Source organism: Chloroflexota bacterium, assembly GCA_026710945.1.
In the GTDB taxonomy this organism is placed as follows: Bacteria; Chloroflexota; UBA11872; order VXOZ01; family VXOZ01; genus VXOZ01.
Window position 1 is genome coordinate 115,344 of record JAPOQA010000028.1, and the last position, 57,671, is coordinate 173,014.

The 57,671-nt window shown below is 60.7% G+C and carries 44 protein-coding genes, 1 tRNA gene and 1 pseudogene (1 of these 46 only partly in view); 29 read left to right on the plus strand and 17 right to left on the minus strand.

The features are described from left to right. Nucleotides 1-927: 927 nt before the first annotated feature. From OXE05_05905 to OXE05_05915, 3 genes are all read right to left on the minus strand, one after another. Nucleotides 928-1,974: a C45 family autoproteolytic acyltransferase/hydrolase gene (locus tag OXE05_05905; protein ID MCY4436853.1), complete on the minus strand. Its 1,047-nt coding sequence runs from the start codon at nucleotides 1,972-1,974 to the stop codon at nucleotides 928-930. A gap of 500 nt (nucleotides 1,975-2,474) precedes the next feature. Beyond that, nucleotides 2,475-3,716, minus strand: coding sequence for an SAM-dependent methyltransferase (locus tag OXE05_05910; GenBank protein ID MCY4436854.1), 1,242 nt, complete (start codon nucleotides 3,714-3,716; stop codon nucleotides 2,475-2,477). A 2-nt stretch (nucleotides 3,717-3,718) separates the two neighbouring features. Next, complete coding sequence (locus tag OXE05_05915) at nucleotides 3,719-4,375, minus strand: phosphoribosyltransferase family protein (protein MCY4436855.1); 657 nt, start codon at nucleotides 4,373-4,375, stop codon at nucleotides 3,719-3,721. Between the two features lie 425 nt (nucleotides 4,376-4,800). On the opposite strand from OXE05_05915, the gene OXE05_05920 reads away from it, so the two are divergent. From OXE05_05920 to lipB, 7 genes are all read left to right on the plus strand, one after another. Further along, complete coding sequence (locus OXE05_05920) at nucleotides 4,801-5,394, plus strand: hypothetical protein (GenBank protein MCY4436856.1); 594 nt, start codon at nucleotides 4,801-4,803, stop codon at nucleotides 5,392-5,394. Nucleotides 5,395-5,424: 30 nt separating this feature from the next. After that, entirely contained in the window at nucleotides 5,425-6,204 is a 780-nt protein-coding gene (locus OXE05_05925) for a class I SAM-dependent methyltransferase (protein ID MCY4436857.1), read from the plus strand. A gap of 138 nt (nucleotides 6,205-6,342) precedes the next feature. Further along, a complete protein-coding gene (gene lipA, locus OXE05_05930; protein MCY4436858.1) occupies nucleotides 6,343-7,221 on the plus strand; it encodes a lipoyl synthase in 879 nt (292 codons plus the stop codon). Between the two features lie 322 nt (nucleotides 7,222-7,543). Further along, nucleotides 7,544-8,317: a class I SAM-dependent methyltransferase gene (locus OXE05_05935; GenBank protein ID MCY4436859.1), complete on the plus strand. Its 774-nt coding sequence runs from the start codon at nucleotides 7,544-7,546 to the stop codon at nucleotides 8,315-8,317. 231 nt (nucleotides 8,318-8,548) lie between these two features. Continuing rightward, nucleotides 8,549-8,872 (plus strand): nucleotidyltransferase family protein, encoded by a 324-nt coding sequence (locus OXE05_05940; GenBank protein MCY4436860.1) that lies wholly within the window; start codon nucleotides 8,549-8,551, stop codon nucleotides 8,870-8,872. Next, the gene (locus OXE05_05945) at nucleotides 8,859-9,191 is read left to right on the plus strand and encodes a DUF86 domain-containing protein (GenBank protein ID MCY4436861.1); all 333 of its coding nucleotides are present in this window, start codon (nucleotides 8,859-8,861) and stop codon (nucleotides 9,189-9,191) included. The genes OXE05_05940 and OXE05_05945 overlap by 14 nt, the downstream gene beginning before the upstream one ends. Next, nucleotides 9,188-9,949, plus strand: coding sequence for a lipoyl(octanoyl) transferase LipB (lipB, locus tag OXE05_05950; protein MCY4436862.1), 762 nt, complete (start codon nucleotides 9,188-9,190; stop codon nucleotides 9,947-9,949). Before OXE05_05945 ends, lipB begins: the two co-directional genes overlap by 4 nt. Before the next feature lie 290 nt (nucleotides 9,950-10,239). Here the strand turns inward: lipB and OXE05_05955 are convergent, their stop codons facing one another. Then, a complete protein-coding gene (locus tag OXE05_05955; protein MCY4436863.1) occupies nucleotides 10,240-10,869 on the minus strand; it encodes an NUDIX hydrolase in 630 nt (209 codons plus the stop codon). Nucleotides 10,870-11,750: 881 nt separating this feature from the next. Here OXE05_05955 and cydC point away from each other — a divergent pair. The 6 genes from cydC (at nucleotide 11,751) to OXE05_05985 (ending at nucleotide 19,148) form a co-directional block, all read left to right on the plus strand. Beyond that, nucleotides 11,751-15,440 carry a thiol reductant ABC exporter subunit CydC gene (gene cydC, locus OXE05_05960; protein MCY4436864.1) on the plus strand — a complete coding sequence of 1,230 codons (3,690 nt, stop codon included), beginning with the start codon at nucleotides 11,751-11,753 and terminating at the stop codon, nucleotides 15,438-15,440. Between the two features lie 632 nt (nucleotides 15,441-16,072). Continuing rightward, nucleotides 16,073-16,160 (plus strand) — tRNA-Leu (locus OXE05_05965). 100 nt (nucleotides 16,161-16,260) lie between these two features. Further along, complete coding sequence (rpsF, locus tag OXE05_05970; GenBank protein ID MCY4436865.1) at nucleotides 16,261-16,620, plus strand: 30S ribosomal protein S6; 360 nt, start codon at nucleotides 16,261-16,263, stop codon at nucleotides 16,618-16,620. Between the two features lie 2 nt (nucleotides 16,621-16,622). Further along, entirely contained in the window at nucleotides 16,623-17,045 is a 423-nt protein-coding gene (locus OXE05_05975) for a single-stranded DNA-binding protein (GenBank protein ID MCY4436866.1), read from the plus strand. A gap of 58 nt (nucleotides 17,046-17,103) precedes the next feature. After that, a complete protein-coding gene (gene rpsR, locus OXE05_05980; protein MCY4436867.1) occupies nucleotides 17,104-17,493 on the plus strand; it encodes a 30S ribosomal protein S18 in 390 nt (129 codons plus the stop codon). Between the two features lie 284 nt (nucleotides 17,494-17,777). Next, nucleotides 17,778-19,148, plus strand: coding sequence for a peptidylprolyl isomerase (locus OXE05_05985; GenBank protein ID MCY4436868.1), 1,371 nt, complete (start codon nucleotides 17,778-17,780; stop codon nucleotides 19,146-19,148). A gap of 315 nt (nucleotides 19,149-19,463) precedes the next feature. Here OXE05_05985 and OXE05_05990 read toward each other — a convergent pair whose 3' ends face one another. Then, nucleotides 19,464-21,404, minus strand: a complete 1,941-nt coding sequence (locus OXE05_05990) for an ATP-dependent DNA helicase (protein ID MCY4436869.1) — start codon at nucleotides 21,402-21,404, stop codon at nucleotides 19,464-19,466. Nucleotides 21,405-22,066: 662 nt separating this feature from the next. Between OXE05_05990 and OXE05_05995 the strand changes: the two genes are divergently transcribed. Both OXE05_05995 and OXE05_06000 read left to right on the plus strand, forming a co-directional pair. After that, on the plus strand, nucleotides 22,067-23,563 hold the full coding sequence (locus tag OXE05_05995) for a HAMP domain-containing sensor histidine kinase (GenBank protein MCY4436870.1): 1,497 nt from the start codon (nucleotides 22,067-22,069) through the stop codon (nucleotides 23,561-23,563). After that, the gene (locus OXE05_06000) at nucleotides 23,553-25,154 is read left to right on the plus strand and encodes a trypsin-like peptidase domain-containing protein (GenBank protein ID MCY4436871.1); all 1,602 of its coding nucleotides are present in this window, start codon (nucleotides 23,553-23,555) and stop codon (nucleotides 25,152-25,154) included. The genes OXE05_05995 and OXE05_06000 overlap by 11 nt, the downstream gene beginning before the upstream one ends. Before the next feature lie 830 nt (nucleotides 25,155-25,984). Here OXE05_06000 and OXE05_06005 read toward each other — a convergent pair. Next, on the minus strand, nucleotides 25,985-27,214 hold the full coding sequence (locus OXE05_06005) for an MFS transporter (GenBank protein ID MCY4436872.1): 1,230 nt from the start codon (nucleotides 27,212-27,214) through the stop codon (nucleotides 25,985-25,987). Nucleotides 27,215-27,975: 761 nt separating this feature from the next. After that, complete coding sequence (locus OXE05_06010) at nucleotides 27,976-29,001, minus strand: Gfo/Idh/MocA family oxidoreductase (protein ID MCY4436873.1); 1,026 nt, start codon at nucleotides 28,999-29,001, stop codon at nucleotides 27,976-27,978. 366 nt (nucleotides 29,002-29,367) lie between these two features. Between OXE05_06010 and OXE05_06015 the strand changes: the two genes are divergently transcribed. Beyond that, the gene (locus OXE05_06015) at nucleotides 29,368-30,174 is read left to right on the plus strand and encodes a hypothetical protein (GenBank protein ID MCY4436874.1); all 807 of its coding nucleotides are present in this window, start codon (nucleotides 29,368-29,370) and stop codon (nucleotides 30,172-30,174) included. Nucleotides 30,175-30,213: 39 nt separating this feature from the next. Here OXE05_06015 and OXE05_06020 read toward each other — a convergent pair whose 3' ends face one another. Both OXE05_06020 and OXE05_06025 read right to left on the minus strand, forming a co-directional pair. Next, nucleotides 30,214-31,392 (minus strand): glucarate dehydratase, encoded by a 1,179-nt coding sequence (locus OXE05_06020; GenBank protein ID MCY4436875.1) that lies wholly within the window; start codon nucleotides 31,390-31,392, stop codon nucleotides 30,214-30,216. 522 nt (nucleotides 31,393-31,914) lie between these two features. Further along, nucleotides 31,915-32,781 (minus strand): Gfo/Idh/MocA family oxidoreductase, encoded by an 867-nt coding sequence (locus OXE05_06025; protein MCY4436876.1) that lies wholly within the window; start codon nucleotides 32,779-32,781, stop codon nucleotides 31,915-31,917. A gap of 1,265 nt (nucleotides 32,782-34,046) precedes the next feature. On the opposite strand from OXE05_06025, the gene OXE05_06030 reads away from it, so the two are divergent. Beyond that, nucleotides 34,047-34,346 (plus strand): hypothetical protein, encoded by a 300-nt coding sequence (locus tag OXE05_06030; GenBank protein ID MCY4436877.1) that lies wholly within the window; start codon nucleotides 34,047-34,049, stop codon nucleotides 34,344-34,346. A 347-nt stretch (nucleotides 34,347-34,693) separates the two neighbouring features. On the opposite strand, the gene OXE05_06035 is transcribed toward OXE05_06030, so the two are convergent. Next, entirely contained in the window at nucleotides 34,694-35,437 is a 744-nt protein-coding gene (locus tag OXE05_06035) for a class I SAM-dependent methyltransferase (GenBank protein ID MCY4436878.1), read from the minus strand. Nucleotides 35,438-35,842: 405 nt separating this feature from the next. Between OXE05_06035 and OXE05_06040 the strand changes: the two genes are divergently transcribed. Next, complete coding sequence (locus tag OXE05_06040) at nucleotides 35,843-37,237, plus strand: extracellular solute-binding protein (protein ID MCY4436879.1); 1,395 nt, start codon at nucleotides 35,843-35,845, stop codon at nucleotides 37,235-37,237. 340 nt (nucleotides 37,238-37,577) lie between these two features. Here OXE05_06040 and OXE05_06045 read toward each other — a convergent pair whose 3' ends face one another. Beyond that, nucleotides 37,578-38,555, minus strand: a complete 978-nt coding sequence (locus tag OXE05_06045; GenBank protein ID MCY4436880.1) for a hypothetical protein — start codon at nucleotides 38,553-38,555, stop codon at nucleotides 37,578-37,580. A 189-nt stretch (nucleotides 38,556-38,744) separates the two neighbouring features. Between OXE05_06045 and OXE05_06050 the strand changes: the two genes are divergently transcribed. From OXE05_06050 to OXE05_06060, 3 genes are all read left to right on the plus strand, one after another. Further along, on the plus strand, nucleotides 38,745-39,791 hold the full coding sequence (locus tag OXE05_06050) for a Gfo/Idh/MocA family oxidoreductase (protein MCY4436881.1): 1,047 nt from the start codon (nucleotides 38,745-38,747) through the stop codon (nucleotides 39,789-39,791). A 721-nt stretch (nucleotides 39,792-40,512) separates the two neighbouring features. After that, a complete protein-coding gene (locus tag OXE05_06055; GenBank protein ID MCY4436882.1) occupies nucleotides 40,513-41,091 on the plus strand; it encodes a VanZ family protein in 579 nt (192 codons plus the stop codon). Between the two features lie 224 nt (nucleotides 41,092-41,315). Then, nucleotides 41,316-42,989, plus strand: coding sequence for a LamG domain-containing protein (locus OXE05_06060; protein ID MCY4436883.1), 1,674 nt, complete (start codon nucleotides 41,316-41,318; stop codon nucleotides 42,987-42,989). 142 nt (nucleotides 42,990-43,131) lie between these two features. Here the strand turns inward: OXE05_06060 and OXE05_06065 are convergent, their stop codons facing one another. Beyond that, nucleotides 43,132-43,470, minus strand: coding sequence for an XRE family transcriptional regulator (locus OXE05_06065; GenBank protein MCY4436884.1), 339 nt, complete (start codon nucleotides 43,468-43,470; stop codon nucleotides 43,132-43,134). Beyond that, nucleotides 43,467-43,829, minus strand: a pseudogene (locus tag OXE05_06070) (type II toxin-antitoxin system RelE/ParE family toxin). Before OXE05_06070 ends, OXE05_06065 begins: the two are co-directional and overlap by 4 nt. A gap of 407 nt (nucleotides 43,830-44,236) precedes the next feature. Here OXE05_06070 and OXE05_06075 point away from each other — a divergent pair. Continuing rightward, entirely contained in the window at nucleotides 44,237-45,637 is a 1,401-nt protein-coding gene (locus OXE05_06075) for an extracellular solute-binding protein (GenBank protein ID MCY4436885.1), read from the plus strand. Nucleotides 45,638-45,914: 277 nt separating this feature from the next. Then, complete coding sequence (locus OXE05_06080; protein ID MCY4436886.1) at nucleotides 45,915-47,330, plus strand: DUF2851 family protein; 1,416 nt, start codon at nucleotides 45,915-45,917, stop codon at nucleotides 47,328-47,330. Nucleotides 47,331-47,790: 460 nt separating this feature from the next. On the opposite strand, the gene OXE05_06085 is transcribed toward OXE05_06080, so the two are convergent. Beyond that, on the minus strand, nucleotides 47,791-48,786 hold the full coding sequence (locus OXE05_06085) for a Gfo/Idh/MocA family oxidoreductase (GenBank protein MCY4436887.1): 996 nt from the start codon (nucleotides 48,784-48,786) through the stop codon (nucleotides 47,791-47,793). A gap of 454 nt (nucleotides 48,787-49,240) precedes the next feature. Here OXE05_06085 and OXE05_06090 point away from each other — a divergent pair, with 454 nt between their 5' ends. The 6 genes from OXE05_06090 (at nucleotide 49,241) to OXE05_06115 (ending at nucleotide 54,611) form a co-directional block, all read left to right on the plus strand. Then, nucleotides 49,241-50,017 carry a thiazole synthase gene (locus OXE05_06090; protein ID MCY4436888.1) on the plus strand — a complete coding sequence of 259 codons (777 nt, stop codon included), beginning with the start codon at nucleotides 49,241-49,243 and terminating at the stop codon, nucleotides 50,015-50,017. A 20-nt stretch (nucleotides 50,018-50,037) separates the two neighbouring features. Next, nucleotides 50,038-50,754, plus strand: coding sequence for a thiamine phosphate synthase (gene thiE / locus OXE05_06095; protein MCY4436889.1), 717 nt, complete (start codon nucleotides 50,038-50,040; stop codon nucleotides 50,752-50,754). Next, a complete protein-coding gene (gene thiS / locus OXE05_06100) occupies nucleotides 50,751-51,125 on the plus strand; it encodes a sulfur carrier protein ThiS (protein MCY4436890.1) in 375 nt (124 codons plus the stop codon). Before thiE ends, thiS begins: the two co-directional genes overlap by 4 nt. Next, nucleotides 51,122-52,231, plus strand: coding sequence for a glycine oxidase ThiO (gene thiO, locus OXE05_06105; GenBank protein MCY4436891.1), 1,110 nt, complete (start codon nucleotides 51,122-51,124; stop codon nucleotides 52,229-52,231). Before thiS ends, thiO begins: the two co-directional genes overlap by 4 nt. A gap of 76 nt (nucleotides 52,232-52,307) precedes the next feature. Next, complete coding sequence (locus OXE05_06110; GenBank protein ID MCY4436892.1) at nucleotides 52,308-53,318, plus strand: P1 family peptidase; 1,011 nt, start codon at nucleotides 52,308-52,310, stop codon at nucleotides 53,316-53,318. A 579-nt stretch (nucleotides 53,319-53,897) separates the two neighbouring features. After that, nucleotides 53,898-54,611, plus strand: coding sequence for a hypothetical protein (locus tag OXE05_06115; protein MCY4436893.1), 714 nt, complete (start codon nucleotides 53,898-53,900; stop codon nucleotides 54,609-54,611). A gap of 163 nt (nucleotides 54,612-54,774) precedes the next feature. On the opposite strand, the gene OXE05_06120 is transcribed toward OXE05_06115, so the two are convergent. From OXE05_06120 to OXE05_06130, 3 genes are all read right to left on the minus strand, one after another. Next, nucleotides 54,775-55,842: a Gfo/Idh/MocA family oxidoreductase gene (locus tag OXE05_06120; GenBank protein MCY4436894.1), complete on the minus strand. Its 1,068-nt coding sequence runs from the start codon at nucleotides 55,840-55,842 to the stop codon at nucleotides 54,775-54,777. Between the two features lie 242 nt (nucleotides 55,843-56,084). Continuing rightward, nucleotides 56,085-57,383 carry an adenylosuccinate synthase gene (locus tag OXE05_06125; protein MCY4436895.1) on the minus strand — a complete coding sequence of 433 codons (1,299 nt, stop codon included), beginning with the start codon at nucleotides 57,381-57,383 and terminating at the stop codon, nucleotides 56,085-56,087. Nucleotides 57,384-57,547: 164 nt separating this feature from the next. Further along, nucleotides 57,548-57,671, minus strand: the end of a protein-coding gene (locus OXE05_06130) for a disulfide oxidoreductase (protein ID MCY4436896.1). 344 nt of this gene lie beyond the right edge of the window; the window shows 124 of its 468 coding nt (coding positions 345-468); its start codon lies off the right edge, out of view; the stop codon is at nucleotides 57,548-57,550.

Sequence of the window (57,671 nt, forward strand, 5' to 3'; positions counted from 1 at the left end):
TCTTGAAATCCCTTCGTGGCCTCAATTATCCAATAAGGATTGGCAACCTTTGAAAGGCTGGGCACAACCCGTTTGCCATGCCCTACCATGCCACATCTAAGCTGTGCTATAATGGGAAAAGGCGCACGTTGCACTGCCCATGGAGGGTAGCCCATGAATTCAAGATCCGAAGACTTCGTATCTCTCAAGACTCTTGCGAACGAACTAAATATGGAACGCTCCAACTTGCTCAAATACGTCAAGAGTAAGACATCCATCAATCTCCGAAAGCGTCGGACCGCTGATTCAAGAAATCAGCCTGCCATTGTATTCACACCAGAAGAAGCAGAGTTGATTCGTAAGCAAAGGGAGCGCGAAGGCTATGGATCGACTGCGACAATCCCTACCTCTGACAATGGCGAATTCTACATAATTCAACTTGTGCCAGAACTTGATCCGAATCGCCTTAAGCTTGGATTTGCCGAAAACCTAGCCAACCGGTTGTCACAGCATCGAACCGCTGCTCCTACTGCTACTATTCTAACGTCGTGGCCCTGCAAGCGGTCATGGGAAACGACGGTTATGGATGCACTTACAATTAAGCACTGTCGCTTGATTTCGAACGAGGTCTTTGAATGCAATTCTCACGAGGAACTCTTGAAGTCTGCGGAATCACTGTTTGAGCTTCTGCCTGACCCGAGTGACAGTCCCCGCTTATCCAAACACTCACCACACGGCTAGTTGGCAAAGTGAAGTACTGCTAGCTATTACGTGGTTCAGCAGCTTTCAATTGAATTCCCCCTTTGATCCAGTCATCGAGTAACTGTGAAACCGCCTGAATACCTTTGTTGCGCCTAAGATGGATCGGGCGGGGCGTCTGTCCTCACTCTCTGTGCGGAGACGTGCCCATCCTTTCATTCACGCAAAGGGCCAGTGCTAGCACCTAGTCTAAGCACCACTTGAAGCGGAGGCTGTCGCCGCCGCGAAGGTGTACTCTACAAACTCGTTCTGGCAGGGATACCCCCGTGCGATGAGCATACGGCGCTCGGCGGGGATCATCACGTAGCCGATGACGCTATGCATGACCGGCCCATGCTGGCACATGGACGTCGGATCGGCGTGCGCGCGTGCGATCGCAATCACCTGATCCAGGGTGTGCGGCTGCTCGGCGGTGAGTTTCTCCAAGAGGTCGTAGCGGCCGCGGCTGTTGGCCATGAAAGACTCATTGTCCGTGCGGAGCATGGGTATTACGTTGTCGACCAAGCAGTGGTTGGAGGCCCAGATGGCGTGGTCGTCGAGGCGGCGCACGCCCATGGCCGTGGGAGTACGTTCTACCACCGCGCCGTTGCCCCCGGGATCGGTGAAGACCATGTTGTGGCCGTGGCACATGATAGGCGTGCGTTCGACCAAAGCAAGAGCGCCGTCCACGTCATCGGGATACTGCAGAAAGTAACGCAAAACGACGTTTGCGGGCAGCCCGCGGTCCCAGTCACTATCGGTATTCTGCAGACTACCGCCGCCGTACGTAAGTCCTGACTCATTGATGCCGGCGTTCATCCACACGGTGCCGGCCCAGGTAACGCCAATGAAGTCATTGCCGGATTCAGGATGGCCTTCCAAGTAGACGTGAAACTTCAGGGCTTCAAGGCTCACGTCATTGGACTTATAGTGTACGACGCCGTGTTCGGGCGTAACCAGCACAAAGTTTGTGCACGCTTGCTGCATGCGGCTTAATTCCTGGCATGAGTTGTAAGCAAGTAAGTCTGTAAAGGATACGTTCGCGCCGTCGGCAATGCCGTGAAGTTCCTCAAGCGCTTCCGGGAAAACCTTCTCCATGTTGCGCTCAACCTGCGCGAGCACCCGTGTTGAGTGATCGGCGTCAAACCTCCCCTCAGGGACCACCATCTCAATGGCGGCCGCCACCAGATCCGCAAAGGACTCGCCGTGCTGGCGACCCATCTCGTACGGTGTACCGCTCAGAACTACCTTACGCATTGCTTTGCCCTCCTCGGCTGCAAAGTGCCCGTGCCTTGTCTACGTTAACGTTCGCCGCTTCCACCAAGAGGCGGGGGACAAGCCCCCGCGCTACGCATTCAATCCCGTTGCTTGCGCAAGTTCATCCCATGTCCAACATGGTACTGGTGTGCACTCGGAGTAACTTGAAATAGCCTGTGCTGGACATGATCCAGTATCAACTACTCTTTCACCAAGCATCGTATGTGTCAATAGTCTCTTTCTTCTCCAGTAGACTTTTGCATGGTATCTGCCGGAGGCGCAAGGACTACCCCTTCTCACCAAGAACCCATTGCGTGACAGCTTCCAACAGCAAGATTCGGGCCGGTCTAGCACCAATTTCCCCTCACCCCGGCCCTCTCCCCAGGGAGAAGGAGTAATCCGCGCCTGCCGCCTAGGTTGGGCGAGGATCTCCCCAGGGAGAGGGAGCATTCCCGCCAGCAGGCTCGGATTGTGCCTAGGTCACCCAAGGAGGCTTGCGGCTACGCGGCGGCAAGATACGGTGCCAGCACGTCGCCGAGCAGCTCTTCCAGATAGGGCGTCACATTCCAGAACTGCTTCAATTGCATATATTCTTGAATGGCGGCGCTATCGCCAGGCGCCTGCGTCTTCACAGCGCGGATCAGCAGGTTTCTCGACGTGTGCTCCGGAGAAACGAATTCCACAACGTCCGTGCGGTAGCCCATTATCCGCAGCACAAGCGCGCGGAAAGCATCGGTAAGAATGTCCGCGGTGCGTTGTTTGAGGATGCCGTGCCGCAAGACAGGTTGAAAGAGCGGATGCTGGACCCGGTCGTGCAGTTCGTGCTGGCAGCAAGGCGCCGCCAAAATCACGCTGCCCTGCCAGCGAATGCCTTGCGCAATGGCCTCGTCAGTGGCGGTGTCGCAGGCATGGAGACTCAGAATGACGTCCGGCGGCGTTGCCGGTTCAAAGTCCGCAATCGCGGCTTCGTGAAAAGACAGTCCGTCCCACTGCAGCGACTCCTGAAGCCGTCGACACTTGCCAATGATTTCCGCATCAGAATCTACTCCAACAACCTGCGCAGGGCGTTCTTGGATGTGGGCAGAGTAGTGGTACGCGGCAAAAGTGAGGTAGGCGCTGCCGCAACCACAGTCGATGATGGTGAGGGGCCGTCCGGACTCGTCCGCCGCCGGCAGAACATGACTGAAGAGTTCCAGGAATGCATTGACTTGCCGAAACTTGCCGCGCATCGCGGGACGAACGTTGCCCGCGCGGTCGGTTACGCCGGTTGTCCATAAGAACGTATCCGGCTTCCCTACAGGCAACGGATGCTGCTTTGTGCGGTTATGGGCCAGATCGGGCTGGGTCTGTTGGCGTGATGGCTTGCCTTGTGAGATAAGCGCCTTGCCTTTCTTGGTGAGACGCACGTGGAGATCGCCGGTCGTGGCTTGCACGTGAAATTGACTGAAAGGCGCAGCGAGGACCTCAGTTAGCTCGGCATCGCTGGCGGCGCTGGCGCAGTTCTTGGTCAACGCCTTCCTGCCGTCGAAGTAGGTGAACTGCAAACAGCGTTCGCCTTTGACGGCGACCGGACGCACCGTTACCTTTTGCCACGGCGGCACGCCGCCGCGCGCCTTGCCGCTTGCGGTCAATTGCAGGAAGGTGTCTTCCCGGTTCACCGCACCGCGGATTTTGGCGCGGAAGTCTTCCGTTTGAGGTTCAGCAGACACTGTGGATGAGTTTGAACTGTGTGTTCGCTCCATCACTAAAGAGCAGAATCCTCGAGCGCTTCCGGTGTGCGGTGCGTGCGGATGTACTCAAGGCTGCGGCGGTACTGGTCTTCCGTGATGAGCTGCTTGGACATGTAGAGGTTGAGCATGACTTCAAGGCGCAGGATGGGGTAGAGATTGTAGCCGTGTCGCTTGAGCCGCGCTTCGCCGCCTTGATCGCGGTCGACGAGGACGATGGCATCGCGCACGACAAGCCCGGCTTCTTCCAAGACCGCGGCGGTCTCCAGAATACTGCCGCCGGACGTAATCAGGTCGTCAATGATGAGTACGGTCTCGCCAGCGTCATAGCGCCCTTCAATCCGGTGCTGCCCGCTCTCGCTGCGCGCGTAGATCATGGGAATATTCGTGGCCAGAGAGAAGGCGGTAGCCAAGTGCAGTCCGCCGAAAGGGACACCCGCCACGAGGGTGAAGGGATGGATCTTGGGATGCCGCATGGCTTGGCCGGAGCTTGTCTCCTGGGCAATGAGCTGCGCTGCGGCGCGCAGCGAATGCGGATTGCTCACCAAGACCCGGGGGTCGATATAGATTGGTGAATGCACCGTTGTGCGGCCAAGGGTATAGTCACCAAAGCGCACGCCGCCTAGATTGAAGATTTCCTCAGCGAGCCACAAGTTCGATACGGGCTGCTCCACGTCTATCCCTTTCCCCAACAGAGTCATATCCAGTCGGACATACCATTATCCGTCACGAGCAACGCGAATGTCAATTGGGTCGCTTGGCGTTGGCGAGCACTTGCGCATCCGGCCGGGAATGCCCGAGTTTCGCAATTGCTCTTGCCGCTGCGGCTCTGGCGTGACCGTGCTCCACCGACGAGAGCGCCGAAACTATACAATTGTCATGCGGGAGAGCGTGTGCGTGACCCGTTCGCCCTACTCGTATCATTGACAGGTTGTTGTGCAAAAAGTGATGCTTCTGAGCTCGCGACCGGCCGAACTGAGCGCAAGACCCACACCCCGCATTGCCGTGAACCCGTGCCCAAATCTCTTGCTGGGTGCAAGGCGATATGGTAGCATGAACTCACTCATTGCCATGGCCCTCCCCGAGTGTAAGGATTCGTATGGCGTCCCCGCCAAAGCAGCCTCAGTCGCGGCGCGTGGGCCTTCGCAAGCAGTACTCCCCAGCATCTGCTGCGTTGAAAACGCCTCGTCTCGAGTCTATTCTTACTACCAATAAGAGTCCCGGCGCGAAGATCACAAACTGGTCGACTCCCGCGGCACCGGCCCGGCGTCCTCGGCAACGGCGCATACCCGCTTCGGTACGGTCGTTCTCGCTGCGCCGGCTCATGCCCGCTTGGCTGGTGTCGTCGTTAGTTATCATAGCCCTTATTGCTGCAAGCTGGCTTACACTGCTCTGGGTGATGGTTACCCAAGATCCGGCTCAAAGCAGTAGCCGCTTGATCTTCGTTATCAGTGTCTTCGTCACCACCTTCGTCACAAGCTTGCCTGTCATGCACCGCGTATTTTCGCGCTTTGCGCCGTCGCGGTTACAGCAGGGCAATCCGGTACTGGTTGCCGGTCACTCGTTTCTGCTGGCGAGCATCATTGTGGCCAACTTGAGCCTCATGCTCGTGGGAAGCTGGAACGTGACGATGTTCATCCTCATTGCCGTGCTTGCGGCTGTCGTCGAGTCGCTCTTCTTGGCACGCAAGTAAATTCACGAGAAGACCTCGTAAGCGGGTATTATGCTTGAATCAGATGACCTCGCCCGGCTCTACGATCTGGAATACGACGACTGGAATGAGGACAGCGCATTCTGGCAGAGCTTCGCCGCACGTACCGGGGGCCCGATCGTCGAGCTTGGCTGCGGGTCGGCCCGCGCTCTCGCGCCGTTAGCGCAGCAAGGCTATGCGGTGATCGGCCTAGACTCCTCGCAGGCTATGCTGGCACGAGCGGGGGAACGATTTCAGGCACTTGGGATTCCCGGAGACCAATACCAGCTTGTGCATCAACCAATGGAGTCTGCGGCCATTGCCCCGCGAGCGCGCCTGGTTTTCTCCGCGCTCAACGCGTTTGCCCACCTTGCAACGCCACTGCGACAGACCCAAGCGCTCGCCGCCGCCCACCGCTTGCTTCACCCGGAAGGTTTGCTGATTGTCGATCTCTTCAATCCGCTTACGCAGGAGTACGACGAACGCGATCGCATGGTCACCCTGCGCAACGTCTTGGCAGACCCGCAAACCGGCGCGCCAATCCAGCAGTTTGAAGTATGGGAGGTGGACCGCGAGACGCAGGTGGTGCAAACGACCTATCTCTATGACTGCTTGCACACCGACGGCAGCATTCGCCGGGTGACAACTACCTTTCCCATGCGCTACTCCTACCGCTATGAGATCGAGGCACGGCTGGCCCAGTGCAACTTTGCCATCGAGAATGTCTTCGGCACCTATGAGGCCGATCCCTTTACGGGCAGCGAGGAGAAGATGATTTTCGTGGCGCGGCCGCAACGTGAGGGAATGCTGTAAGTTCATGGCACTCCGGTTGCACCACAGAACATGCCGGAGCAGTGCATTGGCGTCGGTGGGAATACGTACTGCGAACGTGCTATTCTGAGGGTGAGTTTCCGTAGAAGCGCATCACGACACGTGTAGAGTTTTCGCCACATGGCTACGACACTGGAACGAAAACCGGAATGGATTCGCGTCCGCTGGAAAGAGGGCGAGCAGTACCGCGAACTCAAGCAGATCATGCGGGGCATGGACCTGCATACGGTCTGCGAAGAGGCGCGGTGCCCAAATATCAGCGAGTGCTGGAACTCCCGCACGGCCACGTTCATGATCCTGGGCGATACGTGCACGCGCGCGTGTAGCTTCTGCGCGGTAAAGAGCGGGCGTCCCGCCGGTCTCGACAAGATCGAGCCCATCCGCGTGGCCTGGGCCGTGAAGCAGATGGGCCTGCGCCACGCTGTGATTACGTCCGTGGCCCGCGACGACCTGGCAGACGGCGGCGCGCAGATCTTTGCCGAGACCATCCGCAAGGTGCGCGAACTCAACGAGGACTGCTCCATCGAGGTGCTCATCCCCGATCTGGGCGGCAGGCACGATTCGTTGCAGGAAGTAATAGCCGCCAAGCCGGAAATCCTGAACCACAATGTGGAAACCGTGCCCCGCCTGCAACGCCGCGTGCGCCCCAAGGCCCGCTACGAGCGCAGCCACTGGGTGCTCCGCACTTCTAAGCAACTCGACCCCGAGATCCTCACGAAGTCCGGCATGATGCTCGGCCTGGGCGAGACCTGGGACGAAATCCTCCAAACGCTCACCGACATGGCCGAGACCGGCGTGGACATCTTCACCATCGGCCAATATCTGCGCCCCTCCAAAAAGCACCAGAAGCTGGAACGCTACTACCGCCCCGAAGAATTTGTCGAACTCAAAGAGATTGGCGAGTCCCTCGGCATCCGCCACGTCGAATCCGGCCCTCTCGTCCGCTCCTCCTACCACGCCCGCGACCAAGTGGAAACGCTGCACGACAAGGCAGAGTAGGCCACCCTTCAACGAAAACTTTCCTACCTGTCATTCCGAGCGCAGCTACGTGTCATTCCTGTAAGTGTTGACGGATTGCGCTCCGCTTCCCTCTTCGTAGCGCGGGGGCTTGTCCCCCGCTCTTGTCGGTAGCGCATGGCCTGTCCATCGCTCTTCTTGGTAGCGCGGGGGCTTGCCCCCCGCTCTTGCATGCAAGGTGATACTCTCATTTGCAGGAGTCCCGCTTCGTTTGACGTGTGGGACAGATTGCGCGCGGATGCGATGGCATGAACTGTGCCGGGTTTGAGTTCAAGAGCGGCCGCGGTCTCCAAGGACGATGCCAATGAAGAGAAGCCAAGAGAGCAGCAGGACCCAGTGGTTCGAGGATGAGTCCCTGTGGATAGATACGTACGACTTCATGTTCCCGCCGTCGCGGATCGCCGCCGCTGAGGAGGAGGTCGAGCCGCTGCTGCGCCTCGTTGGCGGGGAACCGCAGGCGGTCCTCGACCTTTGCTGCGGGCCGGGTCGCTTTGCCGTGCCTCTGGCCCGGCGCGGTTTGCACGTAACCGGCGTGGATAGGACGGCGTTCTTCCTCGCGAAAGCGCAGGAACGGGCGGCTGCAGAAGACGTCCAAGTCGAGTGGGTCCACGACGACATGCGCACGTTCGTGCGCCCGGGGGCTTTCGATCTGGCCCTCAGCATGTTCACGTCGTTCGGCTACTTTGACGACAAGACCGAGGATGCAACGGTGCTGCGGAACATCCACACGAGCCTGCGACCGGGCGGAGTACTGGTCATGGACGTGGTGGGCAAGGAACTGCTGGCGCGCGATTTCGAGCCGACACGTTCTCGAAAGCACCAGGATGGCACCGTGGTAATTGATCGCCGCGAAGTTTACGACGACTGGACGCGAGTCCGCATGGAATGGACAATTATCAAAGGCGATGCCGTGCGCGTCTTCACCATCGACCATACGGTTTACTCCGGCCAAGAGCTCAAGGACCGCTTCATTGCCGCCGGCTTTCGCGACGTGCGGCTCTACGGCAGTATGGATGGCTCGGCCTATGATCGGGAGGCTGAGCGCCTGATTGCCGTCGGACGCAAGCCCGCTCCGTAAACTAAACGGCGCACCACAGGGCTCGAGCCAAAGCGCATGCAGTCATGCGTGATTGGAGTGTCTAATCCCAGCACTCATTGTCCCGCTCTGGCTTTTCCCGTGCCATAATGAATGAGAGCAGTGTCTTGCCATGCCAATTGGCACTACTCCGGCAGGCAGGGAACGCTCATTGCAGATGATTGCATCCTGTCGCGTATCGAGCGGTATCATTGATGGAATAGGATAAGCGGCTTGGCAAAGCAACTACAGCCCGCCCCGCAAATTCCGGTACCCCGGGAGCAAACCGCCGTAGTCTGTCAGCGGTACCACATCCGCACGCTGGCGCTCTTTGGCTCGGTGTTGTGCGAAGACTTTTCGCCCGAGAGCGATGTTGACGTGCTGGTGGAGTTCGAATCCGGTAAGACCCCGGGCTACTTCACGTTGGCCAGAATAGCGCGGGAACTTTCGGCGTTGTTGGGTGGCCGGGAGGTGGATATTCGCACTCCAAACGGCCTCTCCCCGTATTTTCGCGATGAAGTTGTAGAATCGGCATTTCCAGTCTATGGATTCCGATGATCGCGCGCGACTGACGCACATGCTGGAAGCAGCCCAGGAGGCACGATCGTTTGCGGAAGGCAAGACACGTGCAGACCTAGAGTTAAATCGTATGTTGGCGCATGCTTTGATGGCGTGTCTGCGAGTTGTAGGAGAAGCCGCACGGCAAGTTTCGCCGGAATCCCGACAGGAGTATCCAGATGTCCCTTGGCGAGATATAGTTGGCATGCGCAACCTACTCGTACACGAGTACTTCAAAATAGACGAAGACGTTGTTTGGCAGACGGTGACTGTTGACTTGCCCAAGCTGATTGACGCCTTGGAGCAAGAGGAGTTGTGAGCACACGGCAGCGGTATGATTGCGCTTTGGTAGACCTGGGCTCCGTGCCGTATCACGAGGCCTGGGAATTGCAGCGTCGGTTGGTTGCGGCACGGCAGGCGGACGTGATCCCCGACGTTGTGCTGTTGCTGGAGCATCCCCACACCTACACCATCGGTCGCAGGGGAGATGACAGCGAGGTGCTCGCCACGCCGGAGCACCTTCATACGCTGGGTGCGACCGTGGTAGAGGTAGATCGCGGCGGTTTGGCGACGTATCACGGGCCGGGGCAACTGGTGGGGTATCCCATTCTCGATCTGCGGCCACGGGGCCGTGCAGTCCACAGCTATCTGCGCAACCTCGAAGAGGCGCTTATCAACACGCTGCGGGAAATCGGCATTCCGGCGCAGCGCGTCGCGCAGAAGACCGGCGTGTGGGTGGACGACCGCAAGATTGCCTCCATCGGCGTGCGCTTCAGCCGCTGGATCAGCAGCCACGGCTTCGCCCTGAACGTCACCACCGACCTCAGCTATTTTTCCCACATTGTGCCGTGCGGCATGCCAACGGTCACGATGACGTCTGTTGCACAGGAGTCGTCTGTTTCACAGGGGTCGACTGTTGCGCGGGAAACTGGGAAGGCGGACATGGCGCTCATTCGCGAGCGCATCGCGCATCATCTCGCGCAGGTCTTCGACTTGCAATACGTCAAAGAGTTCTCTCCCGCGTTGGCAGAGCACCTTGCCACGCTCGACGAGAGTCAAGTGATGGCGCTGAGGTAATCGCCCCAGTCGCGAACGTGGACCCTTCGCCCATGGCACAATCGCACCCGCCACTTCCGCATAGCCCAGTTCCAGGGCGCAGTCATCAGGATTGTCGCGCATTGTATGCCGCCAGGCTTGGCACCTGACGATGACAGGGAAAGACGGTGCGGTACGCCGTCAAGGCTCGCCCGGACTATGGCCCGCTACACCGGCGGTCGGTGCACATTGACATCTAGTGGCAGAATCCCTTGATACGAAACAAGGGCGAGTGGGGCACCGCGCACGACTGCGCTTACGCCGCAAGCGGCTCAGTCTAAGTCCAGCGCGTGGGGATTGAATCCGGCAATGTCAAACATGGAATACGCGTAGCCGCTGGTCTGGCCCGCGAATGAAGAGGCAGTCAGCGGCGCGTCTGGGGTTTCCAGCGCCATTTGCGCGAAGTATTTGCTGACAGGCGCAAGCTCCCGCAAGGCTTCATATTCATGGTGTGCCAAGAATTCAGCGCGATCTACCTCCACGCCGTCGCACTGCGGGCCGCCGCCGAGGTCTCTGAGCGTGAAGACGATGTACACGTTGCTATCGCGCTCGTGGAGACTGTTGCGGGCCGCCAATAAGCCCAAGACTTCGCTGCGGACGCCGGTTTCTTCCCACACCTCGCGCACCACCGCTTCTTCAAAAGGTTCGTCCTGTTCTACGTAGCCGCCCGGAATGGTCCAACGCCCCTTGCCCGGGTCTTGTCCGCGCCGGATGAACAGCACTTTATTGTCACGCACTACAATGCCGCCCACGCCGAGTGAGAATGTGCTGAAATGGATGAAGCCGCACGCCTGGCAACTTGCGCGTTGACGCCCGCCTTCCGGCCGCAGCGACATCGACTCGCCGCACCGCGGGCAGTAGCGGAAGTGATTCGGAACTGTTGGGAGATCGGTTACGTCCATAGCTCACCGTCAGCCTACGCTTGCACTCGTTTGATGATACGTTGCTTAGCGAGCGCGGTCAAAACTGAGGTGATTTCCAAGCTTGACTTGAGCACGATCCACTCTGCCCAGGCGTCTCCCCCAAGAGACCTTTGCGAAACCTAAGGGGAAACGAGAGCGTTCCCTCTCCCTCGACGGGAGAGGGCTAGAGCCTGCCCCGTACGTGATACGGGGGTGAGGGTGAATCTCCTGAAAGCTATCCACATGCACACCGAATCTGCCCTGATACGTCTTGACACTGCACAGCGTAAAGGGCCATTGCATAAAAAGACCCCCTCACCCCAAACCCTCTCCCCCAGGAGAGGGAGTGCCCCTGCTTGAAAGTAGGGTTGTGCAAAAGTCTCCCCAGGGAGAGGGAGCAATCTATAGCAATGGAGGAGACTGTGCAGAGCCCCCACAGGGCGATTTTTGTGCGAGTCCCCTCTCTGGATCGTATGCTTCCGTCTCCCTGGAGAGTGGGAGTAATCCATAGCGCCCCTGGCAGAAGCCGTGTAAAGTCCCTTTTGGGAGATTCTTGTGTGGGTTCCCTCTCTGGATCACACAGCTCACTCTCTGGATCGCACAGTCCCCTCTCCCTGGGGAGAGGGTTAGAGCCTGCCCCGTGCGTGATACGGTGGTGAGGGGTCTTCCTGCCTTGCCGGCGCGGATTCTGCAGAGGTCCCCACTCTATGGAAGAAGACGCTTCCGGCACCCCTCCTACGACCGTGAGGCAACGCAAAAGAGGCCTGAATCCACCACGCTGTTTCCTTGTGTGGATTTGTAAATCGTGGTATAGTGTGTATCCATTATTAGGAATTCTTCGCAATATAAACGCACACGCGAAATCTTGATTGAGGCAGGGCATGGCGACAGCGCAGAAAGCAGATTCCCTCAGCACAAGTTGGCGGCTCGCCAGCCTCACCAAAGGCTCTCGTAGTCGGATTGCCTTGGCAGCTCTCTTCGGCTTAGGCGCCGTTACCACCGGTGTGGCGCGGCTGTCTCTCTCCGGCACTGCTGTGGCGATGGTCTTCGAACAGCAACCGTTCATGGAAATTCTCCTGATACTGCTCGGGGTGCTCGCATTGCCCATGCTGCGCATCGTCTTCACGATGGCGCAGCAATTCATCGCCCACGAGACGGCGGCCAAGATGAAAGTCAAGCTCCGCACTGCCCTCTACACCCACTTGCTGCGTCTCGGTCCGGGCTTCACGCAGAAGCAGCGCACCGGTGAGGTAGTGGTAAAGGCCGTAGACTCCGTAGAGCAACTTGAGACGTTCTTCGGTCGCTACCTGCCGCAGCTTGTCGTAGCCGGTATTGCGCCGGTCGGCATTCTCACCTTCATGACGATCCTCGACTGGCAATCAGCACTTATATATCTGCTCTTTGCTGTGCTTACCTACCTTGCGCCTACGTTCTTCCGCCGCGCCACGTATCGCGCCAGCCGCGGACGCTGGCAAGCGAACCGGGAGTTGAGCGCGGACTTCATCGACGCCATTCAGGGTCTCGCTACCTTAAAAATCTTTGGCCGCAGCACGGAGTGGGGGCGCATGCTCGCCGACCGCGCGCGTGCGCTTTCGACGCAGACCATGAAGGTACTTGGCATCAACATCGCCTCCGGCGGCGTGAGCATGCTCTTCATGAGTCTGGGCGCGGCGACGGTGCTTGCCTGGGGCGCAATTCGCGTTGATCAAGGCACGCTCGACTTGACGCCCCTCATGATCGTGCTCTTCCTGGGAATCGAAATCTTCCGTCCCTTGCGCGAACTCAACCAGCTTTACCACACCGGTCTGCTTGGCACCTCTTCGGCCATTGGCATGCTATCGCTTCTCGATGAGGAGCCGGAAGTCGCGGATGCCGCCGACCGTGACCGTACAGACGGCAGCAGCGCCACAACCGCAGTGCATGATGGGCCAATTGAGCCTCGCGTGGACTTCGAGCGCGTAGCTTTCACATACGAGCGTGGCGACCGTCCGGCCCTGCAAGACGTCTCCTTTACTGTGCCGGCCGGCACCACTCTTGGCATCGTTGGGCCGTCCGGCGCCGGCAAGACCACAGTGACAAACCTGCTCTTGCGCTTCTTCGATCCCCAGGAAGGCCGCATTCGCCTAGGCGGTCACGATATCCGGGACATCCCGCTGCACTCATTGCGGCAGCAGGTGTCAATCGTCGCCCAAGACACCTATCTCTTCCACGGCACGGTGCTGGAGAATATCCGGCTTGCCCGTCCCGAAGCATCCGACGCGGAGGTGCTGGCAGCGGCGCAAGCGGCGAATGCCCACGAGTTCATCCCGAGACTCCTCGACGGGTACAACACGATCATTGGCGAACGGGGACAGAAACTCTCCGGCGGCCAACGGCAGCGCCTGGCAATTGCGCGGGCCATTCTCAAGGACGCGCCCATTCTCATCCTGGATGAGGCCACTTCCCACGTGGATAGTGGCAATGAAGCGGCAATCCAAGAGGCGTTGGAACGACTCATGCGGAATCGGACGACAATTGTCATCGCCCATCGTCTTTCCACTGTAGCCGGCGCCGACCAGATCATCGTGCTGGATCAAGGCGCGTGCGTCGAACGCGGCTCCCACAAAGACCTAATGGCCTATGACGGCGTCTATGCACGGCTCGTGGCGGCACAATCGCGGCTGCCGGCCGGCCATGAGAGTGAGAGCGACGTTGCCGGGTTCTCAACGGCAGTGACGAATGGGGATACCCCGGCAGCCGTCGCCACTGCGGACGGCAGCGATAGGCCGGAGCCTGACGACCAAGCCAATAGCGACGGCCACTTTCTGCGCAGCGCCGAGCATGCGAAGCCCATCGAGCCGGTGATGCTTGGCGCCTGGGAAACGAGCAGCCGCCTGATGCGGCTTATTCGCCCGGAATGGTTGGAGTTCGCCGTGACCGTGGGCAGCGGATTGGTCAAGGCCGGAGCTACCATTGCGCTCGGAGTAGCCAGTGCCATGCTCGCGGGCCAGGTGGCTACAGGGGGCGGCATAGGTTACCTCATTCCAATTGTGCTCGCGCTGGCCTTCACGGTGGCGCTTTTTACGTGGATCGAGGCCTGGATTTCGCATGACATGGCGTACCGCATCCTGGCCGACATGCGCGTCAAGCTCTTTGACACGCTCGACCGCCTCGCGCCCGCCTATATGTATAGCCGCCGCAGCGGGGACCTCACAAGCATCGTCACCTCGGATATCGAGACCGTCGAGTCGTTCTTTGCCCATGCCGCCGGACCGATTCTGGTAGCCATTATGGTGCCGCTCGTGGCGCTCGTCTTCTTGCTCAATATGTCGTGGCTGCTCGCCCTGTCGCTGGTGCCCTTCCTCATTTTGGTTGCACTGAGCCCCCACTACATTGGTCGGCATACCGATCGGCTGGGCAATCGCTTGCGCACCGAGCTTGGCGAGGTGAACGCGCACATGGCGGACAGCGTGCAGGGGCTGCGCGAGGTTGTCGTCTTTTCGCAAGACGGTCGCCGCTTGCAGGAAATCCACGACAAGAGTGAGGCACTCACCGGACTGCAGGTGCGCTACGGCAAACAACTGGGTTTCCAGCAAGGCGTTATCGAAGGCATCCAAGCGGTCGGCGCGCTTGTCGTGCTTATGCTGGGTGCGTATCTCGTCAACGAAGGGCTGCTGACAGCGGCGGCGCTGCCGGTAGCAACGATGCTCGCACTGACCTGCTTTACGCCGGTGGCCGAAATTGCCCGCATTGTCAAGGAACTCGCGAACGCCTTCGGCTCCGGCCGGCGCGTCTTTGCCGTGCAGGACGAGCCGATGCCGGTAGACGACGGGCACGCCGTCACACCGGCTACGGCTGCCGCGCCCGCTGTGGAGTTTGCGGACGTTTCATTCAACTACGGCCCGGGTGAACCCCAGGCATTGAGCGGGGTGTCGTTCGCGATCGAAGCCGGCCAGACCGTCGCCTTGGTAGGTCCCTCCGGGGCAGGCAAGACCACCGTGGCGCACCTGCTCATGCGCTTCTGGGACCCGCAACAGGGACGGATTACGTTCGGCGGTCACGACCTGCGAGACTTCACCCTCGATGACTTGCGCAACCGCATCTCGCTCGTCTCCCAGGACATCTACCTCTTCAATATGAGTATTCGCGAGAACCTGCGCCTCGCGCGGCCCGATGCCACCGATGAAGAAATCGAGAAAGCGGCCAAGATGGCAAGCGCGGACGAATTTATCCAGACATTCCCGCGCGGCTATGACTCAGTTGTCGGCGAACGCGGGACGTCTATATCGGGTGGGCAGCGCCAGCGGCTGGCGATTGCGCGTGCCCTGCTTAAGCAAGCGCCTATCTTGATCCTGGACGAAGCCACGTCCCACCTGGATACGGAAAACGAGCGGGAAGTGCGCGCGGCGATCGCCGAGCTCATGCGGGACCGCACCACGCTCGTGATCGCGCACCGCCTCTCAACCGTGCGGGATGCGGACAACATCATCGTGCTGGATGACGGGCGCGTTGCCCAAAAGGGCACCCACGACGCACTCGTGGGTTCGGACGGCACATACGCCCAACTCGTGCGCGTACAGGTGCAGCTCTAGCGCACTGCCTCCTCGCTAGCGCTATCGGCAAGGGCTCAATAGCGCTTGTTGTCATTCCTCGCTGCGCTCGGAATTGTAAGTGTTGAGTAATTCGTTGACAGAATTCGCTTTCCCGTAGAAAGTGCTACAAGGCCTTGTCATTCCGAGCGGAGCGAGGAATCTAGAGTCCCTGCTCAACGCACTTTCACGGTCTCAGCACTCTAGATTCCTCACTCCGCTGCGCTCCGTTCGGAATGACATGCATTCAGGCAAGCACAGAGCCTTGCTCCCATGTTTCTTCTACCAAGTCTGTCAACGAATAACCTGACATTTACAGGAATGACAGGCATATAGCTATGAATGACTGAACTGTGGATCTCCCTCTACCGGCAAGCCGAGTCTCCTGAAGCATTGCTCCGTATGACAAGACTGACACTTGTGCAAGACTCCCTGACACCTGCAGGAACGGTAATCGAGGTGCAGCACGCCGCACGGCCCCGGTTGCAGGGCGGTTACTGAGCAACATATAATGTGAAAAGGTAGTCAAGGACCTGCGTCCCTGCTTGGGAGTGAGGCGCGAACGCCCGCTGTAGATAAGGCGTCTGCAGGAACTGCAGAATGCGTCTGCACTAGTTGCAGAATGCGTCTATCGAGCCGAGGTGGCGAAATGGAAGACGCATGGGACTTAAACTCCCAGGAGCTTTAACGCTCGTGCCGGTTCGACTCCGGTCCTCGGCACCACAATAATACCTTTCTGCTTCCGGCAGATGCAGGCTGGCGATGGAGTTCATCCAGCCAAGGCACTCGACCGGAGGCAAACCCAGAGGAAGGAAATACCTCTATGCGCCCATACGAACTCGTCGTCATCTTCCACCCGGAAATCGACCCCGACACCCTCGCGACGCTCACCGGTCGCATTGTCTCCACCATCACCGATCACGGCGGTGAGATCATTGCGCAGCAGACATGGGGGCGGAAGCGTCTCGCGTATCCGATCAAGCACCTCAACGACGGCCACTACGTACTCTGGCACTTCCAGGCCGACTCCCCGTCGCTTGTGAGCGATCTTGAGAGTCTCTTCCTAATCTCGGAACCCGTACTCCGTTATCTCACCGTGCGCGCGGAGGGTCTCCCGCCGCTCACGCCGGACCGGGAGCCGGAACCCGCAGCCGCAGCGGAAGCAGAAAGGGAGGAAGCGTAGTCATGGCCGGCCTGAATAAAGTCATGCTCATCGGCCATCTCGGGCGCGATCCTGAACTGAGATATACGGCGAGCGGTACGCCGGTTTGCAACTTTTCACTGGCGGTTAGCCGCCGTTGGAGCGGTCGCGACGGTGAACAACAGGAAGAGACCGACTGGTTTCGCGTGACCGCCTGGAATAAGCTTGCGGAGACCTGCGCGAATTACCTTGCGAAGGGCCGGCAGGTCTACATCGAGGGACGCGTGCGACTAGATACCTACACCGGCCAGGACGGACAGGAGCGCGCCAACTTGGCCGTTACCGCATTCGAGATGCAGATGCTCGGCTCGCGGCGCGATCAGGGGATGTCCGGCGAATCAATGGAAGAAGCCGGCGCACCCGCAGAAGCGGAAGAGACCATCAATCCGGATGATCTTCCCTTCTAAAGGAATTCAATGCTACGTATCCGATTTCAAAGTATAGATTGTGGATTGGGGATTACTGATGCTTGATCGAGATAGTCGAGATTCACAAGGCAGGCCGCCGGGACGGTTCGGTGGTGGCGGCGGCGGCGGAGGAGGTGGCGGCGGTCGTTTCGGTGGTGGTGGCGGAGGCGGTGGCGGTGGTCGATACGGCCCGCCGCGCCGGCGAGGGCCGGGCGGACGAGGTCCACGCCGCCGGCGCTCGTGCTATTTCTGCGGCAACGCCATCAAAGTCATTGACTTTAAGAACGTCGATCTCCTGTGGAACTACCTGGATGATCGCGAAAAGATCATTGGGCACCGCCAGAGCGGCACGTGCCAGAAACACCAGCGCCGGCTCTCTGTTGCCATAAAGCGGGCACGCACGATAGCGCTGCTGCCGTACACGCCGGAGCACACGCGCACGCGGTAACGGGTCCGCTCCAGCGACGCCCAAGCGCACGTGCGGAGCCGCGCGCCGCAGTATGCGGAGTTCTGTCGCGCCCTTCTTTGTCAGGATTGCGACGTACGCCTTACTGGCCGGGCCGAGACACGCCGCTGTGCGTCTCAGGTAGACTTCGTTCCCGGCGGCGCGGTCGTTCCGCGTGAAACGCTAAAGCCCGATTCTATGCGGCGGACGTCGCAAGACTGAAACGGCGCACGATCTCGTTCACTCCGCTTAGTCCCGAATAGGTTATCCAACGCGAAGGTCTCTCTATGCCACGAAGAAAGTCCAGTTCAGCGCATCGACGCTCCCAGCGCATCATTGCCCGTCCTCTAGAGCATCCGGCGGAAGAGGGGCAACCGATAATCTTTGGTTGGGGCGCCCACCTCTCGCGGCGAGAGAAGGATACCCTAAGGAGGCGGGCGATAATGGCCGGCGCCGGATTCGTTGCCGCGCTTATCGCCTTAATTCTGCTTTACGCATACCTCAACGAGTATGTCCTGCAAGCACGGGCTACAGTGGCACGCATCGGCGCTACGAGTATCAACGCCAGTGACTTTTCCACTGAACTGGGCACGGAACTCGCGCATTACGTCTACTTCACACGGCAGGTGCAACAGATTTTGCCGCAACTCGTGGGCGAAGAAGGAGCCGATCCCACCGCGATTAGCAATGCGGCATCCAGGCTCTTGTCTCAGCAAGAGCAACGCTTGCAATACCTGCCCAGCTTCACTCTGGAACAGATGATCGAGGCCATCATCATACGCCTGGAAGCCGCTGAGCGCGGGTATACGTACACGGAAACTGAGCGCGAGGAAGCCACCGCCGCCTACCTCGACGAGCTAGGCGGAGCGCAATTGCGCAGCCGCATTCTCGCACTAATTCCACCGCCTTTGCCTGAACCAACGCCGATCCCCGGTGAAGATGAGATTCGGCAGTCAGACGAACTGTTGCTGCGGGCAGCGCTCGCGAGCACGCCCACAGCCACCGCCACGCCACTGCCACCAACCCCGTCGCCTACGGCGGCGCCGGTAACACCCACACCTGAGGTTCCCACGCCGGTGCCTACGCTCGAGGACCGTGTGGAAGCCTATCTTGCCGGTACGGGCATGTCGCGTGACGTCTTTGAGGAGCGCGTGCAAGACGCCTGGTGGCGTCAACGCTTGGAGCGGGAGGCCATTGCCGCCGTGCCCACGAGCAGTGCACAAGTTTACGCCCGTCACATTCTTGTGACGAATGAGGAAGATGCTGCCCTTGCCATAGAGCGCTTGGAGGCCGGTGAGGACTTTGCCGAGCTTGCGGCCGAGATGTCGCTTGATCCCGGCACGAAGGACTCCGGCGGCGATTTGGGGTGGTTCCCGAGAGGCGTTATGACACCTACGTTCGAGCAAGCGGCCTTCGAGCTAGAGCCGGGACAGCGTAGCGAAGCGATACAGTCTCCGTTCGGATTTCACATCATCGAGGTATTGGAGAGAGCCGACGACGTGCCACTGGCGCCCAACGCCCTTTCCCAACTTCAACTGCGCGCGTTCAGCCAGCTTCTTGGCGAACGTAAAGTTGCCCTCGGCGTGGAACGCTTCCTGACGCAAGAGATTGCTACGTGGGCGCAACGCCACATGCCGCCGCTGCCTGAATTGCAGTAGCAGCCTACGGGTCGTCTATGCCGTTCGTGCTGAGCCTGTCGAAGCATGAACGGCACGATAGAGTAGTCGAAACCGTTTACCCGTATTACAGCCGTTCACCCTTCGACGCCGCTCAGGGCGAACGGTGTATGCCCCGTTCGTGTGAATTGCCTCCCCGTTCGTGCTGAGCTTGTCGACGTACGAACGGAATTGAGGATAGGTACAGGCTGCCATTCTTACCCCTCCGTCGTTCACCCTTCGACAGAGCCTGTGCTGAGCCTGTCGAAGTGCTCGGGGCGAACGGTGTATACCGCAGGCTTGGGGGCGTCTCCCAGGCTACCGGAAGAACTGTTCCACGTCCGCGAATTCTCCGGCCCGACGCGCCGGAGGCAGCGAATTGAGAATCGTCTTGCCGTAGAATTTCGTATGAATGCGCGCGTCCAGCAGCACCATCACGCCGCTGTCTGCCGGGCTCCGAATGAGACGGCCAAAGCCCTGCTTGAGGTCGATGATGGCTTCCGGCAGCATCAAGTCTCGGAACCAGTTGCCCCCGGCCTGGGTCACAGCATCCAGCCGGGCCTGAGAGAGCGGCGACGGCGCTGAGAACGGCAGCCGGTCGATGGCGACCACCGAGAGCGCCTCGCCCGGCACGTCCACGCCTTGCCAGAAGGACTTGGTGGCGCAGAGTATCGCGTTACCGTCTTCCTGAAAAACCCGCAGCAGTTCCCGCCGCGGCATCTCGCCCTGGCGCAAACACAGCAAGTCGTCACCCACGCGCCGCGAGATTTCCTGATAACAGTGCTCCAGCGCCCGGTAGCTCGTGAAGAGCAGAAAGGCGCGTCCCTGGGAGGCAACCACCAAGCGCTCCAAGCGGTCCACCAACGCCGCCAGGTAGGCGCGCGCGGCATCTCCTTCCCAGCGTGAGGGAGGTTCGGAGAGTTCGCGCGGTCGCGGCGCCCAGATGAGCGCCTGTTCTTCAAAGATAAACGGGCTTTCGCACACGGCTTCACGGTAGTCACTCCCGCCTGCGTCTGCGGGCGAAGCGCCGGCTCCTACGCGCGATGCGAAGAACTTCATGCTGCCGCCCACGGCCAGCGTCGCCGACGTGTACACCGTAGCTTGCGTCCGCTGCACGACGCGTGAAAGGTGCTCCGATACATCGATGGGCGTGCGATGCAGTTGGATGCTGTTACGTCCCTCCTCCACATAGCGCAGCTCCCCTTGCAGCGTTGGTGCACAGAAGCGTTCTATCCGGTTGACAACCGATTCCACCTGATCGATGCGCTTCTGTACCTTCGCTTCTTCCTCCTCGCTCGGCATCTGCGGCAGACGCTCTTTGAGGAATTGGTAGTAGCGATTCAGCGCGTTCGTGACCGGTCCGGCGGTAAACTCCTGGGTTTCCGGCACCGCAACTTGACGGCTGCCCCATTCACCCCGCCCCTTTTGCAGCAGCAAGGCCGTAAACTGCTCCCACGTCGTTGCCACTCCCCGCTGGAGCGCGTCACGCAGGCCCTCCAGACCGGACTCATCGGGGATGAGACGGGAGATGCTGCGCGGCGTCAGGGTATCCGTGAACGCCGCATAGGCAAAGTTCTCCAACTGATGCGCCTCGTCAATGACAAGAAAGGCGTGCTGGGGCAGAATCTCAGCCAGCGTGCTGAGACAGAGCAGCGCGTGGTTGCAGATGACAACGTCCGCCTCCTTCAACTGCTCGCGCATCGCAAAATACCAGCATGACCGGTCTCTGTAAAAGCGGCAGCTCCGTCGAATGCAGTCGGTGTCGGTGGCAATGGTGCGCTCGCGCAGCTCCGCGGAAAGCGTGAAGCGGAGCTCGTCTACATCGCCGGTGGTCGTCTCACCCAGCCACTCCATCATGCCCGCCAGTCCCTCCGGCGGTAGCAGGCTGCCCGTCGTTTCATCCAGCTTGAGCTTGCAGGCGTAGTTTCCCAGCCCCTTCGCAACAATGGCGTCGAACGTAATACCAAACGGGGCGAGGAGCTGTTGTACAGCCGGCACATCCTTGAAGAAGAGCTGGTCTTGCAGCACCTTGGTTGCGGTAGAAATGACGATGGGGCCGCAGTCCGGGTCCGCGCGCCGGGCCAAGACTGCCGGTATGAGGTACGCGAGGCTCTTCCCCACACCGGTGCCGGCTTCTACCACCAAATGACGGCGATCCGCCAGCGCCGCACTGATGGCGGACGCCATCGCCTGCTGCCCGGCGCGGTGTTCCCATCCGGCCTCGACGAGCAGACCGTCCGGACCGTAGATAGCGTCCATCGTCCTGCTATCCAGGCGGAGAGATGAGGCGTGAGGGGTTTCAGCGGAAGACATAGAGGCGATAATCTCAGCGCGGGGTTCAAGAACGGGTACGTGTGATTTTTCACATTCTAGCATGCCTGCCTTTTCGGACTCCGGTTGGCATAGTCTCCTCCGCAGGAGTCCGCAGCTCTATCGGGTCCGAAAGGTGAAATCTCTCCCATTCCTTCGAAGACCCCCGTAGTGGAGAGGGTCATGCATCGGACTGGAAGTCCGATGCATGACCCCCATTGGAGTCGAGAGACAAACTTCCTCTCCCTGGGGAGGCTGTGTCATGAGTCGACTAGATAAACAAAGTCGTGCTTCTACAAGGGCTTCGCGAAGCCCACTCAACACGAACGGAATTTGCCTCTTCCGTTCGCCCTGAGCCTGTCGAAGGGCAAGTCTACAATGAGCAATGCACTTTTGAGACAAGCTCCCAGGGAGAGGGTCGGGGTAAGGGGAAATCTCCACCCTTCCCACCTCACTTGGTGTCCCCATCGGCGATTCGCAAGGTCTCCCATAGGGTGTGGAGCCGCAGAAGAATCACGCACAGCTACTTACCTGTTACTTGGCACTGTGGTAGCTTTAATCCTAGCGGCGCACGTCGGCGCATCAGGAAAAGTAATTGAGGAAGGCGCGTTATGTCCACGCGGCTGTACATTGCCGTAGTGTCGACGACGATACTTGCTGTCGCCCTTATATTGCTGAGTCTCGCAGCGTACGTCGTGCTCGCGTTCAGTCTGCACTCGCAGCTTGACCGGGGCTTGGCTGCGGAGGGTCAGCAGTTGAGCGACTACTTTCTCACGTCTGCCGATTCCCCGCTCGTCGGCAGTACGCTACCGGTCTCCACCACACCTTTTGAAGCGGTAGCGCCTTCCGGCGCGGCCTTTCGCATCGTTGCGCAGGACGGCCGTGTGCTCGCCCGCTCGGTCGGTAACCTTACCCAGCCGCTTGACGGGAGCGTCTATAGCGCCAGCGGCGCATGGCCGCAGTCTCTTGCCTACGAAACGGTGGAGTACGCGGACTCGCGGTTCCGCATCTATTCATTACCACTTGTATTGCCCGCTCAGGCGCACGGAATCCTGCAAATATCCCGTCCGCTGGCGCCGGTTGAACAGACACTGGCGCATCTTCGTCTGGTTCTCATCGCCGGCGCCGGCGTCAGCCTGCTGCTCGCGGTAGGTGTGGGCCTGCTGCTGGCGCACATTTCCGCCAAACCGATCGAGGACGTAGCGAGCGCCACGGCGCGCATTCGGGCGTTTGGCGAAGATAACGAGCGTCTCGTGTCGCGGGGACATCTCCAAGAACCAAACTGGCTGGTGCAGAGCCTCAACAATTTACTTGATCGTGTTGCGCTCGCCGAAGCATCCGCGGGCGAGGCGTCGGTGTTTCGCACCCAATGTACGGGCTACGTACAGAAGCAACTGGCGCGGCTCATCGTGCAGCAACGCGGCCTAAATGACTTTCTGCGCACGGAGTTGCGACCGCGCGATCCAAACGCGCTGGAACTACCCGATGCGCAGGAGAATTCCGTGCGGAGCTTCTTGCAGACCGACCCGCGCGGTTGGATCTCAGCATACGACGACGTTGTCGGCTGGCTGGAAGCGCAGACAGAAGCGCTCGAGCGCTGGGTGCACCATCTCCCCCTCTACGTGGGAGCACAGGAAGGGTTGGACCTAGAGAGTGAAGAAGTCGCCCTGGCGCCGCTGCTCTTTGCCATCTGCGAGGAGCGGCGTGAACAGCATAAGGACTCCTTGAAGGTCGCGCGCAACCTGGCCTGCACGCCTCGCTTGCGCGGCGACGCCCGGAGCCTGCATAACGCGCTGGCCGCGCTGGTGGATAACGCATGCTTCAGTACGCCCACCGGCGGCACAGTAACGGTTGAGCTCCATTGCGCCGGGCCGGACGCGACGATTACGATTGCCGACACCGGCGCCGGCATCGCGCCGGATGAATTGCCGCACGTCTTTACCCGTTTCTATCGCGCTGCCGATTCCAGTCCCGGCCATGGCCTGGGACTGCCGTTCGCCCACGACGTGATCGTGCAGCACGGCGGTACGCTGGAGGTCGAGAGTGTGCCGGGAGCGGGCAGCACCTTTACCGCGCGCTTGCCGCAGGAGCGGAGCGGTGGGGTATAGGCCCTATGACCCGCTGCAGGACCGCAAACGGTCGTGGCGGAGTCGGCTCATGGTCCCCGGCGCAATTGCCGCCTTGCTCCTCGTCGTGGCTGCCGGTACCACGCTTACGGTGATCGGTGTCTTGCGTCTCATGGATGGTTCCAGCGCCGTTGAGACCGGCGTCGGCGCCTCGTCAAGCTCACGTACCGCCGTCGCGCCGGGAGAACGCCAACCGATCGTTCCTTTGCCTACCGTTGCGCCCACTGCCGTACCAACTGTCGCTCCCACCGCCGAACCTACTGCCCAGCCGAGCCCCGTGCCTACTCCAGTGCCCACTATTGCGCCCACACCACCGCCCGCGCCGACGGCTGTTGTCGTAGAGGTGATCGAGAACCGAGCAAAAGAGGTGTTTGACCGCCTCACGGGGAGCGTCGTGCGGATTTCAACGGCGTCAGGGAACGTCGGCATCGGTCAGCCATATAGCGAGGCCGGATCAGGCTTCGTGATCGATGAGGCCGGGTACATTCTCACGAATTATCATGTGATAAAAGATGCCAGGAGTATTCAGATCACGCTCAGTGATGAAGTGACGCAAGGCACGGCAAGGATCGTAGGCACCGACCCGGGTTCCGACGTCGCCTTGCTCAAAGCCAATGATGGGCTGCTGGGTAAGCTCGTCGTCGCTCCCCTTGGCTCCTCCGCTGCCGTGGAAGTGGGGGACCAAGTCATTGCCATCGGCAGCCAATACTTCGCCTATCAAAATAGCCTCACTACGGGGATTGTGGGCGGCTTGAACCGCCCCTACGCCTTTGCCGGTCGCACCATTACGGGCATGATCCAGTCCGACGCCGCAATCAACCGCGGGAGTTCCGGCGGGCCGCTGATTGAACTCCGGCAGGGCGCGGTCATAGGCATCAATACGGCAATCCAATCTCCCAACTTTGCCGGTATCGCGTTGGCGCTGCCCATTGACCGCATTAAGGCTATCTTGCCTGATCTACGCGCCGGCATAACGCCGCAGCACGCCTGGCTCGCCATCTACGGCGCCAGCATTACGCCGCAACTCGCCGCGCACTGCAGTCTGCCCGTAGATTTCGGCGTCATCGTCTACAGCATCCTACCGGGTTCCACACTCAATATCGAAAGTGATGAAACCAAAACGTTTGAGACCGGCGCAAACGGTGACATTATTGTCAGTATCGATGACCTACCGGTCCGCAACCTCAATGAGTTAAGCAGATACGTCGACGCCCACAAGAAGCCCGGCGACGTCGTCGAAATACGAGTCTATCGCGAACGCAAATACAATGAACTCTTGGAGATTACGCTAGAGGAGTGGCCGAACAAAGAAGTGCGGCCCCTCACTCAGGCAGTCGATTGCTCCAAACCCACCAGCGAGCCGATCAACGCCCCTACGGTGCCGCCCATCACCGCGGAGATCACTACGAACGCCGCAAGCGGCAGATTCATCATCTCCGCCGAGCCGCTGATACCGGCGATGGCTGCTGCTACGAGTCCGATCACGGCGCCACCGGCGATGCCGACCACAATGCCGCGCGCCGCCATGCGCTCTGACGAGCCCATAGCTGCGGTATCAGTGACGGTAGCTTGATCGTAGTCGGGATTCTCCGCGTCGACGGTATCGCCGAATGAGCCGTACACCAAGCCGAGCGAAGCGCCGTAGACGATATGCAGAATCAAATTGCCGAGAATGGGCAGGAATCCCGCGTTGAGGCCGAGTCCCAGAAAGCCAACGCCTACCAACGGCAGGAATACCACCAGCGAGAGCACCCACGGGAAGAAGGCAAAAGCCAGTCCGCGGCCCACGTCCGGGCCGGGAATGCGCGGCTCGACAAAGTACGCGTAGATGAGGGCGAAACCCAAGCCGATGGCCAGATGGACCGCGATGGCGGCATAAAACACATCGGTTGTGTACTCAATCAAGATGTTATCGGTCAAGCCCTTGAACCAGGCCGAGTATGTTTGGGCGCCAGCCTGTGCGGAAGGCTCAATGCTCGCCAGCGCGAAGGCAATGCCGTACGCGACTACGGCAGCAAGTATCATGAGTACAGTGGCTACAAAGCCGGATAAGACCGCCCGCGCCAGCCAGCCTTGCCGCATCGTCGTTTGCGCGTTTACCATGATCGCTACCTCCTTGTGAGGCGGGGAATTGCGCACACGTCGCTTGAGCCGCAGGCACTACGCAGATCGAGCAGGAGTGCCTGCTCACCAACTTGTCACCGTGTACTCGACCTCCCACCTACGGCTGCCAACCGGCAGCAATGCAACGAACGAAACACCTCTTAGTCTCATTGTTGAGTTAAAGCGCCCACTTGTCAACCACTTAAGCACAAAGAAGCCACCGATTTGGACGCAATGGTGGGGGAGAGGATATGCAGCGGGGCCCGCCGTTCAGCGGTCAAGCAGCATGCAATTTCAACGCTAGCGCGCCCGCAGAATATCTGTGTCCCGCAGGATGCGCGCCGCCTGCAAGGCCAGCAACACCGTACCGAAATTCAACGCACCGGCAAGCGCAAAGGGCAGCGGCGCAGATAGGCCGATGAGAATACCCGCGGCCATGGTGCCGCCGAGGTTCCCGAACGTCCATGCCGCCTCGGTGATGGCGGTAAGTCGCCCTTGCTCTTGTCCCTCACCCGATACGCGCACGAGCGACGGCATCAGCGAGGCAAGCCACTGACCCCCCAGGCTCGTGAAAATTGCCGATACGGCGAGCAACAGGGCATTGTCCACGAACAGGGCGCAGCCAAACGGGCCGAGGGCGAGCGTGAGACTGCTCGCTATTACCGGAATAGCTCTGCCAATGCGATCGGAGAGCCAGCCAACCACAAGACCGGTGGACCCCGTAACCAACGCGCTGACGGTGGCATATAGGGCAACCGCCGTCACCGAGTCTGTCAGGCGGAAAATGAGCAGTGGAAGCAGCACCGAACTCGTGCCAAGCCACCACGTCGGCAGAAACCGAATCCCAATGAGACGCAATATGAGCGGTCGCCGCCACAACACCTGGTAGGAGCGCAACATCTCCCAGGCGGACAGCGTTTGCACCTGTTCCAACCGGATTTGCGGTAGGAAAAACACGCCGAAGAACACGAGCAGCAGATTCCCCACCAGCATCCCGATGCCCAACGTGCGAAAGCTAAACTGATCGGCAATTGGGCCTGCCGCCGCGTTGCCCAGCGCGCTGCCAATTGTCGGCCCGGCAAAGTAGAGCGCCCCCATCAAGCCCATACTCCCCAGCGGCGCTACCAGGGCAAGATAGGCGCGTGAAGACGTGGTGCGCAACGTAAAAAGCGCGCCGTACAGGATTGCCAAGAAGACGAGCAGACGGGTGTCGGACACCATGAACATGAGCCCGCCAATGCTCACCGCCGTCATTCCCAGCAGCAAGAGATACTTCGCTCCAACGCGGTCCGCCAACATGCCGCCAATGAAGAGAATGGCGATGCGCACGAGGTTTTGGAGCGAGAAGAGCGTGGAGGTCAGGATCGGCGATCCGCCGAGCACTTTCTCGACGTACACGGGAAAAAGCGAGCGTCCGGGCGTGCCCAGTGTGGCGTTGAGGAAGAAGATCGCCAGGAAGAGAATGAGCGGCTTGAGGTACCGGTGTTCCGAAAGAGGTGAGCGTTGAGCGGGGTTGTCAGTTGCGGCCATGCGCCTGTGTCATTCGTGAGTTGGATGTGCAAACATGTGATTGTTGGGTTATGTGAAGCCGAAACCGTGTACACGGGCCAAAGCTACACGCCGCTCGCATGTAGCGCGGGGCGGCACGGTACACGCCGAACCTTCCCCGCGTGTCTACACGCCGCTCGCATGTAGCGCGGGGGCTTGTCCCTCGCCCGTGTGACATACTCTCTCGTAGCGCGGGGGCTTGTCCCCCGCCTCCGCCATCCGCAGGTTGCAAACTTGCGCTACCGGGAACTCCGGTATCTTACGGTGCCTAGTAGCCTTGGGGCTTGTCCCCCGCCTCCGCCGTCCGCAGGTTTCAAACCTGTCCTGAGCACTTCGGCAGGCTCAGCACAGGCTCTGTCGAAGGGCCTGCGCTACCGGGAACTCCGGAATTTTATGGTGTCTAGTAGCGCGGGGGCTTGTCCCCCGCCCGTGTGACATGCTCTCTCGTAGCGCGGGGGCTTGTCCCCCGCCTCCGCCGACCGCAAGTTGCAAACCTGTCCTGAGCCTGTCGAAGGGCCTGCGCTACCGGGTATTCCGGAATTCTACGGTGCCTAGTAGCCCGGGGGATTCTCTCCCGCCTGTGGCATCCGCAGGTTACAAACCTGCGCTACCGGATCAATACGGTGCCTATCCCGTTCCGGTATCCGACACAAGCGCGTGTCCCCCGGCCTCCGGGCATGGGGCGTGCACAACGGTTACCGAAACGCTCTGCGCGACGGTCTGTGTGTGGCGGCAAGACCATCCTATAGGGCTATTTCCACAGGATCGCCGTTTTGCTGCAGCGATTCATAGATCGCCCAGGTAACGGCCAGAGCGATGCGCGCATCCTCGGCGCTGGCCTGCACCGGCTCTTCGCCCCGGATCGCCCGTATCGCGTGCTGCGTTAGGAGCAACTGGCTGTCACCGCCGTAGGGACCGAATTCTTCGCTCGCTCCGCCCTCCCGCAGGATCTTGAAGCCATCCCGGGGACGGCTCGGCGTCAACGCGCCCTGGGGGCCGAGAATGTCGTCAATCCGTCCCTGCGGTTGCACGCCCGGCGGCAAGCCCCACGAGATGCTGAACGCGGCCAGGTCGCCGCTGCCGTATTCCAACGCAACCGTGGCCGTATCCGGCGCCTTGTTTGCGAAGTGGGCGATTTCCGGCCGGTCTTTGGCAAGCGTGAAGCCGTGGGCGCTCACCCGCACCGGATTCGTGCCCGTGAGCCAGCGCCAGTAGTCAAAGTAGTGGGTCATGAAGTCGTTGAGCGGGCCGCCGTTGCCGCGGTCCATGTCGTGCATAGCCAGCTTGGGGCGAATGTGAGTGGCCGAGTGCATGCGGAACATGACCGGGCTGCCCAGGGCACGATCTCGCATCGCCTGTCGCACGGCTGCGGGCGCGTCGCCGAAGCGGCTTTGAAAGTTTATGACGAACACGACGCCTGTTGCGTTCAAAGTCGCGATCATCCGGTCGGCCTGGTCCAGCCGCATGGCGATCGGCTTTTCGCTCAGCATGTGCTTGCCGTGCTCGGCGGCGAAGATCGTCACCTCTTCGTGGTAGAAAGCCGGTGTACAAATAGAGACCACATCGATGTCATCGCGCTGTACCGCTTCCCGATAGTCGGTGAAGACGAGTGGCGCTTCAAATGCTGCCGCCAACTCCTGAGCGCGGTCTTCCAGCACGTCCACGACTGCCGCCACTTCCGCCTCTCCGGACGCCGCCCAGGCTGTGGCGTGGGCATTTCCCCGCGCGCCGGTGCCGACTATGCAGACGCGCAATCTGTCGTTGGCCATGTCTTGTGTACTCCTCAATAGGGGGCAGGTTCGCTCGAAATCTCAGCACCAAATGACTTTCTGGGCGTGGTGCTCACCTACCCCTCAATGACGTCACTCTTGCCATTAGACTGAATGAAAGTTCGAAAGCTGTCAACGACCAAGTGCACCAACAAGGCAGTTCCAGAATCTAAATCGCAATGAATTAGGAAAGATCATCTCGATGCGCACGCCAATAGAAGACAATGTCAACTGTGGATGGTGGTACATTAGATAATTGAACAGTATCATAATCCAGCGCACTGATTTCAAGTGAGATGCTAGCAAGTCTCGCTCACTCAGAGTAGATCGACGAGAAAGCCAAATTACCCAGGAGGTATCGGAGAATTGAACGGAGAACGCTACAAAAAAGATCTTGATGCTCTGATCGCAAAAGGTGGACAGTTGCAGAACGCAATTCAGTACGAGTGCTATCCCGATGAGTTTACGAGTACTGCCGAAGCGTCATTGGGAGATCAAACGAAAGGATTCATCGACTCACTTCCGTCGTTCAAAGAGGAGTATCAGCCCTGGTACTCCGAGGCAAAGGCCTTAGTCCGGCAACTCTTACCAGATAGGCTCTCTGATTTCACCCGGTACTACGAAAAGCCAAAATCGCGTAGGGACATAACACATGAGAACTACACAATCGAGGACTACCTCCAGGGACTCAATATCACTGTTGGAGCGGGGGTAACGCTTAGTAAAATTGTGGGGCCAGATGCTGCAATCCCGAGCTTCAACCAGCAGATTAGCATCGTAAAGTCGATACAAGAGAGCTTCCGAAGTTCTCTGTTCAAGGTTCGTCAACTCGCTCAAGCTGATCTCTTCGACTCTGAGCTCGATGCAGCCAGGGAACTCGCCAAGACTCAGTTCCACAGGGCGGCGGGAGCAGTTGCCGGAGTAGTTCTGGAGAAGCATCTTAAGGAGGTCTGTGACAATCACAGCATCAAGGTTCGCAAGAATGCCAAAATCTCCAACATGAACGATGATCTGAAAGACGCCAACGTTGTCGACACCCATGAATGGCGCTTCATTCAACACTTGGCCGACCTACGACATCTGTGTGCCCACGACAGAAAAAAGGAGCCAACAGCGGATCAGATCGAAGACCTCTTGGCAGGAGTGGCAAAAGTAACCATGACTATCTTTTGACGAAAGCCTTACTTCCTAGCATCCAGAGGTCCGAATAATTCACCAGCGCGGCCGCATGGGCAGCCAGCTCGGATCGCGTTCCTGCATAGCGGAAACGTCGTCTCTGGCCGCTGCCGCGTTTTCAAGGTAGCGCTCGTGGGCCTCCTGCAGGCGGTCTTCATCCACTTCCACACCCAGCCCCGGGTCCTCCGGCACGGGAAACGCCCCGTCCACGAATTGCAGCGGCCCGCCGGCCACGATGTCGTCGTCCTCATTCCACGGGTAGTGCGTGTCCGACGCGTAGATGAGATTCGGCGCCGCGGCCGCCCAGTGCGTCATGGCCGCCAGCGAGATGCCGGTGTGGTTGTTGCTGTGCTGGGAGACACCGAGCCGGAACGTCTCGCAGATCTTGGCCAGTTGCAACGATGCCAGCATGCCGCCCCAGTGGTGGTGATCGCCCAGCACCACCTGCACGGCGTCCATCTCAACGGACGGGGCGATGTGCGAAAAAGCCGTCACGACCATATTCGTCGACAGAGGAATAGGCGTGGCCTGCGCCACGGCTGCCATGCCCGCCAAGTCCGGCGCCGGGTCCTCCAAGTATTCCAGGTCCAATTCCTCCACCCAGCCGGCAAAGCGGATGCTCGTCTCCACCGACCAGATGGCGTTCGGGTCGATGCGCAGTTCATGGTTTGGGAAACGGGTGCGGAGTTGGTGCATGGTCTCGGCTTCCACTTCGGGCGGCAGCACACCGCCCTTGAGCTTGAGCGTCTGGAAGCCGTAGCGTTCTACAAACGTCTCCGCCTGCTCCACGAGCTGCTCCGGACTCATGGCCTCGCCCCACTCGTCGTCGCCCTCGTATTTGTAGAAGAGATACGCCGAATAGGGAACGGTGTCGCGCACCTTGCCGCCGAGCACATCGCAGACGGGCCGCCCGGTTTCCTTGCCCAGCAGGTCGAGCATGGCGGTCTCGTACGCGGCAAAGACCGGCGGATTGTTGATGAGGATGCGCGTCCGGTTAAACTGTGCCGGGTCCTGGTCTTGCACAATGGATGCGGCGCTCTGCAGCTTCCTTACCATCTCATCGCCGCCATAGGTCTCGCCCCAGCCCACGCAGCCGTCGTCCGTGGTGAGACGCACGATCACGCGCAGCGCCACGGGCTCGTGCACGCCCCACGAATTACGTAACGGGGGATCGCTAATGGCGATGGGAATTACATCTACGTCAACGATGCGCATGGGTTATTACTCCTTTTGCAGACTTCATGCTCTTGCGTCGATGGTTCGAAGCATCCACATCGATAGGCTGTGGCGCCGGTAGCGTGGGTTTGCAACCTGCGCGATATTCATGTGACGTGGGGTAATCCCGCTAATCCACCGAATTGAGCACAGGTTACAAACCTATGCTACCGCTTACTCCAACCGTCAACTCAAAGCCGCCACAAGACGGCAGCTTTCGATAGGATACCGTAGCGCGGGGGCTTGTCCCCCGCTAGCGTATCACTGCGCGGAGTGTGTGAAGAGAAGATGAGCTCCCGCATGCGCGGGAATGACGGTCGCCTCTCCACTCCCATCTTCGTAGCGCGGGGGCTTGTCCCCCGCTAGCATATCACTGCGCGGAGCGTGTGAAGAGAAGATGGATTCCCGCGCATGCGGGAATGACGGTCGCTTCCCCACTCCCATCTTCGTAGCGCGGGGGCTTGTCCCCCGCCTCTTCGCTTGCTATGCAAACTCCGTATCGAGCAAGGCACTGCGATCGCACTAAAGCACTGACGACAAATCTACCCGCTCGCCGGTCTCGCCGGATTGCTTCGCCGCCACGAGCATTGCAATAATCTCCAGCATCTCCTCGTGGGGGATAGGGTTCTCCCGGGTCTGTATCATGCGCACCACATTGCGCATCTGTTCGGCGTAGAAGAAGTTGGCGTCGCGCACGGCGATTTCCGCGCTGCCCTCGGTGCCGTAGACGTTGAGCAGGAACCCGTAACGGGCGGAGCGAATGATCTGCATAGTGACGGCACGGCCGTCCGTGTAACGCACGTGGACGAGGTCGAATTCATCCGTGTACTCGTTGCGCACCCACGCGATGCCGGGCCCCATCACCGTGTAGAAGAGTTCCGCCGCGTGGATGCCGTAGTAGACGAGCTCGTTCGGGCCGGTGGCCACGGCGACCCGCGCCTCGCCTACCAGTTCCTTCTCATTGGCCTTGAAGTCAATGACTTCCCGTGCGAAACGGAGCGCCGACGACGACATGAGCGGTGTGTTGTGGGCCTGCGCCAGCCGCACCATCTCCTTGGCGTGATCGATGCCAAGCGCAAAGGGCTTATCCACGAACGTCGGCACGCCGGCCTCAAGATAGGGCCGCGCCAATTCCAGATGGGTATCGCCCGGGTCTTCCAGCACGAGCACGCCATCGGCCTTCCCGATCGCTGCTGTCGGCTCGTCGAGCACAGTCTCCAGATCATGTTCGGCCACGAATTCTTCGGCTGCCGCACGGTCGCGATCCCAGAGCATGGAGATACGCGCCACACCGTTCAGCCCTACTCCATTTGGATTCTCCTTGTTGATCAGCTCTGAGAATGAACGGGGATGCTGCGGGCTAAGTCCGATAATGGCGAGATTGAGCATGGAGTGCTTCCTTTCACACGTTTAGTCTGATTCCGAGATGCTACCTATGGATGGGCCTATGATACTGTACTGTGTCCGTCTGTGGGGAGCTTTCAATGCGGCGAGCCGCTTAAGTTGCCCGCCTTCGGCAAGCCAACATCTGGCACATCAGGGCTAGGGTCTGCCGCCGCCTTCGCTCAGTTTCAGGATCAAGGAATCGCCTGGCAAGTCGTATGAACTACAACGAATAGCCAAGCTACACCATCTTGGTGCTCTGCAAGAGCCACATGCGGGAATGGGTGTCGAGGTGCGTGATCTCTCAGCGTTCATTGCTATCTTCTCTAGCGAACTGCAATGGATTCCGAGAATGGAGAGCAGCCGGCTTTGTTGCATGCCCTGATCTTGTAGGCGGTAGCTCGAAAGGCACCATAGACTACATTTGGAGTTCGATCCATGTAACTGACCTGAGGAGCGCTAACTTCCGAGTCGAAGCGAAACGAGTTGGGATCACTAACAGTGCCTTGGTATACTTCGTAGTAGGTTGCCCCTTTCACCGTATCCCAATTCACTCTTGCAAAGTCATGGTGTAGTGGAATGCGGACCTTCTCCCCCTTGACGCCAGTGGTTCTGAGCGGCGATTCGACTGGCCCATCTGACTCCGTAAGCCCTCCCGATTCATCAGATACAGGCGAGCAACCGTTGTCGTTGCAGACATGTACCCTATAGAAGTAGATGGTACTTGGGTGCAAACCTTCGTCAACATACGGGGGACGGTTGAGATTCGACGCTACAGGTTGGTATTCACTTTCTCGCGTTCTCCTGCTCACCTGATAGGAGTGATCCTGCAACTGGTAAGAGAATGGCACAAAAGCAGCGTTCCTATAGCCGTCGTTTTCTGAGCACACTGCGTTGTAGCAGGCCGTGACCCAGTATCGGACATCGTGGGTGTAGCTACCGCCCTGGAATGCATGCCACTGAACCGTCATCGAATGAGCGCTCCTGTCGATGACTCTCACACCATTTGGCTGAGGGGGGATCGGACGTGGTTCGTGGGTGTAGGCGGTTCCGACCACATTCCCATCCAGCTCCACGATGCAATCTCTAAGATCAGGGCAACCTGTATAGATCTTGTAATGAGCGGCACCTGGCACAGAATTCCAGGTGATCCGTATCGATGACTCAGCTTGGACAGCATGCACATCATCAGGGAAGGGCGGTGGCGGCTGGGCCGGGGTGTCACTGTCGATCTCCGAGCAACCGGAACTGTTGCAAGCAACAACCCAATAGTGTCTGCCGAATCCTTGCTGGGTGAGAATGTAGTTAGGTTGCTGAATGCCGCTTGCAAGTTCCTGGCAAATGAAGGGCCGACCATCGAGCAGTCTACAATCTGGGAGCGTTGGGGAGTGAAAGACGGTATAGGATTCCGCACCAGCCGAGGCATCCCATTTGAGCACCTTGTCCGCCCCCACATACCCATAGCGCTGGTTCGCGGGAGTCTGGGGCGGCCCGCCGAAGGGCCCACAGCAAGTCAAGACCAGAGGGAGCAGAATCGCCAAGAGCAGGATGGCGAGACCCCGCAGTCTTAACGAAGAGGCGCCAACGTAACAAATGCCTGTTTCGCCAGCCATGATCGGCGTCTCCTCTGCTCTAGAGACAGAAATCCTTGCTATTGCACCATCCGTACACTTTGCCATTGTGCCGGATCCTACTTACGAAACATACTTCAAGAGTGATTTAGACAATTGCCAGTCCGTCCCATCATGTACTGGCCATGCAGAGAGGGCCCATACGAAACGATTGTACGCAGTCTCTTGCAGGAAGCCAATTGTGCCTACCGCAAGGCGGCGATTGCCCGGAACCGGCATCGGCATTGCGGGCGACGCGGTGCGGCGCCCAGCTGCGTCACCCCCAATAGGTGCCCGCTCTCGCTTCGTCAGTCTTGGGAACTCGCCCGCCCATAGACTGACACATGGGCGCCGCTCTGCGCAGTGAACGGCGCACGTTGCCAATCGCCCCACCGCTCGCGCAGACGGAGCCCGGCGAGGCGCGCCATCAGGTCCAGTTCTGACGGCCATACGTAGCGCAATCGTCCGGGATACATGCGGATGCCGTCTTCCGTCAGATGCAGGTGGCGGAAGTCCACTATCTGGTTTACAGCGTCGTGGATCGAAACGTCAAGCCGGACCGAGTCCACGTCAGGCAGGCTCGCGCGCAGGTGTTGGTTCTCGTCATACCGGGAAATGTCCGGGACAAAGGCGTGGACCAGGAAGACGCCGGACTCATCGAGATGAGACGCCACACTTGCAAAGCACCTGACTTGGTCTTCCTGGGAGGAAAGCATCAGGAAGGTGTTGTTGATGACGAAGACGAGTGAGAAGCTGCCCGCGACCGCAACGTCCGCGAAGTCGCCGCTGGTCACCGGCAATGCCGCTCCGCCTTCCTTGTCTCGCAGCCTTGCGACCATTGCATGGGAAGCCTCTATCCCGTGTACCGCTACACCGCGCGCCGCCAGGGGCAGCGCGTACGTCCCGGTCCCAATCCCGAGCTCAAGCGCCCGGCCGCCTGCCGCGAATTCTTCTAGTACGTCGACTCGTTTCGACACGTTAGCCGGTCGGTAGAACTCGTCGTAGACGTTGGCGATGCGGTCTCCATACGTTGCAGCCGAATACTCTTTCACAACATTTTCCTCTCTTCGCGAACACACGAGCTAGATGCCCAACAAAACAAAAGACCTCCCATGCATGGGAGGCCGTGATGACTCATTTCTTGAGTGTACGGTCGCTACGTCCTCCCCAATACGCATAGCCGCGGCAGCGGTGCCGCCGCGGCGCTGGCGTTAATCGGGAAGTTGCAGACCGCAGATAACATGCCCAATGTTCTCCTATCTACTGTGGGAGTATGGCACAGTTCTAACTCTTCTGACAACCCTCAATCTTATTTGTAGAGAGAGACTCTACGCCTAGGGACTTGCCACATTGCCAAACTCCTGCTATACATACTACGTATAGTCACTCTCTCCCTTACGTAGAGGAGAGAGTCGATAGTTTGTGTAGTGCGCGCAATTGTTTAGAGGAGGCCAACCATGCGTACCTCAAGACGGCGATTACTTGGCACCGGAATCGGCTTTGCGGGCAGTGCGGTGTTGCTAGCCGCCTGCGGCACAGCGGCGGCGCCCATGGAGGATGCCCCTGAGGCAGAAGCTCCCAAGGCGGAGGAGGAAAAACCCGCGGCGGCGATGGAAGCCAGTGAGGTTGTTTACTGGTCGCTCACGTCGGCGTGGGGTTCCTTCAATGAGGAGATCGGCGCGGAGCTCGTGGCGGAGTTCAACGAGACGTTCGAGGCTTACAACGTTACCACCGTTCCCAAAACCGGCAGGGACAATCGCGACACCCTGCCAGCGGCGGTGGCCGGCGGCGCGGCGCCCGATATGGCGTTTCAAGACCGCTACATTCCCAAGACCATGGCGGTGAACGGCATTGTGCGCGACATCACGGACATGGTGAAGGTGTCATCCATCATCGACACGTCCGACATGTGGGAGCGCATTCTCAATGACGTCACCTACCGCGGCCACCACTTCGGTCTGCCGTGGTCGGCGGACGTGCGCACGTTGTTCTTGAACAACGACGCGCTGATTGAGGTGGGGCTGGATCCCGAAAGCCCGCCCGCCTCGTGGGACGATTTCCACGAAGCCATCAACCTGACTTTCAGGAAAGACGGCGCCAATATTGAACGTCTCGGCTACGTGCCGTTGTGGGGCAGCGGCGGCGCTTTGGCCGGTTGGATGATCCCCTACTGGCAGCAGGGCGGCAGCCTAACATCAGCCGACGACAGCACGTCCACCATGGACAACGAGTTGATGGTGAACGCGTTCGAGCATACGCTGCGCATGTATGAGGCGCAGGACGGCTACGACGCCATCGCGGAGTTCCGCGGCGAAATTCGCACGCAGCAGATCTTCATCGACAGCAAGCTGGCGATGTACTTCGAGATCTACGACATCCCGAATTTCCCCGACTACCGCGAGGGCTTTGCGGCGCTCAACTACGGCCTGGCAGTGGAACCGATCCCGCCCGGCGGCTCGCCCGCCACTTACGGCGGCGGCGGCTCCAAGGTGCTGCCAAATGCTTCGGCCAACCCTGAAGGCGCGTTCGCGTTCCTCGAGTGGCTCTACGACGCGCCGCAAGAGCTGCGCTTCAACGACGCCAAGGGCCGCCTGCCGGTGCAGAAAGCCATCGCGAACAGTCCCGAGTGGACCCAGGACGACCCGCTGCGCTTGCAGGCCTCTATCGAGATGGCCGGCGCGCACTGGGTGGTGACCGCTCCCGGCGGCATCGAGATCCTCGGCCTGCACGTGGCGCTGCCGCGCACCATCTACCAGGGTGAGAAGACCATCCAGGAAGCCATTGCCGAGACCAACGAGCAGACCCAGATCGTCTTGGACGAGACGCTCGCCAACTCGGTGCTGGACTTCTAGGCACTAAGGGAATACGTGGGGCAAAGTTGCTGAGGAGCGCTTTTCCTCACTTTTGCGAATTGAAGGAAAAGGGCAACCCGTGTGGTTGCCCTTTTCCTTAGTTGTGGGGGTGCGGAGGTGAGTGGATGGCAGGCATTAGTGTTGCATGGACAAGCGAGCCGCGTGGCAAGGAAGGGCAGTCCTCGGCGATTGCCCTTCCCTTTCTTGCTTCAAGGTGGGTTCGCTACCTGTACCTGATAGCCTGTCAGAACGGGAGGTTTCGCGGTTTTAGCACCCAGCATCTTGTGTGGCTGAACGGCGCTGGGATAGCGGCCGGATTCGCATCGAGGAGCAGTGACGATCATCTGCGGTAGTGGATGACGCCGACGACAGGCGGCCACTCCGGGATTCCCAACTCGTCGTACCTCAATAGTCGGGCTACCTTGAACGCGAGTGCGTCGCGGTCTAGGAGCGCGAGCGGCGCGCCTCCGCGCATGAACTCTCCCGGCAGCCAGATTGTGCCTTCCGTATCCCACGACCACAGCATGGTGGTTCCGGCCGCCGAACTGTGGCGCACGAAGAGCGCGGTCAGGAGCCCCATGAAGGTTAGGTGAACGCCGTCCCACTGCGTGGCAACGCGAGCCCAGTCCGGCACCAGCGTGCCGACCCCGGCCGGGCTATTGGGATCCTGATTGACGCGCGGAAAGGAAACGCAGAAGGCGTGCCAGTCGGCGGGGCCGGATATCTCGCAGACGCGGGCGGACGCGTCGATCTCGGCCACGAATCTGCGGTGCGTCTCTACCATCCCCCAGTCGCCGACGCCCAATGGGATAACGGTGTCGAGGCACGCATGCCCACCGCTGAGCGTGGAGGTGATGCGCCATTCCCTGGGACGTTGCGCGTAATCCTCCCAGCGGAAAGCCGGCTTGGGCGCCGCCGCGCGGGCGGACGCTCGCTTGAATATGCGCTGTATGCGCTCCCAAATGGGGTGAGGCGGCGCCGCGGGGGCGGAGGTCGGGTAGGTCGTCTCGTCAATCATGAGCACCTGCCGGGTCGGGTCCATCGGAGCAGTCCACCAGCGGCTTTGCGGATGTGTCACCACCGCGCGCGCCAGGCTTGCCAAGTCCGCGCCGCGTGAAAGCGCGGCCGCAACGGTTCGTTCGAAATCCGCCGCCCATGGATTGAGGGCGTTCAAGGCGACCGCGGCGCGCGCGAACGCCTGCGGCGGCGTGACGGCGATGTCAGTGGGAACCTGATCCCGCTCGATAGTCAGCAAGAAAGCGCAGCCCACCGGGCAGCGCAGCAACTGAGCAGCCAAGTCGTCGGTCCGGGATTCCATTGAGCACTGTTCCTTGCCGCTTAACGACTGCCCCTGCGCAGTCACCCTCTGCTACGCCCAGGCGGCAGCCTCTCAGAACCAAGCATAGCATACTAACCGCTTCCTTCTTCCCTTGACAGCTAGCCGCGAATACGCTGTACTGTAGCCACGTTTCGTTAGACGTTTGTTGAAACTTTGGGAGGATTTGCGATGACAGACAATGGCAAGCTTGGGGTCGGTGTGGTCGGCATCGGCTGGGTATCGCACCAGCACATCGATACCCTGGTCAAGAACCCGCATACGGAGATTGTCGGTCTCTGCAGCGGTAGCCTGGAAAACGCGCAGAACGCCAAGGAAGAGCACGGGTTGAGCAACGCCCACTGCTACAACGACTACGAGCAGATGCTGAAGCAGGACAACCTGGACGTCATCTTCATCTGCTCCACCAACGAGAAGCACGTGGACCAAGCGATAGCGGGCGCGGAGGCCGGCAATCACCTGCTCATCGAGAAGCCCGCCGCGCTGAGTTGGGAAGGCCTGAAATCCATCGCGGCAGCCGTGGACAAGGCCGGCGTGGTAGCGTGCGAGGGCTTTGAGCTGCACTGGAGCCCTTACTTCCTGATCGTGCACAAGCTCATCAAGGCCAACGCCTTCGGCAACATCTTCTACGGCGAGTGCGACTACTTCAGCGCCAACTGGCCGCAGTGGTACGTCGGTTACAACTGGGTGAAGACCCGCGAGCAGGGCGGTTCCGCGCTGGCAGCCGCCGGTTGCCACGCCGTGGACGCGCTGCTCCAGTTCATGCCCGGCGAGGTCGATCACGTGGTGGGCCATTGGGGCAACTTCACGAAGACGTTCGATTGGGAAGGCACCGTGCTTAGCGTGATCAGCTACAAGGACGGCCGCATCGGCAAGGTCGGCTGCATCCTGGAGGGCAACAATCCTTATTCGTTCAACGTGCGCCTGCACGGCGACCGCGGCACGTTGGTGGGGAATAAGTTCCATTCGGAGACCCTCATCGGCGAGCGCATGACCGAGCAGACCGACTGGGCGACCTTCGAGACCATCATGCCGGATACGCCGGAAGTCTCGCACCACCCCTTCCAGCCGCAGACAGACCACTTCATCGACTGCATCCTGAACAATAAGAAGCCGGAAGTGGACATCAACGACGCCTTGAAGATCGACGAGGTCATCTTCGCGGCGGAACGGTCGGCCAGCCTGGGCGGCGAGCCCGTCAAGCTGCCGTTGGAATGACTTTAGTGCGTTAGCTCGCTGCTGGTAGCTGCTGGAGACCAAGCGAGCGGTCAAGCGGGTTACGCAGGGCTGAAGCGAAATCCAGGGCTTATCCAATAGCGCTGCTTTGGCTTCAGTGCGAACATGAGTAAAGCGGTGAAACGCGTCGGGGAGCTTGAAGTTCGTTTGAGTTCCCCGGCGTGTTTGCTTGTTCTGCCGGTAGAAGTCTAGTGGTTCGACACTTTTGTATTGATGGGTAGCGTAGATTCGCACGGGACGTGCACGTACGTCCCGTACGCGTAACCTGCGCCGTCTCTTGGCGCTATTGCTTACACCTACCCATCGTTACAATGTTGTTGGACCACTAGTTTGGACCACTCGTACGGAGCGGCAGAACTGAGCCCGCTCAGCGATGGTGTCGTATCCCCTCTCCTCGGGGAGAGGGTTAGGGTGAGGGGATTCTTAGCAGATCAGGTACTTCCTCTTGAGATAGGCCACACGGCAATCGGACCGGGCTTCATTGGGTCTCTTTCTCCTTACCACAGATGTGCGCACAATCACTTCTAAACTGTGTCTGACCTGTAACAGGGCGGGGCTTGACCCTGGCCAACTCTCCGCACACCACCCTCCCTCTGGATTCCGGCTTGCGCCGGAATGACGGATAATGAAAGAGGGTCCATACGAGCAGTTTGTGCAGCCATTGCTGTAGAGACCACGCCATGCACCAGATTTACAATCAGCCATGAATTTCTTTGCTTCACGTCGGGAACGCCGCCTCTGGCTGTGGGTGCTTGTCGTCATGGCGGCGATTTACGCCACGCTGGGGCTCGCACAAACGCTGGCGCAGGCATTGGAAGAGCGGGGCCTGCTGGATATCTCCATCGGACTCTTCCTCCTCTGCATGTTCCTGGTGGGTGTGACCATCCTCACGCAGGGTCTGCGAGTGCGGCCGGGCGGAGCGGAAGTCGCCGTAGTCATCGGCGTCGTAACCGCCTATTTGCTGGTGTTCACCCGCATGACGGTGCCGACCGAGCGCTCGCACCTCATCGAGTACGGCGTCGTCGGCGTGCTTGTCTATGAGGCCCTCACCGAGCGCAGCAACCAAGGCCGCCGCGTGCCGCTGCCCCCCGTGCTCGCTATCCTGATTACGGCAGCCCTGGGCGTGCTTGACGAGGGCATCCAATGGCTGCTGCCCAACCGGGTGTTCGATCCGGTAGACATCCTATTCAATCTGCTCGCCGGTACCATGGCCGTAGCCGCCAGCGCGGCGTTGTCGTGGGCGCGGCGGTGGACGCGCTTGCAGAGGTTGGGGCTGAAGTAAGCTAGCCCAGGTGGTGGACAGCGCCAGGCTTCATACTGAACTGCTTGCGCCGAATGGGGTACAATTCCCCCTGGAGACTTCTTGGAATATCAGCTATCGGCGATTGACATTTCGTATCCCACTTATTTCGCCACACCGCCGATGCGCTCTCACCCCCGTATCGAGTACGGGGCAGGCTCTAACCCTCTCCCCCAGGAAAGGGGACAATCTCGGAGCATAGGTACGTGGCAGATTCATCTGGCCACCGTACAAGCCAGAAACGCATTAACGTCGATCAGGTACAAGCGGGAGAACATCGCATGAGCACCGACACCGGACTCTTGGCACATTGGAAATTCAACGGCGATTGCCGGGACTCCTCCGGCAACGGCAACCACGGCATAAACCGGGGCGCGGATCTCGCCGCCGTGGGACGCGACAGCAGTGCCTACGGCGCCGCGCGCTTCGACGGCCGTGCCGCGCATGTGGAAGTACCTGCCGGCGACATGCCGGCCCTCGCTGAGGGTGACTTCACGCTCTCCGCCTGGGTGGAGCTGCCGCCCGACGGCGCGAACCTACACGGCGACATCCTCAGCAAGTACGATCCCGTCACCCGCTCCGGCCTGAACTTCGGCACCTTAAACTTTGCTGGAGTTACAGCCGCCCAGGCCCACCACTGCAACCTGCATTTCGGCATCGACGACGGCGCGCAGGAGCCAACGTGGGTGGACTGCGGCCGCCCGGGCAACAACCTGCGCGTCTACTCCCTGGCCGTCTACAACGGCGACCTCTACACCGGCACCTTCGAATGGGGTGCCGACGAGGCCGGGCACATGTACCGGTACGCGGGCGGGCAGACGTGGGAAGACTGCGGCAGTCCCGATCAAAGCAATACCGTGGCATCGCTGGCGGTGTTTCGAGGTGAGCTCTATGCCGGTACGTCCTGCTATAGGGCTGGCGGCTCCGCGCTGGAGGATTCGCCGAATAAGCATCCCGGCGGAGCTATCTACCGCTACATGGGAGACGCATCGTGGGAGTACTGCGGGCGCTTGGCAGGGGCAGAGTCAATTGCCGGCATGGCCGTCTACAACGGCGAGCTCTACGCTATTCCGCTGTACAGCCAAGGCGTCTTTCGCTATTTGGGCGGACAAGACTGGGAATACTGCGGTACGCCCGGCCGCCGCATGATGGCGATCACCGTCTTCAAGGGACACCTCTACGGCGCGGGCAACGAGGGCGGCGGCGTCTTTCGCTACGACGGCGGCACCGATTGGACGCCCTGCGGCTTCCAGGAAGGGGTGACCCAGGTGTATTCCTTTGCCGCCTACCGGGGTGAACTCTACGTGGGCACGTGGCCGAATGGCACCGTCTTTCGCTGGGACGGTCAGGAAACGTGGGAGGATGTGGGCCGCCTGGAAGACGAGAAGGAAGTAATGGCCATGGCGGTGTACAACGGCAAGCTCTACGCGGGCACGCTGCCCCTGGCGAATGTCTACCGCTACGAGGGCGGCGCCACGTGGACGAATACGGGCCAACTGGATACTACGCCGGACGTGAAGTACCGGCGCGTGTGGTCCATGGCGATCTTCCAAGGGAAGCTCTTTGGCGGCACGCTGCCGTCGGGACGGGTCTACTCAATGGAGGCCGGGGCCAACGTAACGTACGACCGCGCCCTGGCTCCCGGTTGGCGGCATCTCACCGCCGTCCGGGCAGGCAATCAGCTTCGGCTCTACGTGGACGGCGTGGCGGTGTCTACTTCCGACGCCACGGCGCACGTTCCCGGCTCCATAGCGAACGACCAACCGTTGCGTATCGGCTTCGGTCAGCACGACCACTTCAACGGCAGCCTGGCCGACGTGCGCGTGTACGGGCGTGCCTTGAGCGCTGCGGAGATAGCCGCGCTCCAGGAAACCACGTAGCAGCCCGCTCAGAATCCGTGCGATCGAGGTGCCGGGCCGCAGGGCGATGTTGTCGCGACGCAGTTGAGTCCGGTCCGGTTCCGTACCAGGCTGTAGCAGTTTGGGCCGCGCGGGCAAGCCAAGCTTTGCCGGCGGTCATATCTCAGACGGAGTCTTCTTCCTCTTCCCCCACATCTGAGAAGTTGGCGATGGCCACCTCGCCTTCGGGAAACTCGGCGATGATCTTCAGCTTTCCCCCCACGGCCTCGATGTAGGAACGGAGGCTGGACACGTACACATCGGCTCGTTGCTCCAATTTGGAGACGGCGGGCTGATTTACCTTCAGCGTCTCGGCGAGTTCTCGCTGGGTCAGCGCACGAGCCCGGCGCAACTCGCGCAAGGGCATTTCCGCGAGCAACTCCCGCTTAATCTCGTCGATGCGCCGACGGCGTTCCGGTGTGAAGTCCCCGGTCAGTTCGCTGAACGGATGGCGTCCACTCATTCTATCAGCCCCTCCCTTCGCAGTTCTTCCAGATACTCGTCGTAGAGGTCGTCAGCCACGGGCACGTACTTCTCGTAGAACCGGTCGTTGCCCGTCTTGTCCCCGCCAATAAGCAGAATGGACGTTCGTCTCGGGTCGAAGGCGTAGAAGACCCGGATGGCCCTCCCTCCGCTCTGCGCGCGAAGCTCTCGCATGACTCCGTGGCGCGAACCTCTGATGTCCGAGGAGAAGGGGTACGGCAGACTGGGGCCATGCTCCGCCAGCAACTCGACTCTGGCGGCTACCGCGTCCTGCTGGCCCTCTGAGAGACCTTGCCATCACTGCCCGAACTCGTCCGTATACTCGACATCCCAACGCATGGATGCAGTATATTCCAAATAAGGAATATACTGCAAGACACGCTCGGACTCTTCAACGGGGGAAGTCGCATGCTCGGAGTCGTGATACTCTATTGGCCGCAGTTCAGTCCGCTCCCGGCTCTGTAAGAGGCTGCAACCGCTTTGACCACGTGAGATACTCACGCCTTGCCGGCGGCCATATCTCAGATGGATTGGGCCTGGAATCGCCTGGCTCGGGGTCGCACATACCCTTGACATCACGTCTTTGCGCACGCTACAATTCTTTCAAGCTGTCTAGGAATTGCGGTCTTTGCTGTAGTTTCCTGGAAGGGATGGCAGCGGACGGCAAACCACTGGTGTCCCGTCATCTCGTTTAGCAATGGTACGAGTTCGGAATAGCGCCTATCAGGCAGGAGGTTTCGGGTCTGATGAATAGTCGTACTGAATTCCACATGACACGGCGTCGCATGCTCGCGGGCACGGGCGCCGCGGCGGGTGCGGTGCTCTTTGCCGCGTGCGCCCAAGGCGGCATGGCCCCCACCATGGGGGACGCGCCGGCGTCCGACGAGATGGAAGAAGCCGTGGAGATGCCGGCCATTGGGATGCGGCCCACGAACTTCTGGGCCATCGACATGGGCGGCAGTAACTGGGTCCAGGGCATCGGCGAGCAGATCGTCGCCGAGTACCACGAGGCCAACCCTGATGAGCAGGTCAACGTCATCGTCACGACCTATGGCGACACCATCAACAAGCTGCCCACGGTGGTCGCCGGCGGCATCTCGCCCGACATCTCGTATATCGACGCCTACTTGCCGAAAGACTTCGGCGTACGCGGCATTGCCGCAGACATCACGAATTATGTCAAGGCATCGACCGTCATCGACCCAGAAGACTATTACCCCCGCGTCGTCTTCGACTCGACCTATCGCGGCCACTGGTTCGGGCTGCCCTGGGCGCCCACGGTCTTTACCTATTTCTACAACAAAGACGTCTTCGTGGAAGTGGGTCTGGATCCGGACAGCGGACCGGCGAATTGGGACGAGCTCGACTCGGCCATCCAGCAAACGCTCAAGAAAGAGGGCGACAACATCGAGCGCCTCGGCTTCTGGTACGGCAACAGCTCCCTGGTGTGGTGGCTGGTACCGTTCTGGCAGCAGGGCGGCCGCTTGCTCAGCGACGATGAGCTGACGTCCACCATCGACAACGAGACGATGGAGACCGCCTTCAACTTGACGCTGCGGTTCTTCGACTTGCAGGGCGGCCTGGACGCCATGAACGCCTTCAGGGGCGACGAGCGGCATCAACACCTCTTCTCCACCGGCCGTTGCGCCATGTGGACCGACGTGATGAACATCACGCGGTTCGCGCAGTATGAGGAGGCCTTTGCCACGATCAACGTCGGCGTGGACACGTACCCGGTGGCGGAGGGCGGCTCGCCCGCGGCCTATCGCGGCGGCGGCGCGCACCTCATGCCGGAAGGCTCCAACAACCCGGACGGCGCGTTCAAATTCCTCGAGTGGCTCTTCCTGGAGCCGAACGACCGCCGCTTCAACGACGTGCGCGACAGTTTGCCGGCCCGCCGCTCGGTGGCCCAAAGCCCCGAATTCACCCAGGGCGACCCGCTGCGCATCCAGGGCGCCCGCGAGATGGACGGCGCCCAGTGGGTGGTCAGCGCCCCCGGCGGACGCAGGATCATCGGCATCCACGTGGGCATGGCCAATTCCATCTGGAACCGCGAAAAGACGGTGCCGGAAGCGCTGGCCGACGGCAATGCACAGGTGCAGCAGGCGCTGGACGAAGCGCTGGAGAACTCAGTCGTCGATTTCTAGCCGGATTGAGTCCTACACACGCACTTTGCGCGATTCGCACGCGTGGGAAGTCCCACGCGTGCGTTTTCTTATGGTAGACAGTCCTCTCTCTACGCTTGGCCCGCTCGCCCCAGCACCAGAAGCAAGCCCTTCCCTTGGCACACCGTCCTCTTGCGTCCACTGGCGGTTCGGCTTCGCAAGTTTTTCAGACCTTAACATTTGCTAACTGGGGGCAATTCGCTATCCTTAGTAAAGGAGATACAGTGAACATTCTCTGTAGAGGATACTACTACCCTTCATGAGCACCGCTGCGTCCGCGCTTGCCCCTGTCGAAAGCCTGCGCGAAGAGGTTGTTGCGCAGCTCTGGCAGGCGTGCCCTTGGGGTGCCAAACTCCTGCGCACCACGGCCGGGGAAGAGATTCAGGTCGTGTATCCTGGGCGGCGCAACCTGGGCCCCGGACCGGACTTTCTCGATGCCATCATCGCGCTCGATGGGCGTAGGCTGCGCCACGGCCACGTGGAGGTGCATACGGCCACGTCCGCTTGGCGCGCCCACGGCCATACAGCCGATCCGGCCTACCACAACGTCATTCTCCACGTGGTGTGGGCAGACGACGGCCCGCTTGCGGGCGGTCCGCTGCGCACGCTGGCGTTAGCCCCACACTACCCCGCCGGTTTGCCGGAAACGTACGCGGCGCACCGCCTTCCTGATTTCCAGCCCTGTGCAGATCTCCATACCAAGGCCGATGCCATGACCGTCGGCATGTTGTTCGCGACGCTGGGCGAACGGCGCATGCGCAAGAAAGCAGTGCAAATGCTAGCCGCAATCGAAAGCCACGGCGCGGAGCAGACGCTCTACGCGGGCCTGTTGGATGCACTGGGCTACAGCCAGAATCGGGAGCCCTTCGGTCTCCTCAGTGAGGCCCTGCCGTGGCCGGTGGTGGCAGCAAGCTTTGGCGGAAAGGCCGCCACGGCACTGCACGGCGAAGCGCTCTTCCTCGGCGCAGCGGGGCTGCTGCCCTCCCAACGCAACGCTGCCCCGCACACGGGCACGGCGTGCCGTGCCTCTACCAAGCACGATCGGGCATATGTACGGGAACTTGAAACGCTGTGGGAGCAGTTTCACTTAGAACCGGCAGTGTCCACCGCGGCCTGGGTGCGCGGCGGCGTGCGCCCCGCAAACGCACCTACGCGGCGCGTAGCAGCGGCGGGTCACCTCTGCGCCCGGCTGGCGGAGGCGGGACCGGTGCAATTCTGCCAAGCGCTCCGTGAGGAAGTGGATCAGCCGCAGCTATTCCGACAGTTGGTCAATGCATTCAGGCTTCCGGCGTCTTGCTCACGCTATTGGGCCGTTCATTGTGACTTTGGGGTCCCTTTGCGCGGCGCGGCGCAGAGCCTCGTTGGCGCGGAACGGGCCCGCGAAATCCTAATCAACGTGTTGCTGCCGTTCATGTTCGCGCTTGGCGAGCACACCGGCGACTCTGACGTAGCCGATTGGGCCGTCGCCAGTTTGCGTCACGCGCCGGCCGGTGGCATGAACCGACTCATTCGGAGCATGCGTGACGACGTTTATGGTTTGCCGCCGAAATACGTATCCATGACCGCAGCGCGTCAGCAGGGCCTATTGCACATCTACCACGCCTGGTGCCGGGAGAAGCGCTGCGACGCGTGTGCGGTGGGTCAGATGCTCGGTGAGAACCCAAAGCAACCGTGAGGCGTATGCTTGATCCGGTATCTTCCCGCCACCCCTGCGCGCGAACTACCCTGTCTTCTCATCCAGGCAGGAATGCCGCATGCCAGGAACTGGATTCCGGCTTGCGCCGGATTGTAAGTGTCAGGTAATTCGTTGACAGATTTGAGAACAAAAGCAGCTGAACGCAGTACTCTACATGAACAGTACACATGTCATTCCGAACGGAGCGCAGCGAAGAGTCGCTAAGAGCGCGGAATCTAAGATGTTGAGCCTATTGGGTGACACGTTGCATGGGCCCTAGATTCCGCGAACAGGGTTCGACGCTCCGCTCGGAATGACATGATCTGTCAACACTGCCAATTTGGGAGAGAATTCTGTCAACGAATTACTCAACACTTACAGGGAATGACGGTCCTTGCATACCGTGTGTTGCTTCTCCGACGCGCTCGTCCCATTGGATGCAGCATGGCGTCGCCCCGGTCTATGCGTCCAGGTAAACGGTCTTGCCGCTTGCCGACGCCTCGTAGATCCCCTGCACGATAGCTACGGCCCGCTTGCCGTCCTCGCCGGTGACGCTTGGCGCGCGCGCTTCCAGGATGCTCGCCACAAACTCGCCGTCCTCGCGTATGAACTGGCTGCGGTCGCGAGGGAACGTCAGCGTCTCCCACTCCTCGTCATCCGCTCCCGCTACCTTAAGGTGCCGCCAGGTCGCGATCTCCATGGCACCGTTGGCGCCCGTCACCTCGGCGCGGCAGCGGCCCATCGTGGGCGTCGCAATCAACGAGATTTCCATGGTCGCCGTGGCACCGTTCGCGAATTCGAGATGCGCCACGCCGTGGTCCTCGCCTTCGGTGCGCGCGCCGTAATGGCCCACGCGGGCGGTGATCGCCGTCACCTCCGACCCGATCCACCAGCGCAGCCGGTCGGCGCTGTGCACGCCGTTATCCATGAAGACACCGCCGCCGGCCAGTGCGGGCACGCCGCGCCAGGCCAAGTCCTTATGGCGGGTCGCGCCGATGATGGAGTCGTGAATGTGGAGCACGTCCCCAATCGCCCCCGCGCGCAGCAGCTCCAAGGCCCGCAGGTGCTCATAGATAAAGCGGTGCGTATGGCCCACCATGAGGTTGACGTTGGCTTCCCGGCAGGCCGCAATGATGGCATCGCACTCGGCAACGGTCACGCCCAGCGGCTTTTCGGAGAGCACGTGCTTGCCCGCCTGCGCCGCGGCGATCGCGGCTGGGCCGTGCAACGCGTGGGGCAGGCAGATAATGACCGCATCTACCGCCGGACTATCCAGCACGGCGCGGTAGTCGGTCTCCGCTTGCGGGACGTCATACGCAGCCGCGAATTCGCGCACAGCTTCTGCTCTGACATCCGCCGCCGCCACGATCCGCGCTTGGGGAACGGCGGCCAGCCCGCGCGCGTGCGACTGCGCAATGCCGCCGGTACCCGCAAAGCCGACATTCACCACATCCATGTAGACAACTCCTTCATTCTTGGTCCGCAGCCCGCACCCGAACCAGTGCCGGGGTGCGAACGATGCGGAATGTGTGCACGCAGGGCATGCATATGTAGCCCGTCACTTCCTTCGTACGCTCTCGTCTCATTCTATACGTGCTCCCTGTACGCCTGCACTGCATGGTATACTGAATCCGTCTTACTGGCGTGATTTTCCTCGCGCCGCTCGAGCCACTAGGAAAGCCGCATGGTCGAGAGCCTCCGCACAGACGGGGGCAAGCCTTGGAACCTGACCCGGATCATGCCAGCGATCTGGTAAACGCCAGCGGAGGGAAGCTGCAGCACACGAAGACGCCGCTGCAAATCGCTTTCCTTTCTATGCAGCAGTTTTTCGTGTTGAGTGGGGCGAGGGTGGAAGCGCGTGACAGGCACACTCCTTCGCTTCAGTTACAGCATGTGAAAAAGGAACGGAAATGACAGACGCGCTTGAAATAGCGGGGAAGCAATTCACGTCGCGGCTGATGATCGGCACCGGCAAATACCGCACGCCCGCGGAGATGGTGCAAGCCATCGAGGCATCCGGAGCCGAGATTATTACCGTGGCGATACGACGCCTCGATCTCAGCAATCCCTCGGAGAAGACGATTCTCGATCACATCGATTGGGACCGCTACACGATCTTGCCGAACACGGCCGGCGCCCGCACCGCGGACGAAGCGATTGTGACCTCTAAGTTGGCGCGGGAACTCACGGGATCGGACTGGGTCAAGCTGGAAGTACAGCCGGACCCGGCTTCGCTCTTGCCGGACCCGGTGGATACGCTGCTTGCCGCCGAGGCGCTCGTCAAGGACGGCTTCGTGGTACTGCCCTACATTCACGCCGATCCGATTCTGGCGCGGCGCTTGGAGGACGTGGGTTGCGCCACCGTGATGCCCCTCGGCTCGCCGATCGGTTCCGGCCAAGGCATCTTTACGCGGGAAGAGATCGAATTGATCGTCGAGCAGGCCAACGTGCCCGTGGTCGTGGACGCCGGGCTCGCCGTGCCGTCCGAAGCCTCCCAGTCGCTGGAGATCGGGGCGGACGCTGTGCTCATCAACACGGCAATCGCCCGCGCTGCAGACCCGGTGCTCATGGCGGAAGGCTTCCGTCTCGGCGTCGAGGCCGGACGCAAAGCCTACCTTGCCGGACGCATCGCGCAGCAGAAGTTCGCCACCCCCAGCAGTCCGGTAGCGGGAGTCGTCCACGCCTAGCCAGGCCGGTCTCACGCCGCATGAAACCCCAACTGCCATACCCCTGCCTCACGCTCATAACGCGCCTCAGCGCGCCGCAGGGCGTTGCGCCGCCGGATTCGGGTCCCGCACGGCGACCCGGCTACCCTATGCTTACACGGAATCCGCTTGCAAGCACGCTCATCCAGCGAGTCCGGGAAGGCGTGGAGGGCGGTGTACACGTGGTGCAAGTGCGGGAGAAAGAGTCATTCGCCAAGGACCTGTACACCCTTGCACAGCAATTGCGGCACATAACCGCGGACCGCGCGCTCTTGCTCATCAACGACCGCATCGACGTTGCCCTTGCCGTCGGCGCGGATGGAGTCCACTTGCCTGAGGACGGCCTGCCCGTGCAGGCGGCGCGCCGCTTGCTGGGCGAGGACAAACTGATCGGCTGTTCCGTGCATAACGTCGCCAGCGCCCTGCAATGTGCACAGGCCGGCGCGGACTTCGTGCACGTCGGCACACTGTATGCGACGGACTCCAAGCCGGGACGCATACCGGCCGGGCCGCAGTTGGTGCGTGACGTGGCGGCGGCAGTCGACATTCCCGTTATCGGGGTGGGAGGCATTTCGGCGCAGAACGCGCCTACCGTTATGGCAGCCGGCGCTCACGGCGTGGCCGTAATCAGCGCCCTGCTCGACGCTCCCGATACATCCGAGGCGGCATACGAGCTAACCAGCGCCCTTGCGGGGCGGGCACAGGTGCAACCGCAATGACGGCAGATGAGCGAATCCCCCATACTGAAGCAGAACAACCGCAGTCGGTGCGCATCCGCATCAGGGTGAACGGGGAAGACCGGCGGTTGGCTGCACGTACGGCACTGGCTGCCTTTCTCGCGGCGCAAGACGTGCCGGCGCAATTCGTCGCCGTGGCCGTGAACAATGAGGTAGTCCGACGCGCCGACCACCCCCGCGTCATACTCCAAGATGGCGACGTCGTGGAGATCGTCCGCATGGTCGGCGGAGGCTGCGGCCGGCAGGACAAGACGGGTTCTGCCCCGGCTACCGCGCACATTGATCCCGGCCGGCGTGCGCACAATGAAGACCCATATCCATGCCGGCAGAAAGCGCAGGGACAATGTCCATGACGACTGAGGTCGCCATCGTCGGCGGCGGCATCATTGGCTGCGCGCTCGCGTACGCCTTGGCCAAAGACGGTGTGCAGGTAGCCGTCTTCGAGCAAGAGCGCGTCGGCGGCCAAGCGCGCATCGCCGCGGCCGGCATCCTGGGGGCCGGTGTAGAAGGGGACGCCAAGAGCCCGCAATCCAATCTGGCCGCGCAATCGGCCAAACTCTACCCCGCCTTTGCAGCCGAGCTTGAGGCCGTCACCGGGCTGGACGCTACCTACACGCGTTCCGGCGCGCTCACCATCGTATTTGGCAAGACACAAGCCATGTTTCTCGAACACCAGGCCGGCGTGCTTGCCGCAGCGGGGCAGCGCGTTGCCTGGCTTGAGCCCGTCACCCTGCAAGCGACTGAGCCGTTGCTCTCCACTAAAGCGCGGGGCGCGCTCTTCTTCCAAGACGATGCTCACGTCTACGCGCCGCAACTCATGCACGTGCTCACACTGGCGGCTGTAGCCCTGGGTGTGACACTACACGAGTACACGCCGGTGCATAGCTTCCTCACCGCCGGTGAGCGCGTCACCGGATTGCAAACGGCTGCGGGTCCCGTGCACGCCGATCACGTCGTCATCGCCGCCGGAGCGTGGAGCCGGTCCCTCGGCGACCATTTGGGCATCAGCCTGCCGCTCAAGCCGACCCGCGGCCAGGTGATGGTGCTGGAGACGTACGACCGCCCGCTGCGGCGCGTGGTCTTTGGCGCCGGCGGCTACCTGGCGCCGAAGCAAGACGGACGCATCGTCGTCGGCGCCACCGAAGAAGACGCGGGTTTCGAGCGCGAGAACACCGCCGGCGGCGTGGCGTTTCTGGTCAAGCTATTGCAGAGGCTCGCCCCTAACCTCGTCGACGCGCGCGTGCACCACTTTGGGGTTGGACTGCGGCCCACGCCGGCCGACAGCTTGCCGCTGCTGGGACCGGTCACAAACCGGCCGGGCCTCTGGGTCGCCGCCGGCCACCACCGCAACGGCATCCTGCTCGCACCCATTACCGCGCAACTCATGCGCAACGCCATACTGGATGGCGACCTGGCGCCGCTGGAACCGTATGCTCCCGAGCGCTTTGCCACCCCGTGAGCAGTCGCAGTGCCGTGTGAACGCCGGGCATTCTGTTGTGAGCGCCATGTTCGGATGGGAATCGAAAGGTAGACGTATGTCAGAACAGCACCCAGACGCGCCGCCGGCATCCAACGACACGCTGACGCTTGAACCGCAGACCGCGTTTAGCGGCCCAATGCTATCGTTCGACTTTCCCGGCCTGGCGATTGGCGTCGCCGAGTACGATGCCGGCCCAACCGGCTGCACGGTATTCCAATTCGGCCATAGCGCCGTCGCCGCCGTAGACATTCGCGGCGGGGCGCACGCGACACTGTACACCGAAGCGCTGCAAAACGGTGAAGGCAAGCTGGATGCCATTTGCCTGGCCGGCGGCTCGTTCTACGGCCTGGAAGCCGCGACGGGCGTGGCGGCAGAATTGCTGGCCCAACGAGATTACTCGCCCCATTGGGGCAACATCGCCCTCGTATCCGGCGCGATCATCTATGACTTCGGGCCACGCGACAATGCCATATACCCGGACAAAGCCCTGGGGCGCGCGGCGCTCAAGGCGGCGCGACCGGGAGAATTTCCCCTGGGCCCGCGGGGCGCGGGACGCTCGGCGACGGTGGGCAAGTGGCTGCAAAAGCCCTATCGCAGCGAGGCCGCAGGTCAGGGCGGCGCGTTTCGTGAAGTCGCTGGCGTGAAAGTGGCCGTCTTCACGGTGGTGAACGCCGTGGGCGCTATTGTCGACCGCCAGGGGCATGTGGTGCGGGGCTCGTTGCATCCGGAGACAGGTGAACGCCCGCGCGTGGCTGACGCCGGCTTGCCAACGCCACCCGCGCCCGGTAACACGACCCTCACCGTGGTAGTCACAAACCAAATCCTCGGAGGCTGGTCGTTGCGGCAGCTTGCCCGCCACGTCCACTCGTCCATGGCGCGGGCCATCGAGCCGCTGCACACCATCTCCGACGGCGACGTGCTCTATGCTGTGACCACCAACGAGATAGCGCAACACGACGGATTGAACGAATACGTGCTTGGCGTGCTTGCCTCCGAGACCGCCTGGGACGCGGTGCTCGCGTCGTTTGAAAGCGATAGCGAGGGAATTCTTGGTGAGAACCTCTAGTCTAATTGGCTGGAGCTTGCAATCGGTGTCATTCCTGTAAGTGTCAGGTAATTCGTTGAAAGAGTTGGTAGAAGAAACATAGGAGCAGAACTCTGTGCTCGCCTACAGACTTGTCATTCCGAACGGAGCGTAGCGGAGTGAGGAATCTAGAGTGCTGAGGCCGTGAAAGTGTGTTGAGCAGGGACCCTAGATTCCTCGCTCCGCTCGGAATGACATGATCTGTCAACACTGCCAATTGGAGAGAGGATTCTGTCAACGAATTACTCAACACTTACAGGGAATGACGAGAGAGACAGGCAAGGATCGCAGGCTCTAATCTTGCGCTACCGTCCCGTCACTCCGGCTTTCGCTGGAGTCCAGGGGGTAGGCAGGGCCGACGACGTGCCGTACAGGAACACCTCCCGACGGGAAGGGATGTTGACGAAGAGTAGATGGATTCCCGCTTTCGCGGGAATGACGGAAGCTGGATTCGCTTGCTCTAGCCTCGCAGTCTAGCTAATTCCCGGCGCTTCTCCGGAAGCGAGAACGGATTGGTGCAGAGACAAGAATGCTTCGCGGTAGTTTACATGCGAGCGCCAATTGAGTACCACACCGACGATCGGCACCTATCAGGAGAAGTCGCTGCACGCGGCGCTTAAGGACTGGTACGCCGCGCCCGGTGACCAAGCCGAACAGCCCGTCGACGGCTACGTGATTGACCTGATTCGCGGCGACGAACTCATCGAGATCCAGACGCGGAATTTCTCCGCCATCAAGCGTAAACTTGCCGCGTTGCTGCCCCAGCACGCGGTGCGTCTCGTGCATCCCATTCCGGCGCAAAAGTGGATCGTACGCCTCGACGGCGACGGCGCAACCGTGCTCAGCCGCCGCCGTTCGCCCAAGCGCGGCACGGTGCTCGATGTCTTCGATGAACTTGTGAGCATCCCGCACCTCGTCACCCGCCCGCAGTTTTCGTTGGAGGTGCTGCTGGTAGAGGTCGAGGAGACCCGCCAACAGGACGGCCGCGGCAGTTGGCGGCGGCGCGGTTGGAGCATTCACGACCAAGTGCTTGTCGGCATTACATCGCAGCACCGCTTCCACGGCCCGGCTGACTTTGCCGGCCTCCTGCCCGCCACGCTGCCGGAGCCGTTTACCAGCAGCCGGCTTGCCGCCAGACTCGGCGTACGCCACGGCCAGGGACAGAAGATCGCCTACTGCCTGCGCCATATGGGGGCCATCGAAATTGTCGGCAAGCAGGGAAACGCCTACCAATACCGGCGCGCGGTAGTGCCGATACCGAATCCGTCCGCATGACCGCCGCGCCATCATGGTCGAAAATTGCGGCCCGCGAATGACAGACTGCGGCTTCACGCAAGCACAGCGCGGTGCTCATTCAGTGACCAATTAAGCGAGCAGGAGGGCCGGTTCGTCGTCCAGCCCTCCTGCTTTTCACTTACGATTCTTGGCGGCTCATTCCCTAGTCCAGCGGGAACGTCACCGGCGCGGGTGAGATCTTACCGGCTTTTTGGATGCCGACGGCGATCTCCAGCGCGTGACGCGCCTCGTCGCCTGTGATAGCCGGCGGGCGGTTCTCGTGAATCGCCTGTACCATGTCCTCTACCTGCACCTGGTGGCCGTTCCAACCTTTGACCGTGGGGTCGGCGGCAGCGGTCATGCGCGCGGAGTAGCCGGACTTCATCTCCTGCTCTTCCTCTTCCTCCCGGTCGCCCTGAATGCGCCAGGTGACGACACCGGCGTTCGTCAGGCAAATGGTGCCCTTCTCGCCGAAGAAGTGGAAGTTATGATCGAGCCCCGGATAGGCCGACGTGGTGAAGACCATGTTGCCGAACGAGCCGTTGGCAAAGCGGGCATTCACTACGGCCAGGTCTTCCGTTTCGATATCGTGGGTGAAGGTGCCGAGCTGAGCGGTCAGCGACTCCACCGGTCCCATGATCCACTGGAGGAGATCGATGCTGTGGATGCCCTGGTTCATGGACGCGCCGCCGCCGTCGAACTTGTAGGTGCCGCGCCAACTGACCGGGCCGCCGCCGGAAAAGTACTCCGCCGTGCGCAGCCAGTAGAGCTGCACGTCGGCGTAGAAGACGCGTCCCAACCGACCGGCAGCGATGGTCTCTTTCACCTTGGCGTAGAGCGGGTGCAAGCGCGACTGGAAGATCGCCGCCAATTTCACGCCGTTTTCATGGCACGCCGCCATCAGCGCGTCAGCCTTCTCCAGGGTGACGTCCAAGGGCTTCTCGCAAATGACGTGCTTGCCGGCTTTTGCGGCTTGGATGCCCAACTCGGCGTGGGTGCCGGTGGGGGTGCAAATGTTTACGACCTGCACGGCATCGTCGGCCAGCAGCTCAGCCACAGAGCCGTAGGCCGTGACGTTATGTTCATTCGCTAGTCCCACCGCAAACTGCGGCTCCATGTCGGCGATGCCGATCAACTCCGCCCCGGCGGCGTCTTTAATGGCCTGCGTGTGGGAGCGGGCAATGCCCCCGGCGCCGATCACGCCAAACCCAATCGCTTGCTGAGTCGCCATGTTGCACATCTCTCCTTCTGTACACTCACTTCAGCGTCCGGCCCGCCCTTGCCACGCGGGGCGGGACATGCTTACTCACATCCTGTTACTCTTCAATTCCCGCTGAACTGCCAGCGGTGCTTCGACCCTTCGCCCTGTGTCCATCCGTTTGCCCTACTTCAATCCGCTCGCCCTGAGCCTGTCGAAGGGTCGCAGAATCGCAGGGCAAGTTCATGCGGGCAACTTTCACTTTACGGCCGACCCTAAGCTACTTCATAGTGCTGCAGGTCTACTATCAGCGTATCGTCGCGGTGCGGGCCCACGCCCACCATGCAGATGGGCGCACCCGTTAGTTCACTAATGCGTTCCAAGTACGCCTGGGCATTGGGTGGCAGGTCATGCCACGCGCGGGCGCTGGTTGTTGGCTGCTGCCAGCCGGGAAGTTCCTCATAGATAGGCCGGGCACGTGCCATCAGGCGTGTGTCCGGTACCGTCTCATAGCGCGTGCCGTCCACGTCGTAGGCGACGCAAATCTTGAGCGTGGGCATTTGATCGAGCACGTCGATCTTGGTGACGGCAATCGACGAAAAGCCGCAGAGTTCGGCGGCGTAGCGCACGGCGACGGCATCGAACCAGCCGCAGCGGCGGGGCCGGCCCGTGGTAGCGCCGTACTCCTCACCGATTTCCCGCAGAGTCTCGCCCATTTCGCCGTCAAGATCGGTCGGCACCGGGCCTTCGCCCACCGCCGTGGTGTAGGCTTTGACCACCCCAATGATGTTGCCGATCCGATGCGGCGGCACTCCGGCGCCGGTGGCGCTGCCGCCGGCTATGGGAGACGATGACGTTACATAGGGGTATATCCCCCAATCGATGTCGCGCAATGCGCCAAGCTGGCCTTCCAGGAGGATCGTCCTATCCTCTCGCAACGCCTGCTGCACCAAGGGATGCGTATTCTTGATGTACGGGCCGAGTTGCTTGCCCCAGGCGAGGGCCTGCTCCAGCACGTCGGCGTAGGCGAGCGGCTCGTGGTCGTAAATGCGCGTGAGAAGGCTATTCTTCGCCTCCAAGACGTGGCGCAAGTATTCGCGCAAGTGTGCCGCGTCGGTCAGGTCGCCCATGCGCAGCCCGATACGTGCCGCCTTGTCGGTATAGCAGGGGCCGATGCCGCGCTTGGTCGTGCCCTGCGCGTTCTTGCCGCGCGCTTCTTCCTCAAGGCCGTCGAAGAGCACATGATAGGGCATCACCACCTGCGCCCGCTCCGATATGTGCACGTGGCTGGGAATTGTATCCAGCCCCGCGTCATTCAGCATCTTCATTTCCGCTAGGAATGACTGCGGATTGATTGCCATGCCTGTGCCGAGCACATTGTGCACATGCGGGTAGAATACTCCGCATGGAAAGAGATGCAACGCAAACTTGCCATGGCTGTTTACAACCGTATGACCTGCATTATCCCCACCCTGGTATCGAACTACCATGTGGGCCTGCGAGGCCAGGAAATCCACCACGTGCCCCTTGCCCTCATCACCCCATTGGGCTCCAACCACGGCTGTAACTGGCATGGATGCCTCCCTCAACACAAGCTAAACCAAGCCGTTCGTTTAGCAGAAAGACCGAACCCCGGCATCACCGGCGTGATGCGCCATTCCTTATGGTACCCTATGCCCGCGTGCCGGACAAACCACCCGTCTTGACAGGGAGACTCGCCATGTAGCGCGGGCAAAGACTAACGTCCGCGCCTATTTCTCCCGCTTTCCGCGACATCGCCGGCAGCGGCTGTGGCGCCAACGAGCAACAATACCGCAATCAGCAGGAACGCGCCGAGCGCCATCACGGGGATGGAAACGAAC

Bases quoted from the DNA above. Each gene is read 5' to 3' on its own strand.
- OXE05_05905 (MCY4436853.1), bottom strand. From the start codon at position 1,974: ATGCGTAAGGTAGTTCTGAGCGGTACACCGTACGAGATGGGTCGCCAG.
- OXE05_05910 (MCY4436854.1), bottom strand. From the start codon at position 3,716: ATGGAGCGAACACACAGTTCAAACTCATCCACAGTGTCTGCTGAACCT.
- OXE05_05920 (MCY4436856.1), top strand. From the start codon at position 4,801: ATGGCGTCCCCGCCAAAGCAGCCTCAGTCGCGGCGCGTGGGCCTTCGC.
- OXE05_05925 (MCY4436857.1), top strand. From the start codon at position 5,425: ATGCTTGAATCAGATGACCTCGCCCGGCTCTACGATCTGGAATACGAC.
- lipA (MCY4436858.1), top strand. From the start codon at position 6,343: ATGGCTACGACACTGGAACGAAAACCGGAATGGATTCGCGTCCGCTGG.
- OXE05_05935 (MCY4436859.1), top strand. From the start codon at position 7,544: ATGAAGAGAAGCCAAGAGAGCAGCAGGACCCAGTGGTTCGAGGATGAG.
- OXE05_05945 (MCY4436861.1), top strand. From the start codon at position 8,859: ATGGATTCCGATGATCGCGCGCGACTGACGCACATGCTGGAAGCAGCC.
- OXE05_05955 (MCY4436863.1), bottom strand. From the start codon at position 10,869: ATGGACGTAACCGATCTCCCAACAGTTCCGAATCACTTCCGCTACTGC.
- cydC (MCY4436864.1), top strand. From the start codon at position 11,751: ATGGCGACAGCGCAGAAAGCAGATTCCCTCAGCACAAGTTGGCGGCTC.
- rpsF (MCY4436865.1), top strand. From the start codon at position 16,261: ATGCGCCCATACGAACTCGTCGTCATCTTCCACCCGGAAATCGACCCC.
- OXE05_05975 (MCY4436866.1), top strand. From the start codon at position 16,623: ATGGCCGGCCTGAATAAAGTCATGCTCATCGGCCATCTCGGGCGCGAT.
- rpsR (MCY4436867.1), top strand. From the start codon at position 17,104: ATGCTTGATCGAGATAGTCGAGATTCACAAGGCAGGCCGCCGGGACGG.
- OXE05_05985 (MCY4436868.1), top strand. From the start codon at position 17,778: ATGCCACGAAGAAAGTCCAGTTCAGCGCATCGACGCTCCCAGCGCATC.
- OXE05_05990 (MCY4436869.1), bottom strand. From the start codon at position 21,404: ATGGACGCTATCTACGGTCCGGACGGTCTGCTCGTCGAGGCCGGATGG.
- OXE05_05995 (MCY4436870.1), top strand. From the start codon at position 22,067: ATGTCCACGCGGCTGTACATTGCCGTAGTGTCGACGACGATACTTGCT.
- OXE05_06005 (MCY4436872.1), bottom strand. From the start codon at position 27,214: ATGGCCGCAACTGACAACCCCGCTCAACGCTCACCTCTTTCGGAACAC.
- OXE05_06010 (MCY4436873.1), bottom strand. From the start codon at position 29,001: ATGGCCAACGACAGATTGCGCGTCTGCATAGTCGGCACCGGCGCGCGG.
- OXE05_06020 (MCY4436875.1), bottom strand. From the start codon at position 31,392: ATGCGCATCGTTGACGTAGATGTAATTCCCATCGCCATTAGCGATCCC.
- OXE05_06025 (MCY4436876.1), bottom strand. From the start codon at position 32,781: ATGCTCAATCTCGCCATTATCGGACTTAGCCCGCAGCATCCCCGTTCA.
- OXE05_06040 (MCY4436879.1), top strand. From the start codon at position 35,843: ATGCGTACCTCAAGACGGCGATTACTTGGCACCGGAATCGGCTTTGCG.
- OXE05_06045 (MCY4436880.1), bottom strand. From the start codon at position 38,555: ATGGAATCCCGGACCGACGACTTGGCTGCTCAGTTGCTGCGCTGCCCG.
- OXE05_06050 (MCY4436881.1), top strand. From the start codon at position 38,745: ATGACAGACAATGGCAAGCTTGGGGTCGGTGTGGTCGGCATCGGCTGG.
- OXE05_06055 (MCY4436882.1), top strand. From the start codon at position 40,513: ATGAATTTCTTTGCTTCACGTCGGGAACGCCGCCTCTGGCTGTGGGTG.
- OXE05_06065 (MCY4436884.1), bottom strand. From the start codon at position 43,470: ATGAGTGGACGCCATCCGTTCAGCGAACTGACCGGGGACTTCACACCG.
- OXE05_06075 (MCY4436885.1), top strand. From the start codon at position 44,237: ATGAATAGTCGTACTGAATTCCACATGACACGGCGTCGCATGCTCGCG.
- OXE05_06080 (MCY4436886.1), top strand. From the start codon at position 45,915: ATGAGCACCGCTGCGTCCGCGCTTGCCCCTGTCGAAAGCCTGCGCGAA.
- OXE05_06085 (MCY4436887.1), bottom strand. From the start codon at position 48,786: ATGGATGTGGTGAATGTCGGCTTTGCGGGTACCGGCGGCATTGCGCAG.
- OXE05_06090 (MCY4436888.1), top strand. From the start codon at position 49,241: ATGACAGACGCGCTTGAAATAGCGGGGAAGCAATTCACGTCGCGGCTG.
- thiE (MCY4436889.1), top strand. From the start codon at position 50,038: ATGAAACCCCAACTGCCATACCCCTGCCTCACGCTCATAACGCGCCTC.
- thiS (MCY4436890.1), top strand. From the start codon at position 50,751: ATGACGGCAGATGAGCGAATCCCCCATACTGAAGCAGAACAACCGCAG.
- thiO (MCY4436891.1), top strand. From the start codon at position 51,122: ATGACGACTGAGGTCGCCATCGTCGGCGGCGGCATCATTGGCTGCGCG.
- OXE05_06110 (MCY4436892.1), top strand. From the start codon at position 52,308: ATGTCAGAACAGCACCCAGACGCGCCGCCGGCATCCAACGACACGCTG.
- OXE05_06120 (MCY4436894.1), bottom strand. From the start codon at position 55,842: ATGGCGACTCAGCAAGCGATTGGGTTTGGCGTGATCGGCGCCGGGGGC.
- OXE05_06125 (MCY4436895.1), bottom strand. From the start codon at position 57,383: ATGCCAGTTACAGCCGTGGTTGGAGCCCAATGGGGTGATGAGGGCAAG.